The following is a 57,671-nucleotide window of genomic DNA, read 5'->3' on the forward strand; positions in this document are numbered from 1 at the left end:
TTGCGGCCGCGGAGTCGAACCGCCTGTTTCGGCTTATTTGCACCGACGAGCGCACCGGCGCTCTTAGCCGCATCTCGCTTGGCTTGCTGGCTACAATCAGAAGTCTACGACCGATGCGACAATTTTCCAGTTGTCAAATAGTACTAAATCATGTGCGCCTTCCGCGCTAACAATTCCTTCTTACGCGCCCAATCTCAACCTGAGCGTTCGGTTTATATGCATCGATTGCGGGAGGGGGCCTCCTCTCGACGCTGCACATCCAGGCATCTGATACCGCTTGACATTCTAAACCGTCTGAACGAAAGCAAGCTCTCTTGATGGACCACCCATACAACCGAAAGAATTGCGGTTCTGGAAGGCAATCCAATGCCGCCGATGAGAGCAGCCACACTGAGGCGAGGATGTGGCGGCTTGGTCCATGTGGCATCTTCACGCAAAGCCAAAAGCCCGCTTGTGAGAGCGCTGCGTCGAGTAGTAGGGTAAATCGTCATCGTTTCGGATATGTTGGCCCGCGTGGAATCGTCATACCCGATCCCGCAATACCCGGAGGCAAGGAGGCATGATGGTTCCCAGTCCGGTTTGGAAAGATGTCGGCCTGAAATCCAGAAAGGAGCAAAGACTTTCGATGCCTTCAATCCGCAACCGCCAACAGTGGCTTCCATGCTTGTAAGACAAGGCACCCATCGCAACGAGAAAATTGACCGCCATCTGGCTGCGTCCCTTGCGGCAATTGCGGGCGCATTGAATGCGTCCGCCTTCTACGCTGTCGGCTTCTTCTCAGCCAACATGACGGGAAATGTATCGACCCTGTCCGATCATCTTGCCGTGGGACAGTGGCTGTCGAGCCTGCTTTACGGCGGGATTGTCATCGCCTTCATCCTCGGGGCCGCGACTTCGACGCTGATTGTCAACGCGGGACAGCGGCGCAACGTACATGCGATCTATGCTTATAGTATTTTGACCGAGGCCATCTTGCTTGCCGCGCTCGGCTGCGCGGATCTATGGCTTCTCGCTGCTTGGCGCACGCCGGTTCTCGTTCTCGGGCTTGCATTCCTGATGGGGCTCCAGAACGCGGTCGTCACCCGCATCTCGGACGCCAGGGTTCGCACCACGCATGTTTCCGGCATGGCCACGGATCTGGGCATAGAGCTAGCCATTGCCCTGGACGCCTTGCGAGGACGTGAGCAGGCTCCGGAGGCGCGGCGCAATCTGAGCAAACTACAATTGCATCTTTACACGATCGTCTCGTTTCTTCTCGGCGGCGTCCTGGGAGTGTTCGCCTACCGAGCCATCGGTGGCCACCTTCTCCTATTGGCTGCGGTTTTGTTGACGCTAATCGCAGTGGATGCGATTTTACGCGCACGAAAAATAGCGGCCGCCGGGGTCGAACCACGAACCTCATGACTCTTTTTAGGGATGCTTGCATTCCGAAAGTCACTTGAAACAAGGGCGGTTGCGGCCCTAATAAAATCAAGAATTTGTACGGACCGGTTGGAAAATAGTCAGGGGCATTGTCATTTGTCCGCGATATACCAGCGGCAAGGTACGCAAGGAAATCGGTAATGCGGTATCTTCGATCCGGGCCACGGTGGCGCCAGCCGGAGGAGACGGACGTTACGCGGGGCAAGACACTCGGTCTGCGGTCGGGAGAAATCGCCGACAGAAATATTCGCGTCATCCTGGAGGCGATCCGGCGCCACGGCCCTTTGACCCGCATGGAGCTCGGAAAACATTCCGGACTGACCGGGCCGGGAATCACCAACATTCTGCGCCGGCTTGGCGACGAAGGGCTGGTGACATCGCATCGGCGAAATGGCGCCGGCGGTGGGGCGACCTCCACCGAATTTGCCCTGCGGCCAGAAGGAGCCTTCTCGATCGGCGTTCGTGCCCGTCAAAATCGAGGCGAAGCGGTTCTCGTCGATCTGAGCGGCCAAGTTCACGACCGCGTTTATTTTCCCCTCGCCCGGGCAAGGAGGGTCGCATCGATCCTTTCGGCGATCGAGGACATGATCGGCCATCATACCGACTTGCCGATCATCGGCCTAGGTATCGCCTCGAATGACTGGAGCCCGGAAGAAAGCGAGCAGTTGGATGCCGCATCGAAACTTCCGCGCAGCCATGTCGAGAACGAATGCGCGGCAAGCCTGCTCGCCGAGCGCACGATCGGCACACCGGCGCCGAAAGGCGGGCTCGCGATGATCATCATCGATGAGGATGTCCAGGCCGGGTTCCTCGTTCGTGGCGTTCCCTATTCGGGCGTTCATGGGCGCGCGGGCAATATCGGCGACATGCGCACCGGCCCCGACAATATCCGCCTGAATACGGTCGTCGGCTTCGATGCGCTACGCGGATTGTTGAGCGAAGACGAATTCCGGCACCTTCTGGCGGGCAAGGAGCCATATTCCCCGCTGATAACGCAGTGGATACGCGAGGCGGCAAGCCATCTGCTCGACCCGATCATCGCGATTGCCGGCTTCATCGCGCCGAGCGTGATCATGATCGGCGGCGACCTGCCGCGCGACGTTATCGAGGCACTGATCCATCAGCTTTCCGTTGAGCGCCGCGACACGTCGAAACGGCCATTCCTGACGCCCTGGATTTCGCCGATGAAGCCGGCAAGTTTCAGCGGCGGCGGCGTGGCGCTGGGGGCGGCACTCCTGCCCTTCCTCAACACTCTTTTGCCGCCGGTCTCCGGCTGAATCTCGCTTCTGGATTCAGGCAAGCGCCTCGTCTTTATGGCTGATGTCCGAGGCGAGTGCCTTGTCCAGGACCTTCTGTATATTTGCCGCCCGGCGGAAGGAGGGTTCCTGGGTCTTGCCCATCCTGACGGCCTGAACGAAGCGCTGGTAGTTCGTCTCAACGTCATCAAAGTGGATATCACGCCATGTTGCCGTGTGAACGTCTTCACCGAGACAGGCGCGGAGCGTCGATTTTCCTGTGTCGTAGATCATCTCGATCGAACCGGTCTCACCGTAGACCCTCAGGCGCAGCTGGTCCATCTGCCCCGCGGCGGTGCGCGTCGCCTGGATCGTGCCGATCGCTCCGCTCGTGAAGTCGACATTCATTGTGAAGCTGTCATTCGCATCGAGATCATATTCGCCGATCTTGTCGCCCGGCGCCTTGCTGAAGGTCTTCAGCCGCGCGAAAACATGAGCGACGTCAAGTCCGGAACCATAGGAGGCGAAGTCGACGATATGGATGCCGATGTCGCCGAGCGCGCCGTTCGAACCATGCTTCCTGCTGAGGCGCCACAGCCACTTGCTCTCCGATTTCCAATCTCCCCAATGCCGGCCAACGAGCCAGCTCTGCAGATGAGAGGCTTCGACATGCCTCACCTCACCGATCTCGCCGGCGAGCACCATCTGCCGGCCCTTTTGCAAGGCAGGCGAATTGCGATAGGTGAAATTCACCATGCCCACCTTGCCGGCTTTCTCGATAGCCTCGGTCATTTCCATCGCCTTGGTCGCGTCTGTCGCAAGAGGCTTTTCGCAGAAGACATGCTTGCCGGCAGCAATCGCCTGCAGCGTCGTTGGGTGGTGAACAGCGTCAGGCGTTACGTTGGCGACGGCATCGAACTCCCCCCAGGCGAGCGCTTCCTCAAGCGAGCCGAAACGATTGGGGATGGCGTGTTCCGAGCAAAAGGCTGCCAGCCGCTCAGGAACGACGTCAACGCCGCCCACGACGCTGACGCCTTCGATCTCCTTGAAACTTGCCGCATGCTTGTTGGCCATTCCGCCAGTGCCGAGAATGAGTAGACGCATCTGATCCTCCATAGATGTCAGGTTTGGCTATTTTCATAACCGAGGCAAAAACCTCATCCCCCACCGCGGATACCCGCGATGGCTCGACTGTTTCGAGGTGGGGAATGCGGCCTGAAGCCGCTAGCTGCTGTCGAATGTCACCAGCATCTCTATCCTCCCGAGCTGCGACTTGACATCAAAGCAAAGTAACTTAATCTAATTAATGCAGCATGGAAATGAGGAGCGGTCAACTGGCCACCATGTTGTATCCGTTCAAAATGGGGAGGAGACCCATCATGAAGAGAGCGTTCGTCAGCGCGCTAGCGCTGAGCACGATGTTGTTTTCAGTGCCTGCCGCATTTGCCCAAGAACTGGCGACAAAGGACAGGATCGGCCTTGCCGACGCGCCGAAAACACTCACTGTCCGGCTCACGAACGATAGTCCGAACAATGCCGATCCGGCGATCGCCGAGGGCTATCGGAAACTCTTCATTGACTTCATCAAGAAGCATCCCGACTGGAAGCTACAGATGCAGTTCATGTCGGCCGATATCGGCACGGAGCAGGCAAAAATGCTCGAACAGGCAAAAGCCGGCAATGCTCCGGATTGCGCCGCCGTCGATTCCTTCGTCCTCTCGCAATTCATGGTCAACCATGTGCTTGCCGACTTCACCCCCTATTTCTCGAAGGACGAAGTCGCGGATCTCTTCCCCTTCATCCGCAACGGCATCACCGACAAGGATCAGACGATCCGTGCCTGGTGGTGGGATACCGACCTTCGCGTCCTCTACCGCAACAAGTCCATTGTCCCCGATGCACCACAGACCTGGGACGACCTGAAGAAGGCCGGTATCGCCTCCGTCAAGGAAGGCATGGAGGGCATCCTCTTCAACGCCGCCCGCTATGAGGGTTCGACCTTCGACTGGCTCGCCAATTACTGGGCGCTCGGCGGCAAGCTCGTCGACGATACCGGCAAGCCGGTTTTCGGTGAGGGCGAAAACAAGGAGAAGTTCCTCAAGGCGCTGACCTATTACAAGGATCTCGTCGATTCCGGTGCCGCGCCCAAACGGGTGACGACGATCGGCAACTATGATGATCTGAACGCGGCGGCGGCTGCCGGAACGACCGCGCTTTTCATCGGCGGCAATTGGCAGCTCGCCCAGTTGAAGGCAACGCTGGATCCGGACGAATTCGCCAACTGGACCTTCTCTCCGATCCCCGGCCCGACGGCAGATAAGCGCTCGACCGGCACGGGCGGCTGGACGATCGCCTCCTTCAGCAAGGATAAAGACAAGGTCGAGATGTGCGCCAACCTCGCGCGGGACGTCTATATGGGGCCGGGCAACGCGCTTCAGCAGCAATTGCCGACGCGCAAATCGCTCTTCGACAAATATGAGGTTTTCGCGACCGAAGCCAACAAGACCTTTGCCGACGCGCTCGCCAACGGCCAGGCCCGTCCGGGTGCGCCGATCTATCCGGAGATCTCCAACCAGATTCAGATCATGATGGGCGACGTCCTATCGGGAACCAAGCAGCCGGAAGAAGCCCTTAACGCGGCATTCAAGGCGACGATGGAGGCTTACAAGCGTCTCTAACGATTGTGATCGCGGCAGCGCCCGCGCGGGCGTTGCCGACAGTGTCAAACCCGGACAGAGAAGCCCAATGACCCCAATCGCCATCGAGGCTGCCACCCGGCCGCACAGCAGATCGTTCATGCGCCGCTTCGCCGGAGCGCCGCTGCCTTGGATCATGCCCGTAATCATCGTCATCGGCATCTTCTATCTCTATCCGGTCATCGACGTGTTCCGTCTGTCCTTCACCAATGCGACGCTGATCGGCGAAAATCAGGATTATACGCTCGCTTCTATTGCGAACATGCTGAGTTCGCCGCAGCTTCCCGATATCCTCTGGGCAACCCTCGTCTTCGTCGGCGGCAGCGTCATCGGCCAGCAGATCCTTGGCCTTGCCGTCGCGGTCGTTGTCGTTCGCGGCGAGAAGCGCGGCCTGTTCGGCACGACGATCCTGAGAACCACGGCGCTCATCGCCTGGGTCGTGCCCGGCATCGCCGGCGGCATCATCTGGCAGATGCTATTTTCGGAAGCACCCTACGGCGCGCTGAACAGCATCTTACGGCTCATGCACCTGCCGACGGTCGCCTGGCTTTCCGATCCCGCCATCGCGCCCTGGTCAGCCCTGATCTCGAACATCTGGCGCGGAACGGCCTTCTCGATGGTCGTCATGTATGCCGCGTTGAAGGCAATCGATCCGTCGCTCTACGAAGCGGCGGAAGTGGATGGCGCGACGGGCCCGCAGCAGTTCTTCTTCATCACCATCCCGCAGCTGCGCGCGGCCATCCTCGTCAACATGATCCTTATTACCATCATGACGCTGAACACTTTCGACGCGATCATCACGCTGACGGGCGGCGGCCCTGGCCGCGCCACCGAAGTCATATCGCTCTATGTCTTCAATATCGTCTTCCGCAATTATGACCTGTCCGGGGGCAGCGTGCTTTCCGTGCTGATGCTCATCATCAGCCTCGGGCTAGCCGTCATCTATGCATCGTTCCTGCCGAAGGAGGATGAACGATGAGCAGGCGCACCGGCACGCGCTTCGGCGATTTTCTGAGCTATCTCTTCATGCTGGCGATGTTCGTCTTCTTCGCCGGCCCCCTCACCTACCTGCTGTCGATGGCGCTGCGCGACAAACGCGAAATCTATCGCGGCGTGGCGCGTTATATCCCGCACAACCCAACGATCGACAATTTCATCACCGTGCTTAATAACAGCTACTTCCCGCTCTATCTCTGGAACGGCTTGAAGCTCGCGGCTCTGAGCGGCTTCGGCGTTCTGATCGTCGCCATGCCCGCGGCCTACGCCTTCTCGCGCTTCCAGTTCCGGGGCAAGGGCCTGTCGATGATGGGGCTTCTGCTCTTTCAGATGATCTCGCCGCTGGTCATCATGGTGCCGCTCTATCGCTATATGAACCGCCTTGGCCTGCTCGATACGCATTTCGCCGTGACGATGGTCTATATCGCGCTCGGCGTGCCGCTCGCGACATGGCTTCTGAAGAGCACGGTGGACGGCATTCCGCGCAGCCTCGACGAAGCCGCGATGATCGACGGATGCAACCGTTTCTCCGTGTTCTGGCGGATCGTGCTGCCGCTGTCGGCACCGGGCATCGCCTCCGTCTTCATCATCACAGTCATTGCCGGCTGGTCGCAATTTCTGGTGCCTTTTCTGCTGCTCACGCAAAACAATTTGATGCCGATCGGCGTCGGGATCTTTAATTTCCGTGGCATGCAAACCGACTCGTCCATCCAGCTGCTGGCGGCCGCCTGCCTCATCTCCGTCGTACCGGCGATCGTGGCATTCCTGTCGCTGCAACGGCTGATCCTTGGCTCCATGACCAGCGGCTCGGTGAAGGGGTGAGGCCGGTTTGCGCGTGCCAGACTGATAAGGAATCCCGAGGATGAACCAACCGACCGGTGTCAAACTGTCTCCCGACCTGACGGGAGCCAATGTCGAGGATGCGGGCGAGCACAATCGAGGCGTCGTTCTGCGTTGCATCCATCGGCAAGCGCCGATTTCGCGCGCCGAAATCGCCCGGCAGACCGGCTTCACCAAGCCGGCGATCGCCCGCATCGTCGATCGCCTGCTCGACGAAGGCCTGATCATAGAAGCCCGGCGGCGCCATGGTCTGAGGGGACAGCCGGCGATCGAGCTTGAGATCAACCCCGACGCCTTCTTCGCGATCGGCATCAACATCGATCGCGACCATTTGACGATCCTTGCCGTCGATGCCGTCGGCAACGTGCGCGCCCGCGTCCACCACGAAAAGCGCTACATCCTGCCGGGCGAATTCATGCAGCTGACCGCCGATGCGATCTCGCATTTCCAGCGCAGCCGCCTGATCGACGATGCCCATCTGGCGGGTATCGGACTCGCGATGCCGGACTGGCTCGGCGAGATCGACTTCCTGGGCAAGCCCGATAATTATGGGGAGTGGATGGAATTCGACGTGCGCGCCGCATTGGAGAACCTGACGCAGCATCCCGTCTTCATCGAGAATGAAACGAATGCGGGAGCGCTTGCGGAGCTGGACTACGGGCTTGGAGCGGAAAGCCGTAGCTTCTTCTATATCGCGATCAATGCGTGCCCCGGCGGCGGGCTCGTGCTCGACGGCGCCGGCCATCGCGGCGCCATGGGCCTGAGCGGCGAGATCGGCTGGCTGCCAATCGCCGATCCGCGCCACAGGGGAGGCCAGAAAGTCGAGCTTCTCGGCGAAATATTCTCGCTCTTCTTCCTCTACAAATTCTTGGGCGAACACGGCATCAAGGCAAGCGTGCCCTCGGACCTCCTCACGCTGGATGCCCGTGGCAGAAAATTGGCCTCCCAATGGCTGAAGGGGATGAGCGCGCATCTGGCCGTCGCGGTCAAGCACATCGGCATGATCGTCGATCCCGATGCCATCATCCTGGGCGGCCGCTTGCCCATCCGCATGATCGATGAACTGCTGCGCTATGTCCACGAGCACCTCGATATGGAGGATACGGCGCTGCCATCGATCCACCGTGCCTCGCTCGGAGAGGACGCCTGCGCGATCGGCGCCGCGGCAATGCCGATGGCGGCAGCCCTCATGCTCGCCTCGGCCGACGAGGTCCAGCGCACGCGTTCACCACTCAAATTCATGGACCGCCTGAACAATTGAATTGGCCCCCGCGGCCGCAGGGAGGATTTTGATGAGGATCGGTTTTTATACGTCGACATTCAACGACAGGCCCTTCGAGGAGGTGGTGGATTTCGCCGCCTCCGCCGGTTTCGATGCGATCGAGATCGATGTCCGCGGCCATATCAAGACGCCGGACAAGGTACGAGCGGCGGTCGCTCTTGCCCGCGACCGCAACCTCTTCGTCTCCTCGATCGCCTTTTTCGGCAATCAGCTCGATGCCGATCGCGGCAAACGCGGCGAACTTCGAACCATCACCGAGGAATTCGCCGACGCGATCGGCGAAGCGGACGTGCCGATCTTCATTATCTTTCCCGGTCGCGACGACAGCGCCGACGAGGATGCCAACTATGAAGATTTCGCCGACTTCGCCAACCGGCTGATCGCCAGGACGACGTCGAGCGGGTTGATCTTTGCGATCGAGAACTGGCCCGGCCCCAAGGACAATTTCATCGGCACCACGCCGAAAGGCTGGCAAGAGCTCTTCAAACGAATTCCCGACAAACGCTTCGGCCTTGAATTCGACCCTTCCCATCTCATCCGCATCGGCGTCGATCCCTATGTCGCCATGGATGCGGTCAAGGATCGCATCGCCATCCTTCATGCCAAGGATACCGCGATCGATGCGGCCGTTCAGCAGGCGGTCGGCTATCATGGCAAGGGGTGGTGGCAATACAAGTTGCCGGGCCATGGACTTCTCAACTGGCCGCGCTTCCTGCGTCAGGCGCGCGCCAATGGCTTTGACGGCACGCTTTCGATCGAGCACGAGGATGCGGCTTTCGGTTGGCCGGGCAAGGATCTTGCTCAACGCAAGGAAGGCGAGCGCCTCGGCCTTGCCTATCTCCGAAAGGTCTTGAACGGGCTTTGATGCTATCCGGGAGGATGGAAAATGGCACATGTCAGAGTGAACAATGCGCGCAAGGATTATGGCGCGTTCAAAGCGATCAAGGGCGTATCGGTCGATATCCGCGACGGCGAGTTCGTCGTGCTCGTCGGCCCCTCGGGCTGCGGAAAATCCACGCTGCTCAGAATGATCGCCGGCCTGGAGGGGATCACCTCGGGCGATATCCAGATTGGCAAGCACATCGTCAACGACCTCGCGCCGAAGGATCGCGATATCGCGATGGTCTTCCAGAACTACGCGCTTTATCCGCATATGACGGTCGCGAAGAACATGGGTTTCTCCTTGCGGCTGAAGCGAATGCCGAAGGCGGAAATCGATCAGCGCGTCGGCAATGCCGCGAAAATCCTCGGGCTTGAAAATCTTCTCGAACGGTATCCGAAGCAACTTTCCGGCGGCCAGAGGCAGCGCGTTGCCATGGGCCGCGCGATCGTGCGCGACCCCGCCGTCTTCCTCTTCGACGAGCCTCTATCGAATCTCGATGCGAAGCTTCGCGTTCAGATGCGATCCGAAATCAAGGAAATGCACCAGCGACTACAGACCACCACCATATACGTCACCCACGATCAGATCGAAGCGATGACCATGGCCGACAAGATCGTCGTCATGAAGGACGGCCTGATCGAGCAATCCGGATCGCCGCTTGAGCTTTATGACCGGCCGGTCAATCTCTTCGTCGCAGGCTTCATCGGTTCTCCCGCGATGAATTTCATCAAGGGCAGCATGACGAACACCGGTTTCCGCACCACCGACGGGCTTATCCTGCCGAGCGAACAATATCCGCCGACTGCCGTAACCTATGGCATTCGCCCCGAGGATATCAAGCTGGTGGCAGACGGTATCGAGGTGGAGACAATCGTCGTCGAACCGACGGGATCCGAAACGATGGTGATTGCCCGCCTCGGCACGCAGACAGTCACCTGCGTGTTCCGTGAGCGGATCAGGGCCGCGCCAGGCGATACCTTGCGCATCGCTCCGGCTCATAACGCCGTCCATCTCTTCGACGAAAATGGGCAGCGTATCGCCGATGGAGGTAGTCCGAGCCACTAATCGTGGCTCCGGGTCAATTGCCAACGGCCATCTTTTACGGCAGGCCCAGCTTTGACGCTGGGCCTGTATGCATGATGACTATGGCGTATCCGGCGTCGCCGTGGCAACGTTCGGCTCCTGCCCCTCCGCATCGGTCGATCTCTTGCCCTTGAAGACACGGCGGACGGAGACGAAGAGCAGCGGGATGAAGAAGATGCCGAGCACGGTCGCCGAGATCATACCGCCCATGACGCCGATACCGATCGAGTTCTGGCTGCCGGAACCGGCCCCGTTGGCAATCGCCAGCGGCAGCACGCCGAGGATGAAGGCGAATGAGGTCATCAGGATCGGTCGCAGACGTTGCCTTGCCGCCTCGAGCGTCGCATCGATCAGGTTCTTGCCCTTACTCTGCTGCTCGATGGCGAATTCGACGATCAGGATGGCGTTCTTTGCCGCCAGACCGATTGTTGTCAGCAGGCCCACCTTGAAGTAGACGTCGTTCGACTGCCCGAAGATGGTTGCGGCCAGCAGTGCGCCGAAGATGCCGATCGGGACCGACAGCATGACGGCGAACGGGATCGACCAGCTCTCGTAAAGGGCGGCGAGCGCCAGGAAGACGACCAGGATCGAAATCGCGTAGAGCTGGCTTGCCTGGTTACCCGAAAGCTTTTCCTGAGCGGACAGGCTGGTCCAATCGTGGCTGAACCCCGGCGGCAGGCTCGCCATGATCCTGTCGATCTCGTTCATGGCGTCGCCCGAGGAGACGCCAGGCGCCGCGGCACCCTGGATTTCGACGGCAGAAGCACCATTATAGCGCTCCAGGCGTGGCGAACCATAGGTCCAGATACCTGAGGCGAAGGCCGAGAACGGCACCATGTCGCCGCCGGAATTGCGCACATACCAGCGATCGAAATCCTCCGGCTGCATGCGGAACTTGCTGTCGGCCTGCACATAGACTCTCTTGACGCGGCCGCGGTCGATGAAGTCGTTGACGTAGGTGCCGCCCCAGGCCGTCGACAACGTCGCATTGATATCCGCCAGATCGACGTTCAAGGCGCGAGCCTTTTCCTGATCGATATGGATCGAATATTGCGGCGTATCGTCCAGTCCGTTCGGGCGCGTGCCGCTCAGCTTCGCGCTCCCCGACGCCGCACCCAAGAACTGGTTGCGGGCGGCGATCAATGCGGTGTGACCCGCGCCGTTGATATCCTTGATGTAGAAATCGAAGCCGCTGTTATTGCCGAAACCGGGGATTGCCGGCGGTGCCAGCGCGAAGACATTGCCGTCCTTGATCTTGGCAAAGGCGGCCATCGCGCGTCTGGCGATCGCCTGGGCGGAGGCTTGCGGCGTCCTGCGCTGATCGAAGTCCTTCAGATCCACGAAGGCGACGGCAACGTTCTGGCCCTGGCCGCTGAAATTGAAGCCAACGCTGCCAAAGACACCGTCGACATAGTCCTTCTCATTGTTGAGATAATAATTCATGACCTGATCGAGCACTTTACGGGTGCGTTCAGCGGTCGCACCGGGGGGCAGCTGAATGCTGGTCAGAAGACGTCCCTGATCCTCTTCCGGAAGGAAGGAGCTAGGGAGACGATTGAACAAATAACCGACACCGACGCCGATCAGCACGAAGATGACGAGGAACACGGCACCGCGGCGGATCATGCCATGAATGGTGCGCTGATAACCTCTCGTTCCCCGCTCGAAATTGCGGTTGAACCAGCCGAACAGGCCGCGCTCACGTGCCCCATGCGCCGGCTTCTTGAGAATGGTGGCGCAAAGAGCTGGCGTGAGGATAAGAGCGACGATGACGGAGAGCACCATCGCCGAGACGATCGTCACCGAGAACTGCCGGTAGATGACGCCGACCGAACCGGAGAAGAAGGCCATCGGGATGAACACGGCCGACAAGACCGTGGCGATGCCGATCAGCGCGCCGGTGATTTCCTGCATCGACTTGATCGTCGCCTCGCGTGGCGACAATCCCTCTTCCTCCATCACGCGCTCGACATTTTCGACGACGACGATGGCGTCGTCGACCAGAAGGCCGATCGCCAGCACCATGCCGAACATGGTCAATGTGTTGATGGAATAGCCGAACATCGCCAGCACGCCGAAGGTGCCGAGCAGGACGACAGGGACGGCGAGCGTCGGGATCAGCGTGGCGCGCAGGTTCTGCAGGAAGACGAACATGACGATGAAGACGAGCACGATGGCTTCGAACAGCGTCTTGACCACGTCCTCGATAGAAAGCTTCACGAAGGGCGTCGTATCGTAGGGATAGACGATCTCCACGTTCGGCGGCAACGTGCTGCGCAAACCATCGATCGTCGACTGGACCCTGGCCGCCGTATCGATCGCATTTGCATCCGTCGCCAGGCTGATGCCAAGGCCCGCGGCAGGCATGCCGTTATAGACACCCGACGTGACGTAGCTATCGGCGCCCAGCTTCACTGTAGCGACATCGTTGACGCGAACCATGGAACCATCAGGCAGGCTCTTGAGGATGATGTTCTCGAATTCCTCCGGCGTCTGGAAACGGCTGCCAGCCGTGACCGTCGCATTGAGCTGCTGGCCGCCAAGCTGCGGCAGACCACCCAGTTGACCGGACGAGACCTGTACGTTTTGCGCTTGAATGGCGGAGACGACGTCCGATGTCATCAGCTGGTATTTGACGAGCTTGTCCGGATCGACCCAGATGCGCATAGCATAGCGCGCACCGAAGAGCGTGGTGTCGCCAACGCCTGGAACCCGCTTCAAAGTATCGTTCAGGGTACTGTCGACATAGTCGGCTAGGTCGGTCGGCATAAGTTTGCGATCCGTCGACACAAACGCCGCGACGAGGAAGAAGCTGCTGGTCGATTTCGAAACGGTGATGCCGGTATTCTGGACGACTTGCGGCAATTGCGCGGTGACGAGCTGCAGCTTGTTCTGCACCTGCATCTGCGCGACGTCGGGATTGGCCTTGTTGGTGAAAGTCAATGAGATCGAGGCTTGGCCCGTCGCCGTCGAGGTCGACGCCATGTAATCGAGATTGTCGATACCGGTCATGCCCTGCTCGATGACCTTGGTCACCGAGTTTTCGACGGTTGCGGCGTCGGCGCCGGAATAGGTGGCGGTGATGCGCACCGTCGTCGGCGCGATCTGCGGATATTGCGCGACCGACAGTGTGAGGATCGAAAGTGCGCCCGCCAGCATGATGACGATGGCGATCACCCAGGCAAAGACGGGCCGGTCAATGAAGAAGCGAGACATGTTTTACCCTCAATTCGTCGAACCGGTGACGGTGCTCTTGTCCGCGCCGTCGGCCTTGGCCTGCTGACCGGCTTGGGCTGTGCCGGCCGCCGATGCCTGTTCAAGATTTCCGCTGGCATCGTCGACTGTCACCAGCGCGACGTTCACCTCCTGGCCGTCACGCACGCGCTGTATGCCTTCGACAACGACTCGATCTCCCTCCTCTACTCCTTTGCCGACGAGCCAGCTGTTGCCGATGCTGCGCTGAACGGTCAGCACGCGCTGCTGGATTTTGCCGTCCGCGCTGACGAAGAAAGCGATCGGTTCGCCCTTCGTGTTGCGGGTCACGGCACGCTGCGGCACGAGGAAGCTGTTTTCGGCAACGCCTTCCTGAATGGTGGCGCGCACATACATGCCCGGCAGCAGAACCCGCTCCGGGTTGGGGAAGCTGGCGCGGACATTGAGTGTTCCGACGGTCTCGGCTACAGCCGCCTCCGCAAATTCCAGCGTGCCGCTTTCCTTATACTGCGTGCCGTCCTCCAAGGTCAGACGGACCGAAACATTCTCGCCGCTTGTCTTCAGGCGCCCCTCCTCCACGGCACGTCGGAATCGCAGGAGGTTCGTACTCGACTGCGTGACGTCGACATTGATCGGATCGAGCTGGCGAATGGTGGTCAGCGCGGTCGTTTGTTCGGCAGTCACGAGTGCGCCGACCGTCACGGTGGAGGCATCGACGCGGCCGGAAATCGGCGCACGGATCTTTGTATAATCAAGATTGATCCGTGCGGTCTCGAGCGCCGCCTTGGCAGAGGCGACATCGGCCTGTGCCTGTACCAGGGTTGACTTCGCATCGTCGAAATTCTGCTGGCTGACGGCGCTCTGCGCACTCAGGCCCGCATAGCGGTCCAATTTGGCCTGGGCATTCGGCACGGCACCTTCCGCCTTCTGCAAGGCGGCGACCGCACTGTCATAGGATGCCTGGTAAGAAGACGGATCGATCTCATAAAGCACATCGCCTTCCTTGACCTCGCTTCCTTCCTTGAAATTGCGGCTGCGGATGATGCCGCCGACTTGCGGCCGAACCTCGGCGACGAGATTGGCGCTGATGCGACCGGGTAGATCGGCGGTGATCGCGACCGATTGCGGATGCAATGTCATCGCGCTAACCTCGGATTTCACAGTTCTTCCACTATTCTGTGCTGCCGGCTGTTGGCTGCAGCCAGCCAACAATATGACCACGATTCCCGAAGCCACGGTCCGCGTTAGATGTCGTTTCATATATTCCTCGTTGCGTGCGGATCAAAATCTGAAGGAAAGGAGGGAACGGAAAGGCTGGTTTCCGGCGGCACGGCTCCGCGCGAACTCGCAACCAATCCTTCGCCTCTGGGCATCATCGTCACGTCTGCCTGCAGAGGGCATAAGGCAGCTTGTCTGGCGCGACCAGGTAGCTTCCTGCCCGCGCTCCGCTTGAGTTGCGAATTGCAGCGCGACTATCGCCATGGTACCGCACGTGCTCAATCCGTTGATGATGGTGCAGACATCGGATCGTTCATGTTATTCACCGCTCTCACTGAATGAACATATTCTCACGAAGATCCGATTGATCTGTGCAAGAATCCGTACGTAGATCAAACGGATGGATAAGCATATTAGGGTCCACATCAACGATCTCCACCGTCATGCTGGTATGGGTATTCCATGGAGTGGATTGATAAACCGATGGCACGGAGATATCATACCTTCTAATTGAACCTGACTTCCTGTCCATCCAATTGCGTGATTTGAAGCTGATGATCACCACCTTAAGCCCTATCTAACATGCTCTTACAGGAGGATTACTCTCGATTTGTCACATAGCTTTGCCGGAAAATGGTCAAAGTGTGTCAATTGGTGTCGACGCGGCCAAATCATGTCGCGATATATGGCTTGGATACGGTCCTCTACTTAATGTTATCCGTTGGCATTATCACAATGTGTATCGGCATTTCTGCATGCGCGATCACCGGTTGACGACCGCTATTTAACGATCAGGCATATTGCAATGAGATCGAAGATCGGTTGTGCATGACCGCTGGATTACCGCTGACACATGCCTAAATATCACCTGAGAAGAAAGGCTTGTTACAAGCGTTCAGCCGCGCTCATTGCAGTGATGCGGCGGAGGCTGTCTTACGAATGGTGATTTCGATGCCACCCATGGACCTGCCATCATCAGTCACATCCGGTACACGTATGTAAAGGATCTCGGAATAGTTGCGGAACGTTCCGCCGATTAGCTCATATATCGCAAGTGCTGTATTTTCCGGGAGCTCTTCGACCGATACGCTTTTACGTTGCTGCATGGGATTCTCTTTCAAAAGTCGTGGCGCCCTCAAGAGATAGAATAATGTTCAGCACTTTAGCCGCGATTTGTCGCAAAGATATCCCAGGAATTCGGGAAACTGTCACAAATGCGTGAGTGCTGCTTCCACGAGAGCAGATATCATCGTACGAATAGCCCATATTGTCCGCAGTAAGATGGTCTGTAAGACCAAAGGGTGGGAGCCCCTCGGACGCCTGAGGCTCCGGCGAAAGCGGCGGCAATCCGGACCCTGGCTATGAGCAATCTCTCCTGCTCAGACAGTCAGATGGCGGCGGGCCTCTGGCGTATCCAGCGTCTCGGCCAGCCCCTCATGCACGATCTCGCCGCGATCCATGATGTAGACGTAGTCGGCAAGCTCGCGGCAGAAATCGAGATATTGCTCGACCAGCAGGATCGCCATGCCGGTGGAATCCCTGAGGTAGCGGATCGCCCTGCCGATATCCTTGATGATCGACGGCTGAATGCCCTCGGTCGGCTCGTCCAAAACCAGGATCTTCGGCCGCGTCACCATCGCCCGGCCGATCGCCAGTTGCTGCTGCTGGCCGCCGGAAAGATCGCCGCCGCGGCGCGAGAGCATGGACTTCAGCACTGGAAACAGGTTGTAGATATCATCGGGAATGCTGCGGTCGCGGCGGGAAAGCGGCGCATATCCGGTCTCGAGATTTTCCTTCACGGTCAAGAGCGGAAAGATCTCGCGTCCTTGCGGCACGTAGCCGATGCCTTGCTTGGCGCGCGCGAATGGCGCCATGCCGTTCAACGTGACACCGTTGAAAGCAACCGTGCCGGCCGACAAGGCATGCTGTCCGGTAACCGCACGCAATAGCGAGCTTTTGCCGACGCCGTTGCGCCCGAGAACGCAGGTGATCTTGCCCATCTCCGCCTTGATGGAGATGCCTCGCAGCGCTTGAGCGGCGCCATAATGCAGGTTCGCGTTTTCGACTGTCAGCATTTCATCGCCCCAGATAATTCTCGATCACCTTCGGATCACTGCTGACGAAATCGATCGAGCCTTCCGCCAGAACCGATCCTTCCGCCAGACATGTCACCTTGACGCCGAGATCCCGGATAAAGCCCATGTCGTGTTCGACCACGACGACCGAACGCGTCTTGGCGATCTCCTTCAAGAGCACAGCGGTTTCCGCCGTCTCGGCATCCGTCATGCCCGCCACCGGTTCGTCGACCAAGAGTAGCTTTGGCTCCTGCGCCAGCAGCATGCCGATTTCCAGCCACTGCTTCTGGCCATGCGAGAGATTGGCCGCCAGCTCGTCGCGCCGGTGCGACAGCCGCACCGTCTCCAGGATTTCCTCGATACGATCGCGATCCGCGGGCGTCAGCCTATAGAATAGCGTCGCAAAGACGCCGCGATTGCGGTTGAGCGCCAGTTCGAGATTGTCCCAGACGGTATGGCTTTCGAAAACGGTCGGCTTCTGGAACTTCCGCCCGATGCCGAGCTGGGCGATATCGGCCTCATCCTTCTTCGTCAAGTCGACCTGGCCGTTGAAGAACACCTCGCCCTCGTCGGGCCGCGTCTTGCCGGTGATGATGTCCATCATCGTGGTCTTGCCCGCACCATTCGGGCCGATGATGGCGCGAAGTTCGCCAGGCTCGATGACGATCGACAGTGAGTTCAAAGCCTTGAAGCCATCGAAGGAGACCGAAACGTTGTTGAGGTAGAGCATGCTGTTGGGTTTGATATCGGGGATCATGGTCCTACTCCGCAGCCTGCACGGACGGGTCGGCTTCATCCTTCGCAGCCTTGGGCGGCGGGCTTGTCGGCTTGCGCGTCTTGCCGAAATGGTGCGCTATCGTTCCGACGATGCCCTTCGGCAGGAACAACGTCACCGCGACGAACAAGCCACCAAGCGCAAACAGCCAGAAATCGGGAAACAAGCCGGTGAAGATGGTCTTGCCGCCGTTGACGAGCACCGCGCCGATGATCGGCCCGATCAGGGTCGCTCTCCCGCCGACGGCCGTCCAGATGACGACTTCGATCGAATTCGCGGGGGCGAACTCGCCGGGATTGATGATGCCGATCTGCGGCACGTAAAGCGCGCCGGCAATGCCCGCCATCATGGCCGATACGACGAAGACGAAGAGCTTGATATGTTCGACACGATAGCCGAGGAAACGCGTGCGGCTTTCCGCGTCGCGCACGCCCACAAGCACCTTGCCGAACTTCGAGCGGACGATGGCCGAGGACAGCATCAATGCCAGCGCCAGGAACACGGCCGTGATGGCGAACAGCAGCGCGCGCGTCCCATCGGCCTGAATGTTGAAGCCGAGAATGTCCTTGAAATCGGTCAGGCCGTTATTGCCGCCGAAACCCATGTCGTTGCGGAAGAAGGCAAGCAGCAGAGCATAGGTCATGGCTTGCGTGATGATCGACAGATAGACGCCGTTGACGCGCGAGCGAAAGGCAAACCAGCCGAAGACGAAGGCCAGCAGGCCGGGTGCCGCAAGCACGATAAGCATGGCGAACCAGAACTGGTCGAAGCCATACCAGAACCAGGGCAGTTCCTTCCAATTCAGGAAAACCATGAAATCGGGCAGGATCGGATTGCCATAGGTACCGCGCGAACCAATCTGCCGCATCAGATACATGCCCATCGCATAGCCACCGAGCGCGAAGAAGGCACCGTGGCCGAGCGAGAGAATGCCGCAATAACCCCAGACCAGATCGAGCGCCAGGGCGAGCAGCGCATAGGTCAGATACTTGCCGAACAGCGACATCAGATAGGTCGGCACATGTAGCGCGCTCGTTTCGGGCAACAGCAGGTTCGACAGCGGCACGAGTACCGCGACGGCAAGCAGGATCGCGATGGCAATGCTGATACGGCGGTCGAGCGAGCGAAGAAGAAAGGTCGTGATCATGCTTCCACCGCCCTTCCCTTGAGGGCGAAGAGCCCGCGCGGACGTTTCTGGATAAAGAGGATGATGAGGACGAGGACGAGGATCTTGCCGAGCACCGCCCCCGCATAGGGCTCAAGGAACTTGTTGAGAATGCCGAGCGAGAAGGCGCCGACGAGCGTTCCCCAGAGATTGCCGACACCGCCGAACACCACGACCATGAAACTGTCGATGATGTAGCTCTGGCCGAGGTTTGGCGAGACATTGTCGATCTGCGAGAGTGCGACACCCGCCATGCCGGCGATGCCGGATCCCAACGCGAAGGTGAAGGCGTCGACCCACGATGTGCGAATGCCCATGGACGACGCCATGCGCCGGTTCTGCGTAACCGCCCGCATCTGCAACCCGAAGGCCGAGCGCTTGAGGAGAAGCAGCAGCGCAACGAACACGCCGAGCGCAAAGACGATGATCCAGAGCCGGTTCCAGGTGATGGAGAGATAGCCAAGGTCGAAGGAGCCGGACATCCAAGAGGGGTTGCCGACTTCCTGATTGGTCGGCCCGAAGATCGAGCGCACCGCCTGCTGCAGGATCAGCGAAATGCCCCAGGTGGCGAGCAGCGTTTCCAGCGGCCGGCCGTAAAGGAAGCGGATGACGCCACGCTCGATGATGAGGCCGACGGCGCCGGTGACGATGAAGGCGACCGGCAGGGCGATCGCCAGCGACCAGTCGAAGAGTTCGGGATAGGAGGTGCGGATGATGCTTTGAACCACGAAGGTCGAGTAGGCGCCGAGCATCACCATCTCGCCATGGGCCATGTTGATGATGCCCATGACACCGAACGTAATCGCAAGGCCGATGGCGGCCAGCAGTAGCACCGAGCCGAGGGAAAGGCCGTACCAGATATTCTGCACCGCATCCCAGAACTTCAATTGATCCTGGATGCCGGCAATGGCGGCGGCAACATCGGGCTTCAGGCTATCATCAACGGAAACCGACGAGAGAATGCCGATGGCATCGCGGCCGCCTTCGTTCTTGATCGTCTCGATCGCCGCCTTTTTCTCTGCGATCGGGCGGTCCGAACCAAGCACCGCAACCGCCTTTGCGCGTTCGAGCACACCGCGGATGTCCGCGTCCTTCTCGCTCTGCAGCGCCGTCTCGACGGCGTCGAGCGAATCCGCACTCGGCGCCTTCAAAATGGATTGCGCCGCTTCGAGCCTCGTGGCGCGATCCGGGCTCATCAGCGTCAGACCGCCGAGAGCCGCGCGAACCGCACGGCGCAGATTGTTGTTGATCTTGATCTTTCCGAGATTGTCCTTGGCTTCCTGGCCGACCACTTGCCCGGTCAAAGGATCCATCAGATCCATCATGTCGCCGGAGGATTTGGCGATAAAAACCTGATTGTCGGATTTCCTGATATAGAGATCACCGTCGGAAAAGGCCTGCAATGCCGGCACGACCTTGGGGTCACCTGACTTCGCCAAGCTCTGGACGATATCCCCGGCCTTCTGGAAATTGGCCTGGCCGAGCGAATTGATGAGGCCGTGGGCGTCTTCCTGGGCGCGCAGACCCGTGGCCGTCAGCGCCAGCACCACACAGAAGCCGGCGACCAGCGCCAGGGCGATGCGGTAAACGAATTTGTCGAACATTGCGCTAGTCCCCTCAAGCTGCCGCGGCCAGAAAATCCTGCCCGCGGCGATCTTGCGTCGGCTGCTATCAGGAGCCCTTGCCGCCGCACTTGCCGGTGGTGACGTTGAAGTTGCCGCAGTTCAGCGGCATGCGCCAATCCGAGATCAGATCCTTGCTATCAGGCAGGTAGTCGGACCATTCCTTGCCGACAACCGCGGGGGTCTGCGAAACGACGTCGAACTGACCGTTTTCCTGCACTTCGCCGATCAGGACCGGCTTGGTGATGTAATGGTTCGGCATCATGGTGGCATAGCCACCCGTCAAATTCGGCACCGAGACGCCAACGAGCGCATCGATCACCTTGTCTGGATCGGTCGTGCCGGCCTTTTCGACGGCCTTCACCCACATGTTGAAGCCAATATAGGCGGCTTCCATCGGGTCGTTGGTCACGCGTTTGTCGTTCTTGGTGTAGGCATGCCACTCCTTGATGAAGGCGGCATTGGCTGGAGTATCGACCGACTGGAAGTAGTTCCAGGCAGCCAGATGTCCGACGAGCGGCTTGGTGTCGACGCCGGCAAGCTCTTCTTCGCCGACCGAGAAGGCGACGACCGGAATATCTTCCGCCTTGACACCCTGGTTGCCGAGTTCCTTGTAGAAGGGAACATTGGCGTCGCCGTTGATGGTGGAAACGACGGCCGTCTTCTTGCCGGCCGCGCCGAAGGCCTTGATCTTGGAGACTTCCGTCTGCCAGTCGGAGAAGCCGAACGGCGTGTAGTTGATGATGATGTCCTCGTCCTTGACACCCTTGGACTTCAGATAGGCCTCGAGGATCTTGTTGGTCGTGCGCGGATAGACATAGTCGGTGCCTTCAAGCACCCAGCGCTGCACGCCTTCGTTCTTCATGAGATAGTCGACGGCCGGGATCGCCTGCTGGTTCGGAGCCGCACCTGTATAGAAAACGTTGCGTTCGGACTCTTCGCCCTCGAACTGCACCGGATAGAACAGGATCGAATTCAGTTCCTTGAAGACCGGCAGTACCGACTTGCGCGACACGGAGGTCCAGCAGCCGAATACGGCGGAGACCTTGTCTTTCTGAATGAGTTCGCGGGCCTTTTCGGCAAAGAGCGGCCAGTCGGACGCCGGGTCGACGACGACGGGCTCGAGCTTCTTGCCGAGAACGCCGCCCTTCTTGTTCTGCTCGTCGATGAGCATCAGCATGGCATCCTTGAGCGTCGTTTCCGAGATCGCCATGGTACCGGACAGCGAATGCAGGACGCCGACCTTGATGGTGTCGTCGGCCGCGAAAGCGCCGTGGAATGCTGTCGTGGACATGATGGCGCCGAGCAGCGCGCCGGAGACGAGAGTCTTGAATTTCATCTATGGTTCCCCTCTTTTGTCTGCCGCAACGGCCGGTAAACAAGGATTAACCGTTGCCTTCAGCGACTATCCGGCGCTCCTTCGGGAAACCACATACGTAAAATGACGTAGGCGCCGGGGCGAAATGTGCAGCTTTAGGCACACTCATGCCCTTAAGCACCACCTCGATCCATGTTACGACATCTCTGAACTGCCGGAGTGACGATGGCGGGACTGCTGAAGGGTAAGCATGGCTGCGCGGCAACGCATCATTCCAGTAAGACGCGAATATAACCGCTGGGTCGCGAACCAGACGCTGGAAGACTACGCCCTGCGTTTCACCGCCAAGAGCGCCCGGCAATTTTCCTCGCAACGCATCTCGCAAACCGCGATCGGCGCCATTTCCTTCCTGGCGCTGGAGGCGATCGGCGGTACGATCACGCTCTCCTACGGCACCACCAACGCCTTCTACGCCATCATTGTCGCTAGCCTCGCCATGCTCGCCGTCGGCCTGCCCATCAGCCGCTATGCCATCCGTCACGGTGTCGACATCGATCTTCTGACGCGCGGCGCAAGCTTCGGCTACATCGGTTCGACCATCACCTCGCTCATCTATGCCAGCTTCACCTTCATGCTGTTCGCGATCGAAGCCTCGATCATGTCGGGAGCACTGGAGTTGACGCTCGGCATACCCGTGTGGATCGGCTATATCATCAGCGCCGTCATGGTGATCCCTCTTGTCACCCACGGCGTGCGTCTCATCAGCCGGTTCCAGTTGCTGACGCAGCCCTTCTGGATCGTTCTCAACATCCTGCCCTTCGTCTTCATCGCCTTTGCCGACTGGGAAAAATTCGATCTCTGGCGGGCCTTTGCCGGCATCCATCATCCCGCGAGCCCGCCGGGCACCGCCGCTCCTTTCGACCTGATCGAGTTTGGCGCCGCTTCCGCCGTCATCCTGGCGCTGATGTCGCAGATCGGCGAACAGGCCGATTTCCTGCGCTTCCTGCCGCCGGACGGCCATCGCAAATGGCGTCATCGCCTCGCCATCTTCCTGGCCGGACCCGGATGGGTGATTATCGGGGCGCCGAAGCTGCTCGCCGGCTCCTTTCTTGTCGTCCTGACGCTGACGTCGGGCGTGCCGGCCGATCGTGCCGCCGATCCCGCGCAGATGTATCTGACCGCCTTCGGCTACATGATCCCATGGCACAATGCCGCGCTGCTCCTGATGGCGGCGTTCGTCATGATTTCGCAGCTGAAGATCAACGTCATGAATGCCTATGCCGGCTCTCTGGCTTGGTCGAACTTCTTTTCGCGGCTGACACACAGCCATCCCGGCCGCGTGATCTGGCTGGTCTTCAACGTCGCCATCGCCCTCTTGTTGATGGAGCTTGGCATCTACCGGCTGCTGGAGGAGACGCTTGGCATCTTCTCGATCATCGCCATGGCCTGGCTTTGCACCGTCTCCGCCGATCTTTTCATCAACAAGCCGCTGGGGCTTGCGCCTCCTGGCATCGAGTTCAAGCGCGCGCATCTCTATGACATCAATCCGGTCGGCCTTGGCGCCATGGCGCTTTCGGCAACCATCGCTCTCATCGCGCATTTCGGTGCCTTCGGCTCAATCGCCGCCTCGCTTGCACCCTATGTCACGCTGAGCGTGGCGTTCATCGCGTCACCTGCCATCGCCTGGATCACCGGGGGTAAATATTATCTCGCCCGCAAGCCGCGCCAGAGCTGGAAGAATCTAAGTACCATCACCTGCTCCGTCTGCGAGCATCCCTTCGAGCCGGAGGACATGGCCTGGTGTCCGGCCTATGCCGCGCCGATCTGCTCGCTCTGCTGTTCGCTCGACAGCCGCTGCCATGACATGTGCAAGCCGAAGGCTCGGCTCAATACGCAGGTCGGCACGGTCGCGAAGACCTTGCTGCCGGAAAGTATCGTCGCCAAGCTCGCCACGCGCCTCGGCCGCTACGGCATTGCCGTCGCCGTGGCACTGACCGCCATGGGCGCTATTCTTGCAATGATCGCGCATCAGGTGGGCGCAGCCTCTCCCGAGACCGCCGCTGTGGTCGACCGCACGATCCTCATCGTCTTCTTTGTCTTTGCCGTCATCGCCGGCGTCGCATGCTGGTTCTATGTGCTTGCCCATGACAGCCGCGTGGTCGCCGAGGAGGAATCCTCGCGCCAGAATACGCTGCTCTTGAAGGAAATCGCCGCCCACAAGAAGACGGACGCCGCTCTGCAGGGCGCCAAGGAGGCGGCGGAGGCGGCAAACCGCGCCAAGAGCCGCTATGTGGTCGGCTTAAGCCACGAATTGCGCACGCCGCTCAACGCCGTGCTCGGTTACGCGCAGATCCTGGAGCGTGACGAGACCATTCCGGCCCCCAGGCAATCTTCCCTAAAAGTCATCCGCCGCAGTGCGGAGCATCTTTCCGGCCTGATCGACGGCCTGCTCGATATTTCGAAGATCGAGGCGGGCCGCCTGCAGGTCTATTCCAACGAGATCAATATCCAGGATTTCCTCGACCAGATCGTCGACATGTTCCAGCCTCAGGCGCAGGCCAAGGGGCTGAGCTTCATCCATGAGCGCTCCGCCGCGCTGCCCGACTATGTCCGCACCGACGAAAAGCGGCTGCGCCAGATCCTCGTCAACCTGCTTTCAAATGCCATCAAATTCACAGATGCAGGCAGCGTCCGCTTCGAAGTTAGCTACCGCAACCAGGTCGCCACCTTCACGGTTTCCGATACCGGTCGCGGCATCGCGACAAAGGATATTACCCGTATCTACGAGCCTTTCCAGCGCGGCGAAGCCGACAGCGTCAGACCCATGCCGGGGCTTGGCCTTGGTTTGACAATCACTCAGCTTCTGACGAATACGCTCGGTGGCGAGATTTCCGTTACGAGCGAGAAGGACGTCGGCTCGACCTTTCGGGTGCGTCTGATGCTGTCGGCCGTGATCCGTCCGATGAAGCCGCCGGCGCAGGAACAGCGTATTACAGGTTACGAAGGGCCGCGACGTACCGTCGTCGTCGTCGACGACAACGAGGATCACCGCGAACTGATGCGCGAGATCCTATCGCCGCTCGATTTCATCGTGCTCACCGCCGCCGGCGGCCCGGACTGCCTGGCGCTGATCGAGGGCATCAAGCCGGATATTTTCCTGGTCGATATCTCCATGCCCGGCATGAACGGCTGGCAGCTCGTTTCGCGGCTTAGGGAAAACGGCCAGACCGCGCCTATCCTCATGCTGTCGGCCAATATCGGCGATGCAGCCGCCGCGACCGACAGTGACGACAGCCACAACGACGCCATCTCCAAGCCGCTCGATATCCGCCAGCTTCGCGACAAGCTTGCGCTGCATCTCGGGCTGAAATGGCTCTATGCCGACGCCTCCGCCCCGGTCGCACCAAAGCCGCCGCTGCCGTTGAAAAGCCCTGGCATCGAGCATGTCCGCGAGCTCAGACGGCTCGGCGAAATCGGTTATATCAGAGGCATCGAGGCGAAGCTTGCGGATCTCGCCAAGCTTGAGGAAAACAAACCCTTCACCGACGCCTTGCGCGCGCATGTCCAGGCTTTCGATCTCGATGGTTTTCTAAACGTGCTGCGCAGCTTCGACATCGAAAAGGTAGAACAGATTGGCTGAGCCCGCCCTTCCCCGCGACATAGTCTTGCTGGTGGATGATTCACCGGAGGCGCTCGGCTTCCTGACGGATGCGCTCGAGCAGTCCGGCTTCTCCGTGCTGATCGCCACCTCGGGATCCGCGGCGCTTAACATCGTCGAGCGCATCACGCCCGATCTTATCCTGCTCGATGCCGTCATGCCGGCAATGGACGGTTTTGAGACCTGCCGCCGGCTGAAATCCAATGCAGGCATTGCACAGATTCCCGTCGTCTTCATGACCGGGCTCACCGAAACCGAGCATGTTGTGCATGCGCTCGAATCGGGCGGCGTCGATTATCTGACAAAACCGATCAATGTCGACGAGCTGCGCGCCCGTATCCGCGTTCACCTGCGCAATGCCCGCTCCGCCCAGAGCGCCAGGGTGGCGCTCGATGCGGCGGGGCGCCATCTCCTCGCCGTGAAGGGCAACGGCGCCATCCATTGGTCGACGCCGCAGGCAACCCGCCTCATCAACGCCGCCACCGGCAGCGATGACGGCCTCGAACTGGCATCCAAACACATCGCCGCCTTCATGCTCGAGCGCGAACGGCTCGGCTCGGCACGTGACAATCTTCTTTCCATCAGCAATGGCCGTCAGGCCGCATTGCAATTCACCTTCCTCGGCGCTATCGGCGCCGACGAATATCTCTTCCGCCTGACGGCCAGCAATCAGAGCGCCGATGACGAGACATTGCGTCAGAGCTTCGCGTTGACGCAGCGCGAATCCGAGGTCCTGCTATGGCTTGCCAAGGGTAAGTCGAACCGCGACATCGGCGAGATCCTCGGCCTTTCGGCCCGCACGGTGAACAAGCATCTGGAACAAATCTATGTGAAGCTCGGTGTCGAGAACCGTGCATCTGCGGCAGTGAAGGCCGCGCATGTCCTACATCGGCCGTGAGGTCAATCCCCATCTGCAACGCGCAGGCAGGAGAATTTCCTACTGAGCGGAGCTCCATGATGCGTCTGGAGATTTGGAGCCGATAACGAACTCGCTTTCAAAGCTATCGCGTACATCGCTATCGCTCCGGTCGATGCGACACTATTCTTGGCGGCTCCAACACCGTCTTCGAGCTTCTCCATTGCAAACCGAGCGAACTTTTTTTGTCCCGCTGGGTCCACAGTCATCGTGAACGGAACAAGCGGGCCTCCACCATCTTCAATGCTCGTGAATCCGTGGTCGATGGCAAGAAAGACAAAGCCAGCGAAGTCTTGGGATGGATTGAAATCGTTCATGCCTTGCATTCCGGAAATTGGGTCGGCTGACAAATAGAACCAAGAAAGGTTCTATTGTTTGATCAATAAGCTACCCCGTAGCGCCGTGAAAACGCTGCTCGCCCCTCGATCTCGGCTATTTTGGAAGTAGTATGCATACCGTCACTGGGAAGCGTTACCCAGCCTTCGGCTATGATCTTTCCCTCATAGTGCGAAACATAATGGTACTGCTCCGCATATGTATAAAAGCCATCTTCCCTCCGTAAAACAACCATTCGGCGTTTTGGATGGAGGGCGGCGCCTATTTCGGCAATGTGCAGTTCTTTCTCTAGCTCCATTTAGGTCCCCGATGGGCTCTAGGTGTAACGAATTTCGGGCGTCGGCTATGCGGCTTTCGGCCTGCCGTTCTGACGCGGCCGGTAATGCGCATGCATCAAGAGAGGGTCGCGCTGGCTAGCGCGCAGCAGCATCTTAACGGCATGGCTGACGGGAGCGCCGGCACGATAGTTCTTCCACGTGCGCAGGCTAACTCCAAGAAAGTCCGCAGCCTCGTTATTCGAAAGCCCAATCTCTTCCTGCCATTTCCGCAGGTCCTCGACATCAAAATCGCGCTGATCCTCGGCAATTTGGAAAAGGTGATAGGCATCGATCGCCAAATCTTCGCCGGCCCATTCGACCGTTGCGCCATAGTCCGTGACTTCGGCGGTTTTCCAGACATCAGGAGACTTGAGGGGGGCGAGCAATTCGCCGCCGGTCGCAATCCAGCCAACGAGGTTTGCGGAAGCGTCAGCGCCGCCCTTCCACTTGATTGCCAGCGTCATGTTTGACGTTGGCGTTACGCTTTCAATTCGCGGCAGATCCATTTCTGTTTCCTTTCCTCAAGCGATTGGAAAGCGGGGATTGGTCCGGTTCCATTCGGCGGCAATCGTCGCCTTGTTCTTCGCCGCCCATTCGAGGGCGGTGTCTTGTGCCTTGCTTGCGAGCTTACCACGCAAGATTTCCAGTGTCGCGATTTCTACCAGAGCATCCCCATCCGGGGTGAAAATGTGGAAGTGCGGGGGCAGATGATCGTTCGCATAAATCCGAATGATGATGTTTCCGATTTGAGCCAGTTTGCCCATGCGCCCCTCACTTCAATGAGTGAAAACATGGGGCATCTTATGCACTATGTAAATATACATGGTGCAATTTTTACCCCAAATATGGAGTGAAGTTATGGATCACGAGAGGTTCTTCGCGCCAGTATGCGTTGCTGCAATATCAGCGCCTCAACAAGGCAAAGCGAGAAAAAAACAAGAGGCACGGCCCGCCTAGGCCGACACCGCCGCTCTTCAGCCGAGTCTCTCGATTGGCAAATGCCGCTGTCGTTCCAGGCGTACGCAAAAAGGCAGCGGCACGGGCGCAAATTGATGCTTTCCACCGTTACCATCCTTGCCGTATCCGTTGAGTGACCAGGCGCTGACTAGAGGACATGGCAATGACGAAGCCCTTCTATTGGAATGAACTCAACACCTATGATTTCGCCGGTCTTTCACCCGACACCACCATCGCGATCCTACCGATCGCCTCGACGGAGCAACACGGCCCACACCTGCCGATTGCGACGGATGTCGCAATCGCCGAGGGCATGCTTGCCGAGTTGAAGGTCCAGCGCCCGGACGATCTCGATTTCCTGGTCCTGCCGCTGCAGGAGATCGGCAAGGCCAACGAACACGTCTACGGCCCCGGCACGCTGTCGCTCAGCGCGGAGTTACTGATCCCGGTCTGGACCGCAATCGGCGCGAAGGTCGCTGAAGCAGGCATCCGCAAGATGGCGATCGTCAACTCTCATGGCGGCAATGTCGATATCATGAGCATCGTCGCGCGCGAACTGCGCGTGCGTTACCAGATGGCCGTCGTCGCCACGCAATGGACCCGCTTCGGTACGCCTGATGGTATGATCGACGAGCATGAGCAGCGCTTCGGCATTCACGGCGGCGACGTCGAGACCTCGCTCATGCTGCATTTCCGGCCTGATCTGGTCCGGATGGACAAGGCGCAGAATTTTGCCTCCAAGGCGGAATGGATGAAGGAACATTCCAAGTATCTGCAACCCTTGCCGCCGCATTCGCTCGCCTGGATCGCGCATGATCTCAATCCGAACGGCGTGGTCGGTAACGCGGCCAATGGCACGGCGGAAAAAGGCGCGCTCATCTGCCGACATGAGGTCGCCGGCTTCATAGAAATGCTGCGCGATCTGCGCGACTATCCGCTTGCCAACCTCTATTCGAAATAGGGATCCGCGCGGCGTCGCTCGGAGGGCGGGATGATATGTCCCTTCGCCTGCAGCTCCTCGACGATCCCGGCCAATTCAGCAAGCAGGTATTCGACGAAGAGGCTGGTGGCGGCGTCCAGCGGTGCTCGCGCGCGGGCGATCAGCTTCATCGGTTGAGGCCGCGAATGCGGCTCGGCGATCGGGCGGAACACCAGCTCTCCCCGGCGACACTCCGTCAGCACATCGAGCGGATTGAGCAATGTCAGCCCTGCCCCACATTTTACCAGCTGCTTCAACATTTCCGACGCATTGCTCTCCAACACCGGCTCGACCTGCACGGAAAGGCGCGCCAGCATCAGATTGATGACCTCGCGCAGGCTCGTGCCGGGCTGGGCAAGCAATAGCCGCTCCTCCACGACATCGGCGAGATTGATGGGGCCAGGCCCGATCAGTGGATGGCCGGGCGGCAGGACGACGCCGATCGGTATGTCGAAATTGGCAAGGGAGCGAATGCCCGGCATGGCCGGAATGTTGAAGCCAAGTCCGAGATCAACTTCCCCGGAGACGACCGGCGCCATCGTCGTCGATCCGGCGTCATTGCGCAGCTGGACGAAGACCCTGGGATGCTCGGAGAGAAAACGCGCGATGATCTCGGGCAGCGGCCCTGACGCCAGACCCACGGTGGCGACGATACGAACCTTACCCGCCTGCTGCATCTTGAGGCTGCGAATGCGCCCCTCCAGCCGCTCGTAATTTTTCAATACCTCGCGGATGTGCTCGATGCAGAGCTCACCGGCCGCCGTCAGCCGCAGGCCACGCGGTAGGCGCTCGAAGAGCGGCGCTCCCATTTCCTCCTCCAGTGCCAGAATCTGACGATTGACCGCCGATGAGGCCACGTTGAGGCGCGCGGCGGCCTTACGGATCGAGCCGCAGCGGGCGATTTCATTGATGTAGAGAAGTCGTCTTGAGTGCAGCATGCGCGTTCCCATTGCTTATTTTTTGCCCAGGCCGCACAATTTAGGCACAGACCCGGCAACAGATGCCGAAAAGGCATCAATGCGCACGAATTTTGATGCTTTTCAAAGAGCAACGCAACCGCTCAAATGCAGGAAATGGGCGCCAACCACGACGTCCCATGGCAGATAAAGGGAACAGTCAGCCATGTATAAAGCCTTGAAGACAAAAGCATTCCTCGCCGCTATGGGGCTCGTGGCCGCGATCATGGCGGCCGAGCCGGCCAATGCGCTCGATAAAGTCACCTACGGCACCAACTGGCTTGCCCAGGCCGAGCACGGCGGTTTCTACCAGGCGCTCGCCGATGGCACCTATAAGAAATACGGCCTCGACGTCACCATCGTACAGGGCGGTCCCAACGCGGCCAATTCGGCATTGCTGATCTCCGGCAAGCTGGATTTCTACATGGGCGGCCCGCAACAGGAGATCGATGCGGTCAAGCAGGGCATTCCGATTGTGGATGTCGCGGCTATCTTTCAGAAGGACCCGCAGGTGCTGATCGCCCATCCGGATGCCGGCGTGGAAAAATTCGAGGATCTGGCCAAGCTGCCGACGCTTTTCCTGAGTAAGGACGGCTACATCACCTATTTCGAGTGGATGAAGGCGAACTTCCCAGGCTTCAAGGACGAACAGTTCAAGCCTTACAATTTCAGCCCGGCGCCATTCCTGGCAGACAAGCAGTCCGCGCAGCAGGGCTACGTGACCTCCGAACCCTATGAGATCGAGAAGCAGGCCGGCTGGAAGCCGAAAGTCTTCCTGATCGCGGATGCCGGCTACTCGCCTTATTCGACGATGATCACCGCGCAAAAGGCACTGGTCGACAAGAACCCCGATCTCGTACAGCGCTTCGTCAATGCCTCGATCGAGGGCTGGTATAATTACCTCTACGGCGACAACAAGGCGGCCAACGAGCTGATTAAGAAGGACAATCCCGATATGACGGATGGACAGATCGCTTATTCCATCGCCAAGATGAAGGAATATGGCATCGTGGAATCCGGCGATGCGCTCGACAAGGGCATCGGCTGCATCACGGAAGCTCATTACAAGAAGTTCTTCGACGAGATGGTGCAGATCAAGCTCTTCGATGCCGATATCGACTACAAGAAGGCGTTCGATACCCAGTTCGTCTGCAAGGGCGTCGGCATGTCGCTGAAGAAGTAAGCCTAGGCACCTCCCCCGCGCGGGGGAGGTCGCCGCAAAGCGGCGGATTGGGGGTGAGAACCCGAGATAGCACCGGATCCACCCCGCCCCGGAGCTTGGCTCCGCCCCTCCCCCTCAAGGGGAGGGTGGATCAACAAAGAGCTGAACCATGCTAGTGTCCGAATCTACCAAACTCACCCAAACCGAGACACGCAAACGGCCGCTCGTCGTCATGGAACAGGTCTCCAAGGTCTTTTCCAACGGCACGCTGGCGCTATCGGGCATGTCGCTCCATGTGGAAAGCGGGGAGTTCATCAGCCTGCTCGGCCCTTCCGGTTGCGGCAAGTCGACGGCGTTGCGTATCATCGCAGGCCTTGGCGGCGCCTCCAATGGCAGGATCGATTGGCCCAGCTCGCGCATCAACGCCAAGGGTCTGCCGGAAGGAGATATCAGCTTCGTCTTCCAGGAGCCGACGCTACTTCCCTGGAAGACTGTGTTTGGCAATGTCCATCTGCCGCTGAAGCTGCGGGGCGTGTCGAAAGCGACGGCGCACGATCAGATCATGGAGACGCTGGCAACCGTCGGCCTTCAGGATTTTGCGCAAGCCTATCCGCGCGAATTGTCCGGCGGCATGAAGATGCGGGTTTCGATCGCCCGCGCTTTGGTGACGAAGCCAAAGCTGCTGTTGATGGACGAGCCCTTTGCGGCACTCGACGAAATCACGCGCCAGAAGCTGAACGACGACGTTTTGCGCCTCTGGCAGACAACAGGGATTACCGTCATTTTCGTCACGCATTCCGTCTATGAATCCGCCTATCTCTCCAATCGTATTGTCGTCATGAAGGCGCGGCCGGGCCGCGTCCATAGCGATTTTCCGCTGAAAACCAGCGGCGAGCGCGATCCGCTTTATCGTTCATCTGAAGAATATCGGCAGGTATGCGAAAAAGTATCCCGTTCCCTGATCGAGGCCATCGGCTGGCCGGAGGCCCATTGATGAGTGACAGTACCAGTCTGCCCGCCACTCTGTCCGTTGAATCTGCCGACGCACCCGCGGCCTCTGCAGCCAAAAAGCGTAGTGTGGAACGCGCGCTTGGTATCTTCGTGCCCATCCTGACCGTTCTTGCGCTTCTTGTCCTCTGGCAGCTTCTGGTCGTTGGCACCGGCATTCCGCAATATATTCTGCCAAGCCCGATCGCCGTCGCAAAGGCGCTCGTTTCCGACTGGGGCATCCTTTGGCCGGCTCTATGGGTGACGACCGAGATCACCTTCATATCCCTCGTCCTGGCGCTGATTGGCGGCGTCGGCTTCGCCATCTTTCTCGTGCAGTCCCGCTGGATCGAACTCGCCTTCTATCCGCTGGCCGTCATCTTGCAGGTGACGCCGATCGTCGCGATCGCGCCGCTGATCCTGATCTATGCGCCGACACGCGAAGCAGCGCTCTTAATTTGCGGCTTCCTCGTCGCCTTCTTTCCGATCCTCTCCAACATGGTGCAGGGATTGAAGAGCGTCGACCATAATCTGCTCAACCTTTTCGATCTCTACGGCGCCTCGCGCTGGCAGGCCTTGCTGCATCTGAAACTGCCCACCGCTCAGCCTTATTTCATGACGGGCTTGAGGATCGGCGGCGGCCTATCGCTGATCGCATCGGTGGTCGCGGAATTCGCCGCTGGCTCGGGAGGTCCGAACTCCGGTCTCGCCTTTCGACTGCTGGAAGCGCAATACCGACAGAACATGCCGCGGCTCTTCGCAGCCTTGCTTCTCCTGTCGGCGCTCGGCGTCGCGATCTTCGCCTTCACCTCCTTCATCTCATGGCTGAGCCTGCATCGCTGGCATGAGAGCAGCCTCAAGCGGGAGAACTGATGTCCCACGCCTTCATGTCGCCACCGAACGCAGCCCGCTTTGTGCTGAGCAATGCTACCATCCCAGCCTTGACGCTCTCCGGCCTTGCGGCGCCCTCGAGTGAGGGCCTGGTCAAGGTCGATATCGTCGTCGCCGATGGCCTTGTCAGCGACATCGTCGCGCCTGGAACCGCGCAGGCCGAGTATCCCCGAGTGGATATGCGCGATGGCATGGTCTGGCCGACATTCGTCGACATGCACACCCATCTCGACAAGGGGCACATCTGGGAACGGCGGCCGAACCCGGACGGCAGTTTCATAGGTGCGCTCGATGCAGTGCGGACCGACCGCGAGGCTAACTGGTCGGCCGACGACGTGCGCAAGCGCATGGAATTCTCGCTGCGCTCGGCTTATGCCCACGGCACCGGTCTGATCCGCACCCACCTCGATTCCTTGGCGCCGCAGCATCGCATCTCCTTCGAGGTCTTCGCCTCGGTCCGCGAGGCGTGGAAGGACAAGATCGCGCTACAGGCCGTCGCCCTCTTTCCGCTCGACAGCATGGTAGACGATGCCTTCTTTGCCGATCTGCTCCGTGTCGTTCGCGACACCGGCGGCCTGATGGGCGGGGTGACGCAGTTGAACTCGGGACTCGACGCGCAGCTGAACAAGCTTTTCCGCGCAGCCGCCGATAATGGCCTCGACATCGATCTGCATGTCGACGAAACCGAGGACAAGGAGGTGCTGACGCTGAAGGCCATCGCCGAGGCCGTGCTTCGCAACGGTTTTACCGGAAAGGTGACCGCCGGCCATTGCTGCTCGCTTGCCCGACAGGATGAGAATATTGCCCGCGCCACAATCGATCTCGTCGCCAAGGCCGGGATCTCCATCGTTTCGCTGCCGATGTGCAACATGTATCTGCAGGACCGTCACGCCGGGCGCACGCCGCGCTGGCGCGGCGTCACCCTGCTGCACGAACTTGCCGCGGCCGGCGTGCCAACCGCCGTCGCGTCCGACAATACCCGCGACCCATTCTACGCCTATGGCGATCTCGATCCGGTCGAGGTGTTCCGCGAGGCCGTGCGCATCCTGCATCTCGACCATCCGCTGGATACGGCTGCGAGGGTCATCACCACCTCGCCCGCGGAGATACTTGGCCGCCCGGATATCGGGCACATAGCCGTCGGCAGCCCGGCCGACCTCGTGCTTTTCAGCGCAAGGCGCTGGAGCGAATTCCTTTCCCGTCCGCAGTCCGATCGCGTCGTCCTTCGCAAGGGCAAGGTGATCGATCGCAGCCTGCCGGATTATCGCGAACTCGACAGCGTCATTGGAGCCTGACATGCCGGATTATCAGCGCATCAAGAAAGAACTCGAAGGCATCGCCGTCGAAGACAACCCGGCGCTGGTGCGCCAGAAAAGCCGTGACTTCTACTGGTATTCGCCGATCCTGAAGGCCCAGCTCGACAATGTCACGGCCGATCTCGTCGTCACTCCGAAGACCGAGGAAGAGGTGATCCGCACGTTGAAGGTCGCCTATGCGCATGACGCTCCCGTCACGCCGCGCGGCGCCGGCACCGGCAATTACGGCCAGGCCATGCCGCTTTCCGGCGGCATCGTGCTCAATCTCGCCGCCATGAACACGATCAAGGAGATCCATCCCGGCCGCGTTGTTTGCGAGCCCGGCATCGTCATTGCCGAGCTCGATCGCCAGACCAAGGCCCATTCGGGCCAGGAGCTGCGCTTCCATCCCTCGACGGCACAAACTGCGACGATCGGCGGCTTCATTGCCGGCGGCTCCGGCGGTGTCGGCTCGATCACCTGGGGCGGGCTGCGCGATCTCGGCAACATCTTGCGCCTTCGCGTCGTGACGATGGAGGCGGAGCCCCGCACGCTCGATCTCACCGGCTGGGACCTGACCAAGGTCAGCCATGCCTACGGCACCAACGGCATCATCACCGAAATCGAAATGCCCTTGGCGCCGGCCTATGATTGGATCGACGTGCTGGTCGGCTATGACGACTTCATGGATGCAGTGCGCTTTTCAGACGCGCTTGCCAAATGCAACGGCATTCTGGTCAAGGAAATCGCCCCGATCGCCGCCCCCATTCCGTACGAATATTTCAGCCGCCACAAGCCCTATATCCGCCAAGGGCAGTCGATCGTGGCATTGATGATCGCACCGCATTCGATGGACCCATTCGTCGCCTTCACCATGCAGCAGAAGGGCGAGATCACCTTCCGCTCCGACAAGGTGGAGAGCATGAAGGGCATTCCGCACGCCTATGAGCTCGCCTGGAACCACACGACGCTGCGTGCCATCAAGGTCGATCCCAACATCACGTATCTGCAGGTGCAGTATCCGGGGCCGGATCATGTCGCCAAAGTTCAGAAGATGGTGGAGATCTTTGGTGACGAGGTGCCCGGTCATCTCGAATTCATCAAGTTCGACGGGCAGATCCAATGCTCCGGACTGCCCCTCGTGCGCTACACTTCCGAGGCACGGCTCGAAGAGATCATTAGGATTCACCAGGATCACGGCTGCCCGATCTTCAATCCGCACCGCTATACGCTGGAGGAAGGCGGCATGAAGCAGACCGATGCCGTCCAGCTTGCCTTCAAGAAGGAAACCGACCCTAAGGGCCTGCTCAATCCCGGCAAGATGATTGCCTGGGACGATCCGAATTTCGACTTCAAATCCGGCAAGAACTACCTCTTCCCCGGCCTTGCCGCGCTGATGGAGGCCTCATGAAGGTTCTCGTCCTTCATTCCCATCCGGTCGAGGAAAGTTTTGGTGGCGCGCTGCATCGCCAGACCGTCGAGAGCCTGAAACGTGCTGGACACGACGTCGACGACTGCAACCTCTATGCCGAGGGCTTCGATCCCGTGCTCTCGCGCCACGACCGGCTGATCTATCACGACTATCCCGAAAATACCGAGACGCTCAAACCCTATGTCGAGCGGCTGGAACGCACCGAGGCGCTTGTGATCGTCACTCCGGTCTGGAACTTCGGCTTTCCGGCTATCCTCAAGGGTTATTTCGACCGAGTCTGGCTTCCGGGCGTTTCCTTCGAACTCGTCAACGGCAAGGTGCGCTCGAAGCTGCAGCATATCCGCAAACTCGGCGCGGTCTTGACCTATGGCGCCGATCCATTCCGTGCCTTCATTGCGGGCAACCCGCCGAAGAAGATCGTCAAGCGCGTGCTGCGCGCGCAGATCAAGCCTTTCGCCCCGGTGATCTTCCTCGCCCACTACGACATGAACCGCTCGACGGAAGGTTCCCGCAGCCAGTTTCTGACGAAGGTCGGCCGCGAGATGGAGCGATTTTAAACGCGGCTCTTTCCAGCGGCCAGAATGACCGCGACCGCCCAACGGTCGACTCCAGAAAATGCCGGACGACACCTAACGATAGAGCATTTCCAGGAAAAACGCGCAGCCATTTTCCGTCCGGAATGCGTTTGGAAACAAGAAGATAGAGCGTTTCCGAGATTCGCGAAAAGCGGAAATGCACTCGGCCGATGGAGGCAATCCACAACACGTGACGGACTGCCGGCCCGATATTTTCCAACCGGAAAGCGTGCAATTGGGCGGTGTTCCGGCTTGGGGCGAACTTCGATCCGCCTGTGCGGTTTGGGGGAATGACGGATCGCATTCCCCCAAACCGCTTCAATAATCATCGAAAGCTTAAGAGCAATTCCTGGAAAGGCGGAAGAGCTAGTTGTTCAAAGCGCCGCCGATAATGGCGCCGAGCGCGAAGGCCGCGGCGGGATACCAAAGACCATCGCTGTGACGGCGGTAGCCCGGGCGGCGATCACGGTAACCTCTGTAGCCATGATAGTAACCCGAACGGTCCTTACCCCGATAGGGCCCCCATCCAGGGCGTCCCGGTCCCCGAGGCGGCATCTTGCGATGAACTTCGTCGGGACGATCGCGATGATGACGGGGCCATTCCTGCGCGTTGGCGAAGGGCGCTGCCAGCGTTACGGCAGCCATGGCGAGAACAAAGATCTTTTTCATTGGGCTTCCTTCCTTTTCATCAGGAAACCTTAGTAATCTTAAGGTGAACAGAACGTTAACGCATTGCTACCTTAAATAGCTGGATTGCACGGAATATCTCAGAGATCCATCCGGCTCGTCGGCCCTCAGAGCATCGTCAAAGTGGGCCGAATATGAGCATGCTTCAACCGGATCGGTGATATGGCAAAACCTAGACGCCGGCCGACTGGCGTAACGGTGTGGCCACTTCCGCATCCCGACGCTTGACGGCCTCGATATCGCGATAGGCATTGGCCGGATGGGTCACCGGCAGATAAGGTCCCTCGCCGAAGAGCTTTTCGCGCAAGGTGCCCGGACGATAGGCGGTCGGATACACTCCGCGCTTCTGTAGTTCCGGAACAAGCAGATCGACCGCCGCCTCGAAGCTGTCGGGTGTTACCGCATAAGCGAGATTGAAGCCATCGATGTCCGTCTCTTCGGCCCATTCCTGCAGGATGTCGGCGATAGTCGAGGGCGATCCGACGAATACGGGACCTGTTCCGCCGATCCCACCCCATTTGGCGAGTTCCTCGACCGTCCAGGCCCGGTCCTTGCCGCCGAAGTTCTCGATCATCGAGACGATCGCATTGGTCTCGACCTTCTTCAATTCGTCGGTCGGCGCATATTGGCCGAAATCGATGCCGCTCCAGCCAGACATGAATACGAGCGAGCCGTCATAGGAGGCATAGCTCTGATATTCCTCGAAGAGCTGCTGGGCCTTTGCGTCGGTCTCCGCGATGATCAGTGTCGTGAGATTATAGATCAGCACCTTCCGTGGATCGCGGCCAGCAGCCGCAGCCCTCTGCCTGATATCGGCGACATAGGCGCGCAGAAGGCTCTTGGTCGGAGCCGCGACGAACACGCATTCAGCATGGCCGGCCGCGAAGGCCTTACCAGGCCCCGATGCGCCTGCCTGATAAAGCACGGGCGTCCGCTGCGGCGATGGCTCGCAGAGATGGTAGCCTGGAACATCGAAATACTTGCCTTTGTGGCCGATCTCGTGGACCTTGGTAGGATCGGTGAAAATGCCGCGCTCGGCATCGCGCAGCACGGCGCCCTCCTCCCAGCTTCCTTCGAAAAGCTTGTAGAGGACCTCCACATATTCGGCGGCGACCTCATAGCGGTTGTCATGGGTCTTCAGGCCGCCCTGACCGACGTTCTTCGCGCCGCTCTCCAGATAGGAGGTCACGATATTCCAGCCGACACGGCCCTTGGTGTGATGATCAGCGGTGGCGAGCCGGCGGGCAAACGTGTAAGGATGCTCGAAAGAGGTGGAGGCGGTTATTCCTATGCCGAGATGTTGGGTCGCAAGCGCGATCGGCGCCGCGAGCTGAATCGGATCATTGACCGGTATCTGCGCGGCCTGCTCGATTGCATGGTAATTCGAGCCCTTGTAGACATCGTAATAGCCGATGACGTCGGCGATGAATATGCCGTCGAAAATGCCGCGCTCCAGCGTCCGCGCCAGATCCTGCCAATAGTCCAAATCCTTGTATTTCCACGACTTATCGCGCGGATGCCTCCATAGCCCCGGGGACTGATGCGCGACGCAATTCATGTCGAACGCGTTGAATCGAATATGCCTTGTCATGCCAGCTCCGGACGAATGAGACCGCCGATCAGGCTAGGGGCAGGAATGCTATTCGAAAAGTAAACGCATAATGTCTATATACTCTATGGAGAAATATTTTTCCCGTCGCTTGCCCGCAATCCGCTATTCAATGCCTGGATTGGTGAGCGATTGGCAGGCTTGATCTAAAGAGCAGCGTTGTATGCAGACCATGTCGGTGGCGCGATCCGGAAACCTCCGGCTCAGACCTGGCCAATGCCGCTTAGCCCGATCAACGCGCCAATGCCCAGAACGATGAGCGGATGGACGCGCGTCGTCGAAAGAACAAATGCGCCGGCTGCCGCTATGGCCGCCAGAATCCAGCCCTGAGTTGATGCCTCGGTGATGACGACCGCGCTGGCGGTGACGAGCCCGGCGGTCATCGGCACCAGCCCGGCCTGGACGATCCTTCGCCACGGCCTGTCCTTGAAACGGTTCCAGAGATGGAGCACCAGATAGGTCAGCACCGAAGAAGGCCCAAACTTTGCCACCGAAGTCACCAGCACTCCAGCCCATCCGGCAACGTGCCAGCCGACCAGGGGCACGACCATTAGGTTCGGACCGGGAGCTGCCTGCGCCAAGGCGAACAGCGCACCGAATTCCTGCGCCGTCATCCAATGCTGCACATCGACGATCTGACGATGCATTTCGGGGAGAATGGAATTGCCGCCGCCGAAGGCGAGCAGCGACAGCTGGGTGAAAATGATTGCGAGAGAAAGCAGGGTCGTGGTCATGCTTCAAGCTTCCAAATGGCGATGATACCGAGAGGTGCCAGAACCAGCATGGTCGGCAACAAGGGCAGCCCGACCACGGCGATGGCGGCAAAGCAAATGGCGGCAATGACCAGGGCGACAGGCCTGCGGCGCAGCGGCAGGATGATCTTGACGGCCATCGAGATCAGCAGACCGGCCGCGGCGGCGGCAAGGCCTGCAAACATGTGCTGGATGCGTGGATCGCTGTTGAACTGATCATACACGACGCCAAGGCTGATCACGATCGCCGTCGGCGCGACAATGAGGCCAAGGAGCGCCGAAAATGCCCCCGCCACGCCCTGAAACTTGGAGCCGATCGCAACCGCCATATTGATGATATTGCCGCCCGGCAGGAATTGGCAGAGCCCGAGCAGTTCGGTGAACTCCTCCCCAGTCAACCACTTGCGATCCTCGACCACCATGCGGCGTGCGAGCGGCAGAACCCCGCCAAAACCAATGAGGCCGAGTTTGAAAAAACCGAAGAAGAGCTCCGCGACCGCTGGTCCTTCGCGTTGAGCAGCATTGGAATGAGAAATAGCGTCCATGTCATGGCCTGTGTGTTTATGCCAAACAGGCGGTCAAAATAGGCTTTTACCGGTCATGCGTCCAATATATGGATTGAACAGTATCCATATGTTTGAGATATGTCATGATCGAACTTCGACACCTCCGTTATGCCATAACCGTTGCCGATGAGGGCCATATGACCCGCGCTGCCGAAAGGCTCGGCATCCAGCAGCCACCGCTCAGCCAGCAGATAGCCAAGCTGGAGGCAATCGTCGGAGCCTCGCTGTTCAAACGCCTGCCGAGAGGTGTCGAGCTGACGGATGCGGGGCGGACGTTCGTAGAGAGAGCCAGGACCATCCTCAACGATGTCGATCTTGCGATAGAGGCGACGAGACGCAACGCCCGCGGGGAGGAGGGAAGCCTCGCCATCGGCTTTACCAGTTCAGCGGCCTTTCATCCGCTGGTCAGCTCAGCCGTCCGCTCGCTCGGCGAGGCGTCACCGAATCTCGCGCTCAAGCTTGAGGAAGCCAGTACGCCCGATCTGATCGCCATGCTGCATTCCGGTCTTCTCGACGTCGCACTCGTGCGCTCTCCCGTTGCACAGTCGAGCGGGCTGATAATTTCCCGAATTCTCGATGAAGAGATGCTGGTCGCTCTTCCAGATCGTCATCCCCTGGTGATAGCGAAAGGAGAGAAGCCTCGCCGCGCTCGATTGTCGGAACTCGCAAACGAAGCTTTCATACTTTACCGCCGTCCCTCGGGGCCGGGGCTATATGACAGTATCATAGCGGCCTGCCTTGCCGCGGGCTTCAGCCCAAAAATACGTCATGAAGCTCCCCGGTTGCTGTCGACGCTCAGTCTGGTCGCCGCTGGTCTCGGAATCTCCATCATTCCAGGATCGATCGCGGGGCTGGAGACGAGCGGCATCGCCTATCTGAGGCTTGACCCAGGAGACAATCTCGTGGCTCCCCTTTATCTCGCGCGAAAGGATGAGCAGCCAAGTGGCGCGCTACAGCTATTCGCCGACATCGTTCAGCACGAGAAAGCCTCGATGAAATAGGGACGCTAAGCCGGCTATCCTCCTGTCAGGAAAGACCGACAGACTTGTGCCTGATCCTCATGTCACACCATTCGACCACACCGATGCCGCCTAGAAGCTCAAAGTCGCATCCTTCCAAAGGCGAAATCCTCCGAGAAACGCATTTTCGTTCTCGCCGATACGGCAGCCGGGGGGCAGTTCCTTGAGCTTTTCGGCATTGCCACCACCAATGACGATTTCATGCGGCAGCAAGGCCGCCCTCAATCTTTCGACGATATCCTCGACCGACTGCCGCCATTTTTTCTTGCCGTATTTTTCAAGGCCCCGTTCTCCAATGAAGTCTTCGAACGTGCCCCGCTTCTTGTAGGGCAAGTGGGCGAGTTCCATTGGCAGACAAACGTGATTGGCAATCATCGCCGAACCCAATCCGGTGCCGAGGCCGAGAAACAGCATATTGCCGTCCTTGTAATTGCCGATTGCCTGCATCACGGCGTCATTGACAAGCCTGACCGGCTTGCCGAAAGCGGCGGAAAAGTCGAAATCCTGCCAGCCGCTGCCCAGATTGTGCGGTTCCATGGCGGGTCTGTTGTTCGAAACCGGGCCTGGATATCCCATGCCGATAACATCATATCGCCAATCGCTCGTCAGGTCCTTGACGGCCTGGACCATCTGCTTCGCCGACATTGCAGGCCCCGAGACGGCTGCCCGGCGGTCGCTACCGGAGCTGAGACGCATTTTGACATGCGAACCGCCGAGATCGATCGCCAAGACGGCAAGCTCTTCTGTCGCAGCTGGTGCGGCGGCTTTCTTCAGTTTTACGTTCGTTTTGCGGCTCTCTAATGCCTGACTCATATTCGTCCACTTTCTATCCGCACTGGCACAAATCCTACTGGGGCGCTTCAACGACCAAGACGGAGAAATCCTCTCCCTCCCAATGATCGGTGTCAGGCCAGTAAAAGGTAAAGGCAACCGACCCGCCTTCAGGCAGGTGTTCGCATGAAAGCTCGGCAACATGTATGCCGAAGCCGTTCTGGCTCGTTTCGGTATCGGTGGCGCCGACCCAACCATCAAAACTCCAGCGAATGATCGCGCGCGCCATGACCTCGATCCGCAGGCGTTTGCCGACGGCAAGCTGCGACAGCTTGTTATTGAAACGCCACGGCACGAAGGGTGCCGTCACCTTGTTGGTCACGTAACGCTCGACACCCTGCGGCGGCATGTCGAAAACGGCCCCATCTCTCAGCGAGCGCAGGAGCTTGATATGCTCGGCGTGAGCCCAGACGAGCGGCATGGCGCTGCCGGAGGGTTTTCCGAGCATAAGCCCCAACTCCGGCACATCGGGCTGGTCCCACACCTGTTCCGGGAGCAATCCGCCCTGACCAGCGGACTGCTCGAGTGTCTTGAGCAACTTAAGGGCCACGTCCGGACGGCCGGCCGCAAGCTCATAATGGGCGCGTTCGCCCGCAAGTAGCGGCCATGGACGCCCGATGCCCGTGCCGTCGAACGGTCCGCCGTCTTCATGCTCGCCATAGCCGTCACCGGTATAGCGATACCATAGCGGCCCTTGCGGCAGGTCGCATTTGAGCTGGGAATCAATCACCCTGACGGTGTCGATTATGCGGGGATCGTCGGCGGCCCGCAATCCGAAGCGCACCAGCGCCAAAGCGTCAGGACTGACGACGCGGGCGGTCGGCAAGAAGGATTCAGCGGGCGGCCTGTTCTTGATCGGCACGAAACCGTCGGCAGGCGAGCTTCCGTCGGCGATCTCAGGCGGCGCGATACGGACATAATAACCCTTGATCCCGAGAGCAGCGCTCTCCGCATCGCTGCTGACATAGGTCCAGCGCTCGATCTGATCGTTCCAAGCGTCCGCGGTCTGCCGCAGATAATCCGCATTGTGCGTTTGACCGGCAATTTCCAGAATATCGGCTGCCGCAAGCAGGGCGGCGATCTCGACCGCCAAAGTGAAGGGAGAAAAGCCGCCATCCTCTTCCCAACGGTCCTCGCCGGTAACGGGACCGTTGACGACGACGTAGCGTGCCGCGCTTTCGACCATCGGCACGTAAGACAGTAACAGATCGCCAGTGAGGACTCCCTCGCGACGCAGGGCATCGGCGAGCAGGATCGGAAAGGCGCACTCGTCCATCTGTATCCCGGTCCAATAGGGCTCTCCGTCCAGCCAGCAGTTCTGCGGCCAATGTCCATCCTCTTCCTGGATAACGCGCAGATAGGCCAGAATGCGCAGCGCATCCTGCGCGGCGCCCGCAGCCAGAAAGCCACCGGCCGTCTCGACCAGATCACGCGGCCATACCAGATGATAGCCGCCGAGGTCTTCGTCGCCCTTGGCAAAGCCCCATGGAATGGAAAGAGATGCAACAGCCGGTCCTTCGAAAGAAAGAGGCCGATGCGTCGCCAGCACGGCTGTCGAGATCCGATAACGATTGACTTCGGGCGGCGGCGCTCTCGGTTCGTCCAAAGCCAGCAATCCGTCTTGCCATGTCCGCCAATCGGCAACATAGCTGCGCTCGGCGTTGTCATAGCCGGCTTGCAAGCTGGCAAGGGCATTGTAGCCGGCTTCCTTGGCGTGACTTCCAAAACCGAGCGATAGGGTGACGGTGTCGCTGCCGCCGATCAGATCGATCTCACCGGTCAGCGCGACGTTGCCATCGGCGGCACGCGTAAAGGCCGGGTCCAATCGGGCCTCTTTCTGCAATTGCTGCCATCCGTCGGAAATACCGACATAGCCAGCGGATGCCGTCCGCCAACCACCGCTGACGGCAAGAGCCATCGAGACACCGCCCGTGCCCGTCGCAAAAAGCATCGGTGTGCCCTTGTAGTCCTCCACCCAGCCCGTATTGCCGTAACCGGCATTGACCAGATGTGGAGCGGCCAGCAGATAGAGACGATAATCGCGGATCGTGCCTTCCAGCGGCTCGAATGATATCTGCTGTAGCAAGCTGCTGCGCATGGGATCGACGATGATGCGCTTGATGATCCGATAACGGCCGTCGATCGCCGTGTTGATCAACCGATAGGCCGGAACGCCATCCTCGACCGTGGTGACGACGCTCTCCGTATCGCGCTTTTCCTCCGAAAAATAACCTTCAGGACCTGTGACGATCAATCCGATGTCGCGGGTGCAAGCACTGTCGACGCGGGGATAATAGATTTCGTTGAGGATGCCGTGGCTGAGAGTGAACCAGATGCGGCAGGCGGGCGAAAGGGCTGTGCCAACTCCGCTCTTTGCACTGGACGTCCAGCGAGGTTCGATACCGTTCACGCTGGGGCCGGAAGCATCGTAAGGCGCCATGCACTATCTCCTCTGTCGCTGCAATCTGCTCCCGCCAAAATGTTTCGGCAAGACGGAACCTATGCGCATTCAAGCCAATACGCCCAGGTTTTACTGCCATTGACAGCCTCCACTCGTCCTGTATTCTGTTATAAAATTCTATATAACATAATTGTGGAACATAATTGGGAGTGTATCGATGAAGTTAGGACTCGGATTCCTGATTGCGGCTGCTTTGGTTGCGGCGCCCTCGCTGCTGATGGCTCAGGAAAAAGGTGGCGTCATCAATGTCGCGACGATCGGGGAGCCGCCAACGCTCGATCCCATGACCTCCACCGCCGATCTCGTCGGTATTGTCACCCAACATATCTTCGAAACGCTCTACACCTTCGACAAGGGCTGGAACGTCACGCCACTGCTTGCGGAGAGCATGCCCGAGATCAGCGCTGACGGCAAAACCTACACGATCAAGCTCAGGACCGGCATCAAGTTCCATGACGGCAGCGTCATGACCTCCAACGATGTGGTCGCCTCGCTCAACCGCTGGACCAAGCTGGCGTCGCGCGGCAAACAGGCGGGCGGCTTCATCGAATCCATTACCGCCCAGGATCCGGCGACCGTCGTCATCAAGCTGAAGCAGCCCTACGCCCCCCTCACCTCGCTGCTTGCCTTCAACAACTCCGCCGCCATCATCATTCCAGCCAGCAAGCAGGCGGACACGATGACCGACTTCATCGGCACCGGTCCCTATATGCTGAAGGAGCGCAAGCCCGACCAATATATTCAGCTGGTGCGTTTCGACGGCTACACGCCACGCGATTGCGAAAGCAATGGTTACGGCGGCGCCCGGCATCAATATCTCGACGAAATCCGCTTCGTTCCGGTGCCCGATGCCAACACCCGCGTCGAAGCGGCCATTTCCGGCCAGTATGACTATATCGACAGTCTTCCAGTCGAATCCTTCGACAAGCTGAAATCCGCTTCGGCGACCCAGCCGCTGCTCCTCAAACCGTTCGGCTATCCGGTTTTCGTCTTCAACACTGCCGACGGCATCACGAAGAATGTCGCGATCCGCAAGGCGATCCGACAGGCACTCAGCATGGAGGACATGCTGGCCGCAGCCTTCGGCGGCACGAATTTCTATACGGTCGACGGCAACATGTACCCTGCCCCCTTTACCTGGAGCACGGATGCCGGCGTCAAAGGGAATTACAATGTCGCCGATCCGGAAGGCGCGGCCACAGCCGCCAAGGCTGCGGGCTACAAGGGCGAACCGATCCGTATCCTGACCAGCCGCCAGTACGAGTTCCATTACAAGATGGCACAGGTCGCGGCCGAATATCTGAAACAGGCGGGCTTCACGGTGGACCTTCAGGTGGTCGACTGGGCGACGCTCACCCAACGCCGGGCCGACAAGGCGCTGTGGGACATCTACATCAGTCACAGTCCCTTCCTGCCGGAACCGGCGCTGATCGGCACGCTGTCGCCGAGCTCGCCCGGCTGGTGGACGACGCCGACGAGCAAGGCCGCGATCGACGCATTCAACACGGAGGTCGATCCTAAGAAGCGCATCGAGCTTTGGGCGAACGTCCAAAAGACCATCTATGACGAAGCTCCCATGATGAAGATCGGCGATTTCAACGCCGTTGCGGCGATCTCCACCAAGCTTCAGGGAGTCGACCCCGCGCCGTGGCCCTACTTCTGGAACGCATCGATCAAGAAATAAGCCTCCCAAGGTGCTCGGGCACCGGTTACGGCCGGCGCCCGTTCCCAATCTAGTCCGTTCTCGGACCCTGGAGCTATTCCAGGAAAAGTGCGTGGCGGTTTTCCGGCCGCAGTTGCGAGAGAACAAAGAAATAGAGTGGTTCCGCGACTCGAAGAAAGCGGAACCACTCCGGGGAACCGACCCAATGATACGCTACATCCTTCAGCGTCTTGCAGGCATGATCGTCGTGATGTTTCTTGTCGTCACGATCGTTTTCGTGATCGTGCGCGTGACTCCCGGCGATCCGGCCGCCGTCATGCTCGGCCCGGATGCGACCGCGCAGGATATTGCCGAACTGCGGACCCGGCTGGGCCTCGACCAATCCATATTCGTCCAATACCTGTTCTATGTCGGGCAATTGCTCAAGGGCGACCTGGGCCAATCGATCTTCCTGAATATCCCGGTTTCCTCAGCACTTCTCGAGCGTGCCGAGCCGACCTTTTTCCTGACCCTGTTCTCACTCCTGATTGCCGGCGTGATTGCGTTGCCGATCGGCATCTATGCCGCCTATCGGCGAGGATCGCTCGTCGATCAGGCTTCAATGGCGCTCGGCATGCTGGCGGCAAGCATTCCAAGCTTTTGGCTTGGCCTTATCCTGATGCAGATCTTCGCGGTTCGCCTGGGGATGTTTCCTGTTTCCGGCTATGGCGGACCAGGCACAAGCTTCCTTGATCGCATGTATCATCTGACATTGCCGGCCGTCGCACTCGGTCTTGTCTCCTCGGCGCTGATCCTGCGCTTCACCCGCGCATCGATGCTCGACGTGCTTGGAGACGACTATATCCGCACCGCCCGCGCCAAAGGGCTGATCGAACGCCGCGTCGTCCTCAAACATGCGCTGAAGAACGCACTCATACCAATCCTGACGGTTCTGGGGCTGACAGCGGCCGTGCTGATTTCCGGCGCTGTCGTCACCGAGACCGTCTTCGGCCTGCCGGGTGTCGGAAGCCTCGTCGTCTCGGCGGTGCTGCGCCGCGATTATCCGGTGATCCAGGGGGCCTTGCTCGTCATCGCAGGCCTCTACGTCCTGATCAATTTTGCGATCGACATGCTCTACCTGCTGGTTGATCCGAGGGTACGCTACTGATGGCCGATATCGCAACCGATACACCAAAGCAGGTGCCAAGCGAGCGAAGCAAGTTCCTTCGCCGGCTTCTGAAGCGCAAGACCGTCGCCGTCGGTCTTACCGTGCTGGCAATCTTCGTCTTTCTTGCCGTCCTCGCCCCATGGATCGCGCCCTATTCGCCCTCCAAGCTCTCGATCGTCAACAGGCTGAAGCCGCCGAGCGGAATCTACTGGTTTGGCACCGACGAGTTCGGCCGCGATATCTTCTCCCGCACCATCTATGCAGGGCGATTGTCGCTGCTCGTCGGCGCCGCCGTCGTGGCGCTGTCGGCGGCGATCGGCGTCACAATGGGCCTGCTCGCCGGTTTCTTCCAGAAGCTAGATACACCGATCGCCCGCCTGATCGATGCGATGATGGCATTTCCCGATATCCTGCTTGCCATCGCCCTCGTCGCAGCCCTCGGCCCGTCGCTGACGACTGTTATCGTCGCGCTGTCGATCGTGTACGCACCGCGGCTCGCCCGCATCGTCCGCGCCTCGACGCTTGTCATCCGCGAACTGCCTTACGTGGAGGCGGCCAAGGCTCTCGGCATCTCGACATTCCACATCATGACGCGGCATGTGCTTAGAAACCTCCTGTCCCCGATCCTGGTGCAGGGCTCGTTTCTCTTTGCCAGCGCCATGCTAGCCGAAGCCGGACTCTCTTTCCTCGGCCTCGGCGTCAGCCCCGAAATCCCCACCTGGGGGACCATGATCGCCGCCGGCCGCCAATATATCGGCCAAGCCGACTGGATGACCTATTTCCCGGGCTTTGCCATCATTCTCTCCGTGCTCTCGCTGCAAATGGTCGGCGACGGCCTGCGGGACATGCTCGATCCAAGACTTCGAAAGGACCTGTAAATGACCGGTGAAAAAGCGGGCAAGCCGCTCCTCCTCACCAATGTGAAGCCTATGGCTTTCGGCAGCGATACGCCAACTGGCGTCATCGACATCCTCGTCGGCGCCGACGGCAAGATCGCTGCTTTTGGCCCGCAACTTGCCGCTCCCGGCGATATCGAGCGCGTCGACGGCAAGCGCGCCTGGATCTCTCCCGGCTGGATCGATCTGCACGTCCACATCTGGCATGGCGGCACCGACATCTCGATCCGCCCATCCGAATGCGGCGCCGAGCGCGGCGTCACGACGTTGGTCGATGCGGGCTCGGCCGGCGAAGCCAATTTTCATGGCTTCCGCGAATATATCATCGAACCATCCAGAGAACGCATCAAGGCCTTCCTCAATCTCGGTTCGATCGGCCTCGTTGCTTGCAATCGCGTCCCCGAACTGCGTGATATCAAGGATATCGACCTCGACCGCATCCTCGAATGCTATGCCGAGAACAGCGAGCATATCGTCGGCATCAAAGTGCGTGCCAGCCACGTCATCACCGGCTCCTGGGGGGTCACACCCGTCAAGCTCGGCAAGAAGATCGCCAAGATCCTGAAGGTGCCGATGATGGTGCATGTGGGCGAGCCGCCCGCGCTCTATGACGAAGTGCTCGAAATTCTCGGACCGGGCGATGTCGTCACCCACTGCTTCAACGGCAAGGCCGGATCGAGCATCATGGAGGACGAGGACCTCTACAATCTCGCCGAGCGCTGCGCCGGCGAAGGCATCCGGCTCGATATCGGCCATGGAGGCGCCTCCTTCTCGTTCAAGGTCGCGGAAGCGGCGATCAAGCGCGGCCTGCTGCCCTACTCGATCTCGACCGACCTGCACGGCCATTCCATGAACTTCCCGGTCTGGGATCTGGCGACCACCATGTCCAAGCTGCTCTCGGTCGGCATGCCATTCGACAAGGTGGTCGACGCCGTCACCCATGCGCCAGCCTCGGTCATCAAGCTTTCGATGGAAAACCGGCTGTCGGTCGGCGAGCGCGCCGATTTCACCATATTCGATCTCGTGGATGCGGATCTCGAAGCGACCGATTCAAACGGCGACGTTTCACGCCTGCGGAAGCTGTTTGAGCCGCGCTACGCTGTCATCGGCGCGGAGGCGATCGCCGCCAGCCGCTACGTGCCCCGCGCGCGCAAGCTCGTCCGTCATAGCCACGGCTATTCGTGGCGGTAGTCGAAACATTAAGATCGAATGGCAGGAGCATACGTGAACACGTCCCCAACACAGGCCGCTTCAGCAGCGCAAACACCCTACCAGCGACTGGCTGCGCTCGGCATCGCGCTGCCGCCGCCGCCGCCGCCGATCGCTAATTTCGTGACCCATGTCCGCGAAGGCAATGTGCTCTATCTTTCAGGTCAAGGGCCGCGGGAAGCAGACGGCCACCTCCATTCCGGCAAGGTCGGTGGTGACGTGGGCGTCGACCAGGCCTATCAGCATGCGCGGCTAACTGGCATCAACCTGCTTGCTGTCATGCACGGCGCGCTCGGCGATCTCTCCCGGGTGAAGCGAGTGGTCAAGCTGCTCGGCATGGTCAATGCCGTGCCGCATTTCGAGGATCATCCGAGCGTCATCAACGGCTGCTCGGACCTCTTCATCGAAGTCTTCGGCGAAGCGGGCCAACATGCCCGTTCGGCCGTCGGCTTCGGCTCGCTTCCCGGCAACATCACCGTCGAAATCGAAGCGATCGTATCACTTAACGATTAGTTTTTACGCAATTCCGGACGCAAAACCGCGTCGCGCTTTTGCTGGAATTGCTTTAAGGAGGACGAATTCAGTGGTTGCGCCAGCCCATCAGCTTTTCGATTCGCTCGGCGGCCGCGCGCACCTGTTCGCCATAATGGCTGCCGTCGGACACGGCTTTCTGTTCGGGAAGCACGATCGAAATGGTCGCGACACATTGACCATCCCGGTCCACGACCGGCGATGCGATGCAGGCAACCGCATAATCGGACTCCGCCACCTGGATCGACAAGCGCTCCTTAAAGGCCTTGCCCGCGGCCTCGGAAAGCACGGCGGCATCGACCTCGGCCCGACCGGTCGGCGAGGTGCGGGCACAGCGCTTGAAAAGCTCGATCCTTTCGCCTTCCGGCAAATGCCCCACCAGCAGCCGACCCGAGGCAGTCCAGTTGAGCGGCACGCGCGTTCCGACGCGAGAGGCGACCTGAAAATGGCTCGGTCCGTCCGCCATCGCCAGTACCAGCATGGCATCGCCGTCGCGGCCGCAGACTTGCACCGTCTCGCTCGCCTGCCGGCAAAGATCGTGCATTTCTCGGGTGGCGACGCTCATGAAATCGAGCGACCGGGCATAGGCGAGACCATAGTGGTAAAGACGGGCGCCGAGCCAGACGGAACCGTCGGCATCGCGGCCAAGCATGTTCTTTTCGACCAGATCGTCGATGATCACATAGACGGTCGAAAGCGGTGCCTTGATCGCCTTGGCGATCGCGTAGGCGCCAGCCGGCGCGCCGGTTTCATACAGATAATCAATGACCTGCAGCGCGCGGTCGATGCCGCTGACGCGCGAACGGCGCGCGCCTTTGGTTTCCCCTTCCCGGATGGAATCGGCGTCTTCAGGGGGTGCGGCGGGTAGGGTCTTGGCGTCCAAGTCAACGCTCCTCGTGAGATTTCGAGAAGCTATTACATTACTATGGCATAGCTGTCGATGACAATCGGCAGTCGTCACTTTGGAGAGATAGAATGTCGGATGATATCCGTAGCAAGATCGGCCTGAGGCCCGTCATCAACGTATCAGGTACCATGACGAGCCTCGGCGCATCGATCGTCGTGCCTGAAGCCATTGCGGCTATGACGGCGATCCTGCCGCAATTCGTCGAGATCAACGACCTCCAGCGCAAGGCCAGCGCCGTTATCGCCCGGCTGACGGGCGGCGAGGCGGGCTTCGTGACGGCATCCTGCTCCTCCGGCATCAGCCTCGCCGTCGCAGGCGCCATCACCGGCAACAACCTGCTCGCCATAGAGAAGCTACCCGATGCCGCACCGGACAAGAACGAAGTCATCGTGCAGATGGGCCATGTGGTGAGCTATGGCGCCCCCGTCGATCAGGCGATCCGCCTTGCCGGCGGCAAGGTCGTTCTGATCGGTCAAGCGACCTCGACACACCGCTTTCACATGGAAAATGCCATAAGCGAGAAGACGGCGGCAGCCGTCTATGTCGTATCCCATCATGTGGTCGATTACGGCTTGCTGCACCTGACCGAGTTCGTCGAGATCGCGCACGCCAAGGGCGTGCCCGTCATCGTCGATGCCGCTTCGGAGTACGACCTCAGGCTCTTCCTGGCGCAGGGCGCCGACATCGTGCTCTATTCCGGCCATAAGTTCCTCGGCGGCCCCACCTCCGGCATCGTCGCCGGCAAGAAGGAGCTGGTGCGCAACGCCTTCCTGCAGAACATGGGCATCGGCCGCGGCATGAAGGTCGGCAAGGAAAGCATCTATGGCGTGATGGCGGCACTGGAAGCCTGGGAAAAGCGCGACCATGCCGGCATCCGCGAACGCGAGACGGGCTATCTGAACCTGTGGAAGCGAACTCTCGACGGCCGCCCCGGCGTCACCGCCCTGATCGAGCCCGATCCTACCAACAACCCGCTCGACCGCATGCGGGTCATCATCTCTGCGCCGGAGGCGCATATCAGCGCCTGGGATCTTGCGGCAGCGCTTGCCCGCGGCAACCCGCCGGTAATCGTCCGCGACCATGAGGTGGAGCATCACTATTTCTATCTCGATCCATGCAACCTGCATCCCGGCCAGGAGGCCATTGTCGCGACCCGGCTTGCCGAGGAACTCGACAAGGCGCGCGCCTCCAACGAGATCATCGCGACACCGATCGAGAACCGCAGCCGGCATCGCTTCGACGGCGTGCTGAACTGGCCGGACTGAGCTGTGGCAGGGATCGCAAGAAGGGAACAAGCATGAGCACGTCGCAGGCAAAGGCCCCCGAACCCATCCTCTCCGTCGAAAACCTCACCACCTCGTTCCTGGTGGACGGTGCATGGAAACCCGTCGTGCGCAATGTTTCCTTCTCGGTCGCGCCGGGCGAGACGGTGGCGATCGTCGGCGAGAGCGGCTCGGGCAAGAGCGTCACCTCGCTCTCGATCATGCGACTGCTGCAGAGCGATTCAAGCCGCATCGAAGGCAAGATCCTGCTTGGCGGCCGCGACCTGCTTTCTCTTCCCGAACATGAGATGCGCAAGGTGCGCGGCAACGACGTGTCGATGATCTTCCAGGAGCCGATGACGTCGCTCAATCCGCTCTTCACCATCGGTGACCAGATCTCAGAGGCCTTGCTCTGCCACAGGGACATGTCGGCTGCGGACGCCAAGGCCGAGACGATCCGGCTGCTCGAAAAGGTCCGCATTCCCTCGGCCGCCTCGCGCTTCGACGAATATCCGCACCGCTTTTCCGGCGGCATGCGCCAGCGCGTCATGATCGCCATGGCGCTCGCCTCGAAGCCGAGGCTGCTGATCGCCGACGAGCCGACCACCGCTCTCGACGTCACGATCCAGGGCCAGATCCTCGACCTCATCAAGATGCTGCAGGACGAGGAAGGAACTTCCGTCCTGTTCATCACGCATGACATGGGTGTGGTGGCGGAAATCGCCGACCGCACGGTCGTCATGTATCGCGGCGAGCAGGTGGAGACGGGCGCGACGGCCGACATCTTCCATCGCGGCCAGCATCCCTATACCCGCGCGCTGCTGTCGGCCGTGCCGGTGCTCGGTTCGATGCAATCCTATGAACGACCGCTGCGCTTCCCCGTCGTCAATACTGCGACGGGAGAATCCGACACGCCAGCCGAAGTGCCCGATACGGTCGCAAAGGAAAAACCGGTGCTGCAGGTCAAAAACCTCACCAAGCGCTTCGACATTCATTCGGGCCTCTTCGGAAAGCTCAAAGGCCGGGTGCATGCGGTGGAAAACGTCTCGTTCGATCTCTTTGCCGGCGAAACATTGTCGCTTGTCGGCGAATCCGGTTGCGGCAAGTCGACCACCGGACGCGCCATCATGCGGCTGATCGAACCGCAATCCGGTTCCGTCATCGTCGATGGCCGCGACGTGCTCTCGCTTGGCAAACGTGACATGCGCGAGATGCGTAAATCGGTACAGATGATCTTCCAGGATCCCTTTGCCTCCCTAAATCCGCGCATGACGGTCGGCCAGGCGATCGCCGAACCCTTTCTCGAGCACAAGATGGGAACAGCACGGGAAGCGAAAGAGATCGTCGCCGATATGCTGCGTAAGGTGGGCCTGACCCCTGACATGGCAAGCCGCTATCCGCACGAATTCTCCGGCGGCCAGCGCCAGCGCATCTGCATCGCCCGCGCCCTGGCACTGCAGCCGAAGGTGATCGTCGCCGACGAAAGCGTGTCCGCGCTCGATGTATCGATCAAGGCGCAGGTCATCAACCTGATGCTCGACCTGCAGCAGAGCCTCGACCTTTCCTTCCTGTTCATCTCCCACGACATGGCCGTGGTCGAGCGCGTCAGCCATCGCGTCGCCGTCATGTATCTCGGCGAAATCGTCGAGATCGGCCCGCGCGCGGCCGTTTTCGGCAATCCGCAGCACGACTACACGAAGAAGCTGATGGCAGCCGTTCCTGTGCCGGACCCCGATCGCCGACGCGAAAAACGCATGGCAGCCAGTGAGGAGTTGAAAAGCCCTATCCGGCCCGTCGATTATCTGGTCAAGCCGCGCGCGTATCGAACCGTCTCTTCCGGCCATCTGGTTGCCGTCTGATACAGCAAGCCGGTCGACCGGAAGGTCCTTCGTCATCACCAACAGGCGCCACCATCGGCGAAACCGCGTTTCATCCCCGCGCAGTTAAAGACGCTCTTGCAAAAGCGCGCCGTGTTGATTAAACGATTAATCAAGGAAACCGGAGCGCGCTCTTGGAGAGTCAGACACGCCCTACCTCGATTCGGGAAATCGCAACCAAGCTGGGTGTCTCCACGGCAACGGTCTCGAATGCCCTGCGCGGTACGGGCCGGGTGTCATCAGCCCTTGCGGAGCAGATTCGCCTGGAAGCGGACAGGCTCGGCTATGTGCCTGACCATGCGGCCCGCGCTCTGCGCACCGGCAAGAGCAATACGGTCGGCCTGCTGGTTCCGAATATCGGCCAACCCTTGTTTCCCGCTTTTGCCCAGGCCATCGAGCGAGCCGCCAAGCGGCGCGGTCTTGCCGTTCTCATCGGCGATAGTCAGGGCGACCCGCAGCAGCAGGAATTCGAAATCAGGACCATGATCGCCCGCGGCGTCGATGCACTGATCGTGATACCGACGCGCGGCACGACCATTGCGCCCACGGATGTCCCGGTGCCGGTCGCCGTCATCGACAGCGCCGCCACGGTCGGCAACATCGCTGCCAGCGATCATCGTCAAGGCGGGCGCCTGATCGCACGCCACTTGGTCGATCTCGGTCATGACAGCATCCTTATCCTCGCCGGCCCGGAAAATTCGCTGGTGGCGCGCGAGCGCGTCGAAGGAATGCGCGAAGTCTTCCGCCAGGCCGGCGTCGAACCCGCATTGCGACACAGCGATGCGACGTTCGAGGCCGGCAGCGCTCTCGGCCGCGAGCTCGATCTGCGGCATTTTACGGCCTGTGCCGCCGCCTATGATGCGCTCGCCGTCGGCTTTGCCATAACCGTCAAGGACAGGGGCTTCAGCATTCCGGAAGACATATCGCTCACCGGCTTTGATGATCTGATGTGGGCTCAAATCGTCTCTCCACCACTCACGACCGTCCGGCAGGATCTGGAAGCCGTGGCAAACCATGCCCTCGCCTTCGTCGCCGGAGAAATCGACATCAGCGGAATATTCCCGACGGAACTCGTCTTGCGGCAATCCACCGCGCGCCCGTCCGCCTTTGCCAAGGGAGGCAGACATGCCGAATGAACCCCACGACCTCCATTCATCCGAGCTGCGCGACCGCGCCGTCCGGGCGGCATTGGGCCTTGAGCCGTTCGATGTGCTGATTGCCGGCGGAACGCTCGTCGATGTCGCGACCTCGGAAATGAGGCCGGCCGATATCGGCCTTGTCGGCCCCTTGATCGCAAGCGTCCATGCCTTGGGGACAAGGAAGGACGCCAAGCAGACCATCGACGCTTTAGGACGCTTCATCGCGCCCGGATTTATCGACACGCATATGCACGTCGAAAGCTCGATGGTGACGCCAAGGCGATACGCCGAAACGGTTGTTCCCCAGGGCACGACGACGGTCTGCTGGGACCCGCATGAAATCGGCAACGTCGCTGGCCTCGACGGTATTCGGTGGGCGCTCGAAGAAACACGGCAATTGCCGCTGCGCTTCCTGACCCTGGCGCCATCCTGCGTCCCCTCGGCACCCGGCCTTGAGCTTGCCGGTGAGGAATTCCGCTCAGGCGAAATGACAACCATGCTCAGCTGGCCGGAGATTTCCGGTGTCGCCGAAGTGATGAACATGCGAGGGGTCCTTGAGCGCAGCGAGCCGATGCGCGGCATCCTTGAGGCCGGACTTGCGAGCGGCAAGCGCGTCTGCGGCCATGCCCGCGGACTGGAAGGTGCGGAATTGCAGGCCTTTGCCTCCGCGGGGATTCAATCCGATCACGAGCTCACCTCGGCCGAGGACTTGCTGGCGAAATTGCGGGCGGGCCTTACCATCGAGTTGCGCGGCTCCCATGACTATGTTCTGCCCGGCGTCGTCGACGTGCTGAAAAAACTGCCGCATCTGCCGCAAACGCTGACGATCTGCACCGATGACGTCTTCCCCGACGACCTCGTGAATGAGGGAGCAATGTCATCCGTTCTCAGACGCCTGATCGGCTATGGAATGAAGCCGATCGATGCCATCCGCGCCGCCACGCTCAACGCCGCCATGTGGCTGAACCGCCATGATCTGGGACTGGTGGCACCCGGCCGCCGCGCCGACATCGTCATCCTCTCCGATCTCGAAAAGATCGCGGTCGACCGCGTCTTCGCATCTGGACGTGAGGTCGGAAGAAGCGGCAGCCTCGTTGGAACCAGCGAGTGCACGCCCTCGGATGCCTATCGCAACACCGTAAGGCTTGAGAAGCTTTCCGCCACCGATTTCAAGATCGAGCTGCCGGGCATGACTGAAGCTCGCGTCAACACGATTGTCAGCCCACGATTCACGAAATGGGGAGAGGCAATCGTCAAAGTCGAAAATGACAAGCTCGTTCTGCCTGACAATATGCTGCTGATGGCTGTTATTCACCGCCACGGAAGAAAAGAGCCGACACCCGTCATCGGCATCCTGGAAGACTGGGGTCACTGGAGCGGCGCGCTTGCGACGACGATATCGCATGACAGCCATAACCTCACCGTCTTCGGCCGCGACCCCGCGGATATGGCTGCGGCGGCCAATGCCGTCATCGAAGCGGGCGGCGGCATGGCGACGGCGGCCGATGGCGAGGTGACGGCGGTGCTTCCCCTGCCCGTCTGCGGCTTGCTGTCGGATGCGCCCGCAAAGGAGGTGGCCGACGATTTCGCTAGGTTGCGCGCCGCGGCCGATGCAATCGCCGACTGGATGCCGCCCATTCGCACCTTCAAGGCGGTCGTCGGAGCAAGCCTTGCCTGCAACCCCGGCCCGCATGTCACCGATCTCGGGCTGACCGACGGAACCACCCAGGACATCAGACCGCTTCTGGCTTCAAGCCAAAATTGAGGTCACCAGCCAAACGGCGGCATTTGCCGACTTAGGAGATATAGACAATGACCTCAACTACGAATGTCGGGCAGCCGGGTGATACGTCAGAGCCGCGGTGGAAAACCTTTTTTCGCATGGGCGAGCGTAAGGCCAATACGAAGACGGAAATCATTGCCGGGATGACGTCCTTCCTGGCAGCGGCCTATCTCCTCGTCGTGATCCCTTCCCTGCTTTCCGCCGGTGGCATCGACCGCGCCGCCGCAACGACGGCAACCATCCTCGTCATCATCGGCGCGACCCTGTTCATGGCGCTTTATGCCAATATGCCCTTCGTGGTGGGACCTGGCATTGGCGGCTCGGTTCTGGTGGGGCCGACGATGGCAGCCGTGGAGCATATTCCCTGGCAGACTGGCCTTGCCATCTCCTTCTGGTCGAGCGTCGTCTTCGTTCTGCTGACCGTCCTCGGTGTACGCCAGGTCATTGCCCGCATGGTTCCAGCCCAGATCAAGCTCGGACTGGGTGCGGCGATCGGATTGTTCATCGCGCTTCTCGGCTTCAAGAATGCAGGTCTCGTCGATGTCAACGCCAAGAGCCACGCGCTCATGCTCGGTTCGTTCAACTCGGGACAGGCGATCATTGCCGTCTTCGGCATCTTCCTCGCCGTCTTCCTGCGCGGGCGCAAAGTGCCGGGGCCGATCCTCTGGGCGATCCTGGGCAGCACTCTGCTCGGCATTCCGCTCGGCGTGACCAAGGTGCCCGCCGCATTCTTCGGAGTGCCGCACGGCATCTCTGAGATCGGCCTTCAGCTCGATTTCCTTGGTGCGCTGAAGATAGACTATTTCCCCTATCTCTTCGCCTTCTTCGCATCCGAATTCTTCTCGACCCTGGGCACGACGCTCGCCGTTGGCGCCAAGGCCGGCCTGGTCGATGAGGAAGGCAACATGGCGGACCTGGGCAAGCCGTTCCTCGTCGATTCGATTGCCGCTACGATCAGTCCGCTGCTCGGCATTCCCTCCGCCACGGCGCTGGTCGAGAGCGCGACAGGCGCGGAAGCCGGCGGACGCACCGGTTTTGCTTCACTTGC

Annotated in this window: 47 protein-coding genes and 2 pseudogenes (1 of these 49 cut by a window edge); 28 read left to right on the plus strand and 21 right to left on the minus strand. The window is 59.9% G+C overall.

All coding sequences use genetic code 11. The features are described from left to right. The first annotated feature begins 660 nt into the window (after positions 1-660). Together FBZ97_RS29730 and FBZ97_RS29735 are read left to right on the plus strand one after the other, a co-directional pair. The gene (locus tag FBZ97_RS29730; RefSeq protein WP_113388676.1) at positions 661-1,404 is read left to right on the plus strand and encodes a YoaK family protein; all 744 of its coding nucleotides are present in this window, start codon (positions 661-663) and stop codon (positions 1,402-1,404) included. A 158-nt stretch (positions 1,405-1,562) separates the two neighbouring features. After that, complete coding sequence (locus tag FBZ97_RS29735) at positions 1,563-2,699, plus strand: ROK family transcriptional regulator (RefSeq protein WP_113388557.1); 1,137 nt, start codon at positions 1,563-1,565, stop codon at positions 2,697-2,699. Between the two features lie 15 nt (positions 2,700-2,714). Here the strand turns inward: FBZ97_RS29735 and FBZ97_RS29740 are convergent, their stop codons facing one another. Beyond that, positions 2,715-3,761, minus strand: coding sequence for a Gfo/Idh/MocA family oxidoreductase (locus tag FBZ97_RS29740; protein WP_113421158.1), 1,047 nt, complete (start codon positions 3,759-3,761; stop codon positions 2,715-2,717). Positions 3,762-4,036: 275 nt separating this feature from the next. Between FBZ97_RS29740 and FBZ97_RS29745 the strand changes: the two genes are divergently transcribed. From FBZ97_RS29745 to ugpC, 6 genes are all read left to right on the plus strand, one after another. Further along, positions 4,037-5,335, plus strand: a complete 1,299-nt coding sequence (locus tag FBZ97_RS29745) for an extracellular solute-binding protein (RefSeq protein WP_113388556.1) — start codon at positions 4,037-4,039, stop codon at positions 5,333-5,335. 67 nt (positions 5,336-5,402) lie between these two features. Continuing rightward, the gene (locus tag FBZ97_RS29750; protein WP_113388555.1) at positions 5,403-6,332 is read left to right on the plus strand and encodes a sugar ABC transporter permease; all 930 of its coding nucleotides are present in this window, start codon (positions 5,403-5,405) and stop codon (positions 6,330-6,332) included. After that, positions 6,329-7,171: a carbohydrate ABC transporter permease gene (locus FBZ97_RS29755; RefSeq protein WP_092716672.1), complete on the plus strand. Its 843-nt coding sequence runs from the start codon at positions 6,329-6,331 to the stop codon at positions 7,169-7,171. The genes FBZ97_RS29750 and FBZ97_RS29755 overlap by 4 nt, the downstream gene beginning before the upstream one ends. Positions 7,172-7,211: 40 nt before the next feature. Continuing rightward, complete coding sequence (locus FBZ97_RS29760) at positions 7,212-8,450, plus strand: ROK family transcriptional regulator (RefSeq protein ID WP_113352975.1); 1,239 nt, start codon at positions 7,212-7,214, stop codon at positions 8,448-8,450. A 31-nt stretch (positions 8,451-8,481) separates the two neighbouring features. Next, the gene (locus FBZ97_RS29765; RefSeq protein ID WP_113388554.1) at positions 8,482-9,336 is read left to right on the plus strand and encodes a sugar phosphate isomerase/epimerase; all 855 of its coding nucleotides are present in this window, start codon (positions 8,482-8,484) and stop codon (positions 9,334-9,336) included. A gap of 21 nt (positions 9,337-9,357) precedes the next feature. Further along, positions 9,358-10,419 (plus strand): sn-glycerol-3-phosphate ABC transporter ATP-binding protein UgpC, encoded by a 1,062-nt coding sequence (gene ugpC, locus FBZ97_RS29770; RefSeq protein ID WP_113421149.1) that lies wholly within the window; start codon positions 9,358-9,360, stop codon positions 10,417-10,419. Between the two features lie 78 nt (positions 10,420-10,497). Here the strand turns inward: ugpC and FBZ97_RS29775 are convergent, their stop codons facing one another. From FBZ97_RS29775 to urtA, 8 genes and pseudogenes are all read right to left on the minus strand, one after another. Next, complete coding sequence (locus tag FBZ97_RS29775) at positions 10,498-13,653, minus strand: efflux RND transporter permease subunit (RefSeq protein WP_145323214.1); 3,156 nt, start codon at positions 13,651-13,653, stop codon at positions 10,498-10,500. A 9-nt stretch (positions 13,654-13,662) separates the two neighbouring features. Then, the gene (locus tag FBZ97_RS29780) at positions 13,663-14,910 is read right to left on the minus strand and encodes an efflux RND transporter periplasmic adaptor subunit (RefSeq protein ID WP_145323216.1); all 1,248 of its coding nucleotides are present in this window, start codon (positions 14,908-14,910) and stop codon (positions 13,663-13,665) included. A gap of 863 nt (positions 14,911-15,773) precedes the next feature. After that, positions 15,774-15,974, minus strand: a complete 201-nt coding sequence (locus FBZ97_RS29785; protein WP_069613983.1) for a hypothetical protein — start codon at positions 15,972-15,974, stop codon at positions 15,774-15,776. Positions 15,975-16,247: 273 nt separating this feature from the next. Continuing rightward, positions 16,248-16,943, minus strand: coding sequence for an urea ABC transporter ATP-binding subunit UrtE (gene urtE / locus FBZ97_RS29790; RefSeq protein WP_113419962.1), 696 nt, complete (start codon positions 16,941-16,943; stop codon positions 16,248-16,250). A gap of 1 nt (position 16,944) precedes the next feature. After that, positions 16,945-17,700 carry an urea ABC transporter ATP-binding protein UrtD gene (gene urtD, locus FBZ97_RS29795; RefSeq protein ID WP_069613981.1) on the minus strand — a complete coding sequence of 252 codons (756 nt, stop codon included), beginning with the start codon at positions 17,698-17,700 and terminating at the stop codon, positions 16,945-16,947. A gap of 100 nt (positions 17,701-17,800) precedes the next feature. Further along, a pseudogene (gene urtC, locus FBZ97_RS29800) lies at positions 17,801-18,865 on the minus strand (urea ABC transporter permease subunit UrtC); the annotation flags it as partial. Further along, on the minus strand, positions 18,862-20,487 hold the full coding sequence (urtB, locus tag FBZ97_RS29805; protein WP_113355313.1) for an urea ABC transporter permease subunit UrtB: 1,626 nt from the start codon (positions 20,485-20,487) through the stop codon (positions 18,862-18,864). The pseudogene urtC and the gene urtB, both read right to left, overlap by 4 nt. Before the next feature lie 67 nt (positions 20,488-20,554). Continuing rightward, positions 20,555-21,844: an urea ABC transporter substrate-binding protein gene (gene urtA / locus FBZ97_RS29810; RefSeq protein ID WP_069613978.1), complete on the minus strand. Its 1,290-nt coding sequence runs from the start codon at positions 21,842-21,844 to the stop codon at positions 20,555-20,557. 229 nt (positions 21,845-22,073) lie between these two features. On the opposite strand from urtA, the gene FBZ97_RS29815 reads away from it, so the two are divergent. Continuing rightward, entirely contained in the window at positions 22,074-25,463 is a 3,390-nt protein-coding gene (locus FBZ97_RS29815; protein ID WP_145323218.1) for an ATP-binding protein, read from the plus strand. Continuing rightward, entirely contained in the window at positions 25,456-26,379 is a 924-nt protein-coding gene (locus FBZ97_RS29820) for a response regulator (protein ID WP_113331607.1), read from the plus strand. Before FBZ97_RS29815 ends, FBZ97_RS29820 begins: the two co-directional genes overlap by 8 nt. Positions 26,380-26,381: 2 nt before the next feature. Here FBZ97_RS29820 and FBZ97_RS29825 read toward each other — a convergent pair whose 3' ends face one another. The 4 genes from FBZ97_RS29825 to FBZ97_RS29840 form a co-directional block, all read right to left on the minus strand. After that, a complete protein-coding gene (locus FBZ97_RS29825; RefSeq protein WP_113331606.1) occupies positions 26,382-26,714 on the minus strand; it encodes a hypothetical protein in 333 nt (110 codons plus the stop codon). A gap of 62 nt (positions 26,715-26,776) precedes the next feature. Continuing rightward, on the minus strand, positions 26,777-27,031 hold the full coding sequence (locus tag FBZ97_RS29830) for a hypothetical protein (RefSeq protein WP_113419965.1): 255 nt from the start codon (positions 27,029-27,031) through the stop codon (positions 26,777-26,779). 45 nt (positions 27,032-27,076) lie between these two features. Then, positions 27,077-27,556, minus strand: a complete 480-nt coding sequence (locus FBZ97_RS29835) for a DUF2442 domain-containing protein (protein WP_145323220.1) — start codon at positions 27,554-27,556, stop codon at positions 27,077-27,079. A 15-nt stretch (positions 27,557-27,571) separates the two neighbouring features. Further along, the gene (locus FBZ97_RS29840; RefSeq protein WP_113331604.1) at positions 27,572-27,814 is read right to left on the minus strand and encodes a DUF4160 domain-containing protein; all 243 of its coding nucleotides are present in this window, start codon (positions 27,812-27,814) and stop codon (positions 27,572-27,574) included. Positions 27,815-28,170: 356 nt separating this feature from the next. Here FBZ97_RS29840 and FBZ97_RS29845 point away from each other — a divergent pair, with 356 nt between their 5' ends. Next, complete coding sequence (locus FBZ97_RS29845; protein ID WP_113331851.1) at positions 28,171-28,968, plus strand: creatininase family protein; 798 nt, start codon at positions 28,171-28,173, stop codon at positions 28,966-28,968. Here the strand turns inward: FBZ97_RS29845 and FBZ97_RS29850 are convergent. After that, entirely contained in the window at positions 28,956-29,924 is a 969-nt protein-coding gene (locus FBZ97_RS29850; RefSeq protein ID WP_113331850.1) for a LysR substrate-binding domain-containing protein, read from the minus strand. The genes FBZ97_RS29845 and FBZ97_RS29850 overlap by 13 nt on opposite strands. Before the next feature lie 184 nt (positions 29,925-30,108). Here FBZ97_RS29850 and FBZ97_RS29855 point away from each other — a divergent pair, with 184 nt between their 5' ends. The 6 genes from FBZ97_RS29855 to FBZ97_RS29880 all read left to right on the plus strand — a co-directional run bounded on the left by FBZ97_RS29855 (position 30,109) and on the right by FBZ97_RS29880 (position 36,266). Continuing rightward, the gene (locus FBZ97_RS29855; RefSeq protein WP_113331603.1) at positions 30,109-31,125 is read left to right on the plus strand and encodes an ABC transporter substrate-binding protein; all 1,017 of its coding nucleotides are present in this window, start codon (positions 30,109-30,111) and stop codon (positions 31,123-31,125) included. A gap of 148 nt (positions 31,126-31,273) precedes the next feature. Then, on the plus strand, positions 31,274-32,098 hold the full coding sequence (locus FBZ97_RS29860; protein ID WP_113332097.1) for an ABC transporter ATP-binding protein: 825 nt from the start codon (positions 31,274-31,276) through the stop codon (positions 32,096-32,098). Continuing rightward, positions 32,098-32,964: an ABC transporter permease gene (locus FBZ97_RS29865; protein WP_145323222.1), complete on the plus strand. Its 867-nt coding sequence runs from the start codon at positions 32,098-32,100 to the stop codon at positions 32,962-32,964. The genes FBZ97_RS29860 and FBZ97_RS29865 overlap by 1 nt, the downstream gene beginning before the upstream one ends. Continuing rightward, positions 32,964-34,277, plus strand: coding sequence for a cytosine deaminase (locus tag FBZ97_RS29870; protein ID WP_145323224.1), 1,314 nt, complete (start codon positions 32,964-32,966; stop codon positions 34,275-34,277). The genes FBZ97_RS29865 and FBZ97_RS29870 overlap by 1 nt, the downstream gene beginning before the upstream one ends. A gap of 1 nt (position 34,278) precedes the next feature. Beyond that, on the plus strand, positions 34,279-35,688 hold the full coding sequence (locus FBZ97_RS29875) for an FAD-binding oxidoreductase (RefSeq protein ID WP_145323226.1): 1,410 nt from the start codon (positions 34,279-34,281) through the stop codon (positions 35,686-35,688). Beyond that, complete coding sequence (locus tag FBZ97_RS29880) at positions 35,685-36,266, plus strand: NAD(P)H-dependent oxidoreductase (RefSeq protein WP_113355741.1); 582 nt, start codon at positions 35,685-35,687, stop codon at positions 36,264-36,266. Before FBZ97_RS29875 ends, FBZ97_RS29880 begins: the two co-directional genes overlap by 4 nt. Before the next feature lie 393 nt (positions 36,267-36,659). On the opposite strand, the pseudogene FBZ97_RS29885 reads toward FBZ97_RS29880, so the two are convergent. The 4 genes and pseudogenes from FBZ97_RS29885 to FBZ97_RS29900 all read right to left on the minus strand — a co-directional run. Then, positions 36,660-36,929 (minus strand): annotated as a pseudogene (locus FBZ97_RS29885) (BA14K family protein); the annotation flags it as partial. Between the two features lie 214 nt (positions 36,930-37,143). Continuing rightward, positions 37,144-38,562, minus strand: coding sequence for an LLM class flavin-dependent oxidoreductase (locus FBZ97_RS29890; protein WP_113421478.1), 1,419 nt, complete (start codon positions 38,560-38,562; stop codon positions 37,144-37,146). A 221-nt stretch (positions 38,563-38,783) separates the two neighbouring features. After that, positions 38,784-39,314: a chromate transporter gene (locus tag FBZ97_RS29895; protein ID WP_113391174.1), complete on the minus strand. Its 531-nt coding sequence runs from the start codon at positions 39,312-39,314 to the stop codon at positions 38,784-38,786. Continuing rightward, on the minus strand, positions 39,311-39,877 hold the full coding sequence (locus tag FBZ97_RS29900) for a chromate transporter (RefSeq protein ID WP_145323228.1): 567 nt from the start codon (positions 39,875-39,877) through the stop codon (positions 39,311-39,313). Before FBZ97_RS29900 ends, FBZ97_RS29895 begins: the two co-directional genes overlap by 4 nt. A gap of 104 nt (positions 39,878-39,981) precedes the next feature. Between FBZ97_RS29900 and FBZ97_RS29905 the strand changes: the two genes are divergently transcribed. Further along, the gene (locus FBZ97_RS29905) at positions 39,982-40,899 is read left to right on the plus strand and encodes a LysR family transcriptional regulator (protein WP_145323230.1); all 918 of its coding nucleotides are present in this window, start codon (positions 39,982-39,984) and stop codon (positions 40,897-40,899) included. Between the two features lie 90 nt (positions 40,900-40,989). Here FBZ97_RS29905 and FBZ97_RS29910 read toward each other — a convergent pair whose 3' ends face one another. Then, positions 40,990-41,730 carry an ROK family protein gene (locus FBZ97_RS29910; RefSeq protein ID WP_113396477.1) on the minus strand — a complete coding sequence of 247 codons (741 nt, stop codon included), beginning with the start codon at positions 41,728-41,730 and terminating at the stop codon, positions 40,990-40,992. A 34-nt stretch (positions 41,731-41,764) separates the two neighbouring features. Beyond that, entirely contained in the window at positions 41,765-44,188 is a 2,424-nt protein-coding gene (locus FBZ97_RS29915; RefSeq protein ID WP_145323232.1) for a glucan 1,4-alpha-glucosidase, read from the minus strand. Between the two features lie 178 nt (positions 44,189-44,366). On the opposite strand from FBZ97_RS29915, the gene FBZ97_RS29920 reads away from it, so the two are divergent. The 5 genes from FBZ97_RS29920 to FBZ97_RS29940 all read left to right on the plus strand — a co-directional run bounded on the left by FBZ97_RS29920 (position 44,367) and on the right by FBZ97_RS29940 (position 49,637). Next, on the plus strand, positions 44,367-45,893 hold the full coding sequence (locus FBZ97_RS29920) for an ABC transporter substrate-binding protein (RefSeq protein ID WP_145323234.1): 1,527 nt from the start codon (positions 44,367-44,369) through the stop codon (positions 45,891-45,893). 184 nt (positions 45,894-46,077) lie between these two features. Then, on the plus strand, positions 46,078-47,019 hold the full coding sequence (locus FBZ97_RS29925) for an ABC transporter permease (protein WP_162748899.1): 942 nt from the start codon (positions 46,078-46,080) through the stop codon (positions 47,017-47,019). After that, positions 47,019-47,897, plus strand: coding sequence for an ABC transporter permease (locus tag FBZ97_RS29930; RefSeq protein ID WP_145323236.1), 879 nt, complete (start codon positions 47,019-47,021; stop codon positions 47,895-47,897). The genes FBZ97_RS29925 and FBZ97_RS29930 overlap by 1 nt, the downstream gene beginning before the upstream one ends. Beyond that, positions 47,898-49,106 carry an amidohydrolase/deacetylase family metallohydrolase gene (locus FBZ97_RS29935; RefSeq protein ID WP_145323238.1) on the plus strand — a complete coding sequence of 403 codons (1,209 nt, stop codon included), beginning with the start codon at positions 47,898-47,900 and terminating at the stop codon, positions 49,104-49,106. Positions 49,107-49,124: 18 nt separating this feature from the next. Further along, positions 49,125-49,637, plus strand: coding sequence for a RidA family protein (locus tag FBZ97_RS29940; protein ID WP_113421473.1), 513 nt, complete (start codon positions 49,125-49,127; stop codon positions 49,635-49,637). 67 nt (positions 49,638-49,704) lie between these two features. On the opposite strand, the gene FBZ97_RS29945 is transcribed toward FBZ97_RS29940, so the two are convergent. Beyond that, positions 49,705-50,490: an IclR family transcriptional regulator gene (locus FBZ97_RS29945; protein WP_246661902.1), complete on the minus strand. Its 786-nt coding sequence runs from the start codon at positions 50,488-50,490 to the stop codon at positions 49,705-49,707. 140 nt (positions 50,491-50,630) lie between these two features. Between FBZ97_RS29945 and FBZ97_RS29950 the strand changes: the two genes are divergently transcribed. From FBZ97_RS29950 to FBZ97_RS29970, 5 genes are all read left to right on the plus strand, one after another. Continuing rightward, entirely contained in the window at positions 50,631-51,827 is a 1,197-nt protein-coding gene (locus tag FBZ97_RS29950; RefSeq protein WP_113332114.1) for an aminotransferase class V-fold PLP-dependent enzyme, read from the plus strand. A gap of 32 nt (positions 51,828-51,859) precedes the next feature. Next, entirely contained in the window at positions 51,860-53,683 is a 1,824-nt protein-coding gene (locus FBZ97_RS29955) for an ABC transporter ATP-binding protein (protein ID WP_113396471.1), read from the plus strand. A gap of 152 nt (positions 53,684-53,835) precedes the next feature. Continuing rightward, positions 53,836-54,837, plus strand: coding sequence for a LacI family DNA-binding transcriptional regulator (locus FBZ97_RS29960; protein WP_113396470.1), 1,002 nt, complete (start codon positions 53,836-53,838; stop codon positions 54,835-54,837). Further along, positions 54,827-56,605 (plus strand): adenine deaminase C-terminal domain-containing protein, encoded by a 1,779-nt coding sequence (locus tag FBZ97_RS29965; RefSeq protein ID WP_145323240.1) that lies wholly within the window; start codon positions 54,827-54,829, stop codon positions 56,603-56,605. The genes FBZ97_RS29960 and FBZ97_RS29965 overlap by 11 nt, the downstream gene beginning before the upstream one ends. 47 nt (positions 56,606-56,652) lie before the next feature. Then, a protein-coding gene (locus tag FBZ97_RS29970) for an NCS2 family permease (protein WP_145323242.1) crosses the window boundary here: on the plus strand, positions 56,653-57,671 show its 5' portion. It continues 334 nt past the right edge of the window; only the first 1,019 of its 1,353 coding nucleotides appear in the window; the start codon lies at positions 56,653-56,655; its stop codon lies beyond the right edge, outside the window.

It is taken from the genome of Rhizobium sp. ERR 942 (assembly GCF_007828395.1).
Taxonomy (GTDB): domain Bacteria; phylum Pseudomonadota; class Alphaproteobacteria; order Rhizobiales; family Rhizobiaceae; genus Rhizobium; species Rhizobium dioscoreae.

Excerpts from the sequence above, each read along its gene's own strand:
- FBZ97_RS29830 (WP_113419965.1), bottom strand. The coding sequence starts at position 27,031 with ATGGAGCTAGAGAAAGAACTGCACATTGCCGAAATAGGCGCCGCCCTC.
- FBZ97_RS29765 (WP_113388554.1), top strand. The coding sequence starts at position 8,482 with ATGAGGATCGGTTTTTATACGTCGACATTCAACGACAGGCCCTTCGAG.
- FBZ97_RS29910 (WP_113396477.1), bottom strand. The coding sequence starts at position 41,730 with ATGAGTCAGGCATTAGAGAGCCGCAAAACGAACGTAAAACTGAAGAAA.
- FBZ97_RS29780 (WP_145323216.1), bottom strand. The coding sequence starts at position 14,910 with ATGAAACGACATCTAACGCGGACCGTGGCTTCGGGAATCGTGGTCATA.
- FBZ97_RS29845 (WP_113331851.1), top strand. The coding sequence starts at position 28,171 with ATGACGAAGCCCTTCTATTGGAATGAACTCAACACCTATGATTTCGCC.
- FBZ97_RS29875 (WP_145323226.1), top strand. The coding sequence starts at position 34,279 with ATGCCGGATTATCAGCGCATCAAGAAAGAACTCGAAGGCATCGCCGTC.
- FBZ97_RS29950 (WP_113332114.1), top strand. The coding sequence starts at position 50,631 with ATGTCGGATGATATCCGTAGCAAGATCGGCCTGAGGCCCGTCATCAAC.
- FBZ97_RS29920 (WP_145323234.1), top strand. The coding sequence starts at position 44,367 with ATGAAGTTAGGACTCGGATTCCTGATTGCGGCTGCTTTGGTTGCGGCG.
- FBZ97_RS29900 (WP_145323228.1), bottom strand. The coding sequence starts at position 39,877 with ATGGACGCTATTTCTCATTCCAATGCTGCTCAACGCGAAGGACCAGCG.
- FBZ97_RS29850 (WP_113331850.1), bottom strand. The coding sequence starts at position 29,924 with ATGCTGCACTCAAGACGACTTCTCTACATCAATGAAATCGCCCGCTGC.
- FBZ97_RS29880 (WP_113355741.1), top strand. The coding sequence starts at position 35,685 with ATGAAGGTTCTCGTCCTTCATTCCCATCCGGTCGAGGAAAGTTTTGGT.
- FBZ97_RS29915 (WP_145323232.1), bottom strand. The coding sequence starts at position 44,188 with ATGGCGCCTTACGATGCTTCCGGCCCCAGCGTGAACGGTATCGAACCT.
- FBZ97_RS29740 (WP_113421158.1), bottom strand. The coding sequence starts at position 3,761 with ATGCGTCTACTCATTCTCGGCACTGGCGGAATGGCCAACAAGCATGCG.
- FBZ97_RS29905 (WP_145323230.1), top strand. The coding sequence starts at position 39,982 with ATGATCGAACTTCGACACCTCCGTTATGCCATAACCGTTGCCGATGAG.
- urtE (WP_113419962.1), bottom strand. The coding sequence starts at position 16,943 with ATGCTGACAGTCGAAAACGCGAACCTGCATTATGGCGCCGCTCAAGCG.
- FBZ97_RS29870 (WP_145323224.1), top strand. The coding sequence starts at position 32,964 with ATGTCCCACGCCTTCATGTCGCCACCGAACGCAGCCCGCTTTGTGCTG.
- FBZ97_RS29860 (WP_113332097.1), top strand. The coding sequence starts at position 31,274 with ATGCTAGTGTCCGAATCTACCAAACTCACCCAAACCGAGACACGCAAA.
- FBZ97_RS29815 (WP_145323218.1), top strand. The coding sequence starts at position 22,074 with ATGGCTGCGCGGCAACGCATCATTCCAGTAAGACGCGAATATAACCGC.
- urtB (WP_113355313.1), bottom strand. The coding sequence starts at position 20,487 with ATGTTCGACAAATTCGTTTACCGCATCGCCCTGGCGCTGGTCGCCGGC.
- FBZ97_RS29955 (WP_113396471.1), top strand. The coding sequence starts at position 51,860 with ATGAGCACGTCGCAGGCAAAGGCCCCCGAACCCATCCTCTCCGTCGAA.
- FBZ97_RS29755 (WP_092716672.1), top strand. The coding sequence starts at position 6,329 with ATGAGCAGGCGCACCGGCACGCGCTTCGGCGATTTTCTGAGCTATCTC.
- FBZ97_RS29940 (WP_113421473.1), top strand. The coding sequence starts at position 49,125 with ATGGCAGGAGCATACGTGAACACGTCCCCAACACAGGCCGCTTCAGCA.
- FBZ97_RS29760 (WP_113352975.1), top strand. The coding sequence starts at position 7,212 with ATGAACCAACCGACCGGTGTCAAACTGTCTCCCGACCTGACGGGAGCC.
- urtD (WP_069613981.1), bottom strand. The coding sequence starts at position 17,700 with ATGATCCCCGATATCAAACCCAACAGCATGCTCTACCTCAACAACGTT.
- ugpC (WP_113421149.1), top strand. The coding sequence starts at position 9,358 with ATGGCACATGTCAGAGTGAACAATGCGCGCAAGGATTATGGCGCGTTC.
- FBZ97_RS29930 (WP_145323236.1), top strand. The coding sequence starts at position 47,019 with ATGGCCGATATCGCAACCGATACACCAAAGCAGGTGCCAAGCGAGCGA.
- FBZ97_RS29855 (WP_113331603.1), top strand. The coding sequence starts at position 30,109 with ATGTATAAAGCCTTGAAGACAAAAGCATTCCTCGCCGCTATGGGGCTC.
- FBZ97_RS29865 (WP_145323222.1), top strand. The coding sequence starts at position 32,098 with ATGAGTGACAGTACCAGTCTGCCCGCCACTCTGTCCGTTGAATCTGCC.
- urtA (WP_069613978.1), bottom strand. The coding sequence starts at position 21,844 with ATGAAATTCAAGACTCTCGTCTCCGGCGCGCTGCTCGGCGCCATCATG.
- FBZ97_RS29965 (WP_145323240.1), top strand. The coding sequence starts at position 54,827 with ATGCCGAATGAACCCCACGACCTCCATTCATCCGAGCTGCGCGACCGC.
- FBZ97_RS29925 (WP_162748899.1), top strand. The coding sequence starts at position 46,078 with ATGATACGCTACATCCTTCAGCGTCTTGCAGGCATGATCGTCGTGATG.
- FBZ97_RS29935 (WP_145323238.1), top strand. The coding sequence starts at position 47,898 with ATGACCGGTGAAAAAGCGGGCAAGCCGCTCCTCCTCACCAATGTGAAG.
- FBZ97_RS29835 (WP_145323220.1), bottom strand. The coding sequence starts at position 27,556 with ATGGATCTGCCGCGAATTGAAAGCGTAACGCCAACGTCAAACATGACG.
- FBZ97_RS29825 (WP_113331606.1), bottom strand. The coding sequence starts at position 26,714 with ATGAACGATTTCAATCCATCCCAAGACTTCGCTGGCTTTGTCTTTCTT.
- FBZ97_RS29785 (WP_069613983.1), bottom strand. The coding sequence starts at position 15,974 with ATGCAGCAACGTAAAAGCGTATCGGTCGAAGAGCTCCCGGAAAATACA.
- FBZ97_RS29890 (WP_113421478.1), bottom strand. The coding sequence starts at position 38,562 with ATGACAAGGCATATTCGATTCAACGCGTTCGACATGAATTGCGTCGCG.
- FBZ97_RS29745 (WP_113388556.1), top strand. The coding sequence starts at position 4,037 with ATGAAGAGAGCGTTCGTCAGCGCGCTAGCGCTGAGCACGATGTTGTTT.
- FBZ97_RS29895 (WP_113391174.1), bottom strand. The coding sequence starts at position 39,314 with ATGACCACGACCCTGCTTTCTCTCGCAATCATTTTCACCCAGCTGTCG.
- FBZ97_RS29775 (WP_145323214.1), bottom strand. The coding sequence starts at position 13,653 with ATGTCTCGCTTCTTCATTGACCGGCCCGTCTTTGCCTGGGTGATCGCC.
- FBZ97_RS29840 (WP_113331604.1), bottom strand. The coding sequence starts at position 27,814 with ATGGGCAAACTGGCTCAAATCGGAAACATCATCATTCGGATTTATGCG.
- FBZ97_RS29750 (WP_113388555.1), top strand. The coding sequence starts at position 5,403 with ATGACCCCAATCGCCATCGAGGCTGCCACCCGGCCGCACAGCAGATCG.
- FBZ97_RS29730 (WP_113388676.1), top strand. The coding sequence starts at position 661 with ATGCTTGTAAGACAAGGCACCCATCGCAACGAGAAAATTGACCGCCAT.
- FBZ97_RS29735 (WP_113388557.1), top strand. The coding sequence starts at position 1,563 with ATGCGGTATCTTCGATCCGGGCCACGGTGGCGCCAGCCGGAGGAGACG.